This is a genomic window from Staphylococcus equorum (assembly GCF_029531845.1).
Lineage (GTDB): Bacteria > Bacillota > Bacilli > Staphylococcales > Staphylococcaceae > Staphylococcus > Staphylococcus equorum_C.
This window is the reverse complement of record NZ_JAMBPV010000007.1, coordinates 1-57,671: the sequence shown is the minus strand read 5'-3', so window position 1 is coordinate 57,671 and position 57,671 is coordinate 1. Positions and strand designations below refer to the sequence as shown.

The window sequence follows — 57,671 nt, the reverse complement described above, 5'->3', positions numbered from 1 at the left end:
ACTTTCAAACCATTTGGACCTACATTCGTTTCTACTTTGCAATCTTTATCTTTATAAAAGTCTTCAATATACTTAGGCGTTTCTTCTTCGTGGAAAGATAACTCAGGATATTGATGGAGATAGCGGCGTATCTCAATCATTCGGTTTTCTTTCTCTTTCAATATATCTATTAATTGTTTCACCATAACAATTCCTCCTATATTAAATATATTCTGCTTATTTACATTATATACTTTTTGAGTGTAATTTATGTGTTAGACCCTTTGTTAAATAACGAAAATGTTATGCTTTTTTAAATGATGGGACCGTAATCAATATGATGATTAAAGATAATAATGCCATCAATACATTGAGTAATAATCCTATTAAAGCTCCCATTTGGACATTAGAAGCACTTGCCACGATGCCATAAAGTGCGCCAGATAACGCGATACCGAATGCGCCACCGAGCGATGAAGCCATTTTATAAATACCAGATGCCACGCCTACTTTATCTTCAGGAGAATTTGAGATAGCCATATCAGTTGAAGGTGTAGCATAAAAACCTAGCCCTAAACCATAAAGTAAATAGCCCATGATACAAACCACCACATAAATTGTGCTTGGTAAAAATGTGAGTGAGATTAAAATGATACCAATCATATTAAAAAATGTTCCGAGTAGCATCGGTTTTTTCGCACCTACTTTTTGTAGAATCTTTTCTCCTACTCTAATCATTAATAACACTGTTACCAAATAAGTAATAGATAATAATCCCGTTTGGAATGCATTAAAGCCTAAGCCTTGCTGCACAAATGTGTTAGCTACTAATAATGCCCCTGCAACACCATTTAATAAAAAATTGGAAAGTGTAGCACCTGTATATGCTTTATTATTAAAGAGCTTAAAATCGATTAATGGATTGTCCTTTTTATTTTCCATTTTAATAAAACTTATTGTCGAAACGCTAAATATTATAACCAAACCTATAATAATCGGTGAAAAAATACCAAGTGATGCACTTTGTGTGATTACCACATTAATACTTAACATCATAACAACAAATAATAGTAATCCTGAGTAATCAAATCCTACCTTGTTTTTGCTAACTGATTTTGTTTCAGGTGTGCCTTTTATTAATAACATCGAAACTAAGGCGATGATGATAGACAAGATAAATATCCATCTCCATCCTACAAATGTCGATACCATTCCGCCAAATAAAGATGCTAAACCTGAGCCTCCCCATGAACCGATAGACCAATAACTCAAAGCACGTTGTCTATCTTTTCCATCAAAATAAGCTTTCATTATGGCTAATGTTGACGGCATAATTGCTGCCGCAGACAACCCCTGAATCACTCTACCTATAATAAGTAAGATAGGTAAGTTGCTCACGATAATCAATAATGAACCAATAATACTAAGCCACAAACCTATATAAGTTATTTTTACACGTCCAACTTTATCAGCAAGACTACCTGCACCTACCACAAACATTCCTGAGAAAAGTGCAGTAATACTCACCGCAATACTCACTGTTCCTATATTACTGTTAAAAGATTGCTGCAAAGTTGGTACTACATTTAATAGTGATTGTGCAAATAACCAGAAAGTGACGACCCCTAATACAATCCCTAATATTAATTTATTATCGCCTTTATATGTTTGTACATTTCCCTTTTTAGTCATTTTTTATCCTCCTAAATTAAATTTTTAAATGACAAACAGGAAAGATAAGCCTAATTGTAAAATGTTTTTCCACCCTAAACATCCTCAATCAATGATGCTCGCTATCCTCTCTAAAAACGATTTTAGCGCGTAATTTTTTATCTCAATATAGAGTATTTGTTGTTTTACTATCTTATTTATAATGCATTCGATTTATATTACTTCTATGACAAAAATGAGCATAACGTTTTTTGTCATTAGCAATTATCCGCGCGTTTAAATATATGATTACTTATACATAATCAACATAAAAAAACTAACTAAAAGAAATAGTGATTTTTATTAATTCTTTTAGTTAGTTTTTTGTATTTATATTTCTTTATCAAAGTATCTTCTGAATTCAATAATTTGAATTGCATTTGTAAGTAATTTCAAATGATATGTTATTGTATCAGTTGCCTCTACTTCACTAACGTCTAATTTAGGAAAAGATACTCGATTAACATAATCAATCGTTTCTTCATCCATGCCATGTTGCGTATTATATTGTTGCCATACTTTATATAACGCACCGTGGTTTTTATCTAATGTTAGATGTTTGATTTTGTATGTCCCAGGTAATAAATGGAAAATATTTATTTGATAGTCTTTATGATTTAAATTATTAGAAGGATTATTCAAAGTAAAATAAGGGTTATAATGTTCTGCATCCCAAAGCACAATTTGAAAATGTTCGGTGTTACCTAAAACAATACAATTTCCATTTCTATACAAGATGTTTTTAAATAATTTTTTAAAAAACATACTTGTAAAAAAAGCAGGTCTTTTACCATCAAATTGATGATATAAATCAATACCGTTTAATTGTGTTTTTATATCTTTCTGACTATATTGCTGATGTATCTCAAAATTCAACCAGTATCCAATCCTATTAATATGACCATTCATTTCTATGAGTTGTTCAAAGATAATGCCTGCTCTAAAATATTCTCCATTTGTCAAACTTGTATTGCCTGTCAATGTATTCCAATTTAATAACGTAAAGGAAATATTTCGGTCTTTTACATCTAACCATTCCATAATTTTCTCTAATTTGAGCGTGATATGTTTCTTAGCTAAATTATATTGGTTACTCTCAATAGATTGAAAATTGATTATGTCATTTTGATTTGCACAGAATGCAATACTATCAATATGTTGCTTATGGACCTCTAAAATATATTTAGCTACACGTGCCTCCGTCTGATGCTCAATATTAAAGTTCAATACAATTTTGATATTCTTAAAATACTGTTTAAATAATATGATTATTGCTTGGGATATATCTTCATCTATACAATTTATGTAAAGTACTAAATTCAATAAATGATTATCTGGCAGTGTGTTATAAATATGTTCCAATGCATATGCCAATTCTTTGGAATAAGCATTGAAATTCGACATTACTTTGGGCGGGTCTATCTCTATGCCCAGGCCAATGTGATGCATAAGTAAAAAATTCAAGCATTCATCTATTTTCATATATCGGTGCACATTCGGTATAACTTCGTCACTTTCGATAATCTTATCTTTAATAAAACCTCCTCTAATAGGATCTTTAATCAGTACATGATTTAAACCTATGCAATTTTTCACTTCTAGTATTTGGTTTCTAAATCTTTGAATGAGCAACACGTCTAAATTCCCTATATGTATCACATGTTGATAATGTAAAAGCGTTTGTTTTGAGTCCTTTAAAGTAATATCAATGACTTTTTCTGCTTCAGGTGATTGCAAAATATCACCAACAGATTCATTTATATAATCTGATAAATAGTGTAAATAAGTTTGATATGCAACCTCTTCTTTTTCTTTATTTAACTTTTCAATCAAAAACGTATTTTTATACTTTTCTCTATATTGTGTAGGCGTCATTTGGGTGTCTTTCTTAAAATGTTTCAGTAACATATTAGAATTGCTAAAACCATTTTTCAAAGCAATTTGCGTAATCGTTTCATCTGTATAAATCAAATCTTCCTTACAATGCTCAAGTCTTATGTGAATTACATATTGATTAAATCCCATTCCTATTTGCTGTGTAAAAAGCTTTGATAAATAAGCAGTACTAAGTGGCACCTTTTGGGCTACTTCAGTTAACGAGATATGCGCAGAGTAATTACTTTGAATATAGTTACACACAAATTCTAATCGATAGTCATTTAACATTTCTCTATATGATTCGTTCATTTTTGTAGGTAAAAATCGCGCAATTATAAACATTAAATTGATTAATTGCTGTTCTATGTATAAACGATAAAATTCTCCTTTTCTTATATCAACAACGCCTATCATTGCAATAGCATTTACTATTTGTTTATAAATAACTTCTTGTAAATGTCCCTTATCCAAAATTAAAATTTTATCATTATAATCAGATATATATTGTTTTATATATCTTTCAGTTAAATGAATAGAAATATAGAGCGTGTCTTCATTTTCTATAAAACGAAATTGCTCACGGTGATTAACAATAAAAACATCACCTTTTTGGTATTCATATATTTCATTATATTTCCATACTGTCATACTACTTCTCAGAACTAGCACAAGTCGTAAACCATCATTTATGCTGACAGTTAAATTGTTAGGTTCATTAAATTCTACTCGACAAAATGTTTTCATGATTCACCTCGTTATAATTAAATATTTTAATGAAAATCCCCAATTATTCAATTATAATTTAAAATTTGTTAATCTTTAGACAAAAAAGCAGCCTGACATAATTGTCAGACTGCAAATTTTTACTATAAGCAATATTTTTTACTGCTCTTTATTTTTCGCTTTATGTGTTGATTCAAGATCTTTTTTTAACTCATGACCTTCAATGTCAATACTTGGCAAGATTCTATTTAACCACGCTGGCATATACCATGATGCTTTACCAAATAATTTAGTTAGTGCAGGCACTAACATTAATCGTACGATAATTGCATCAAATAATACACCAAACCCAAGTGCTAAGCCCATTGATTTAATCATGACATCCTCTTGGAACACGAATGCGATGAACACACTGAACATAATCAATGCTGCTGCAACAATGACTGGTCCACTTTCTTTAATACCTACTTTTATAGAATGTTCATTGTCACGTGTAACACTATATTCTTCATGTATACGTGACATCAAGAACACTTCATAATCCATAGCTAGGCCAAATAATAAACCTATTACAATTACTGGTAAAAATGCGAGTAATGGTCCAGTAGTATCAACACCAAACAAGCCAGCCATAAATCCTTCTTGCATGATTAATGTTGTAAAACCGAGTGTCGCTGCCAGTGATAGTACGAATCCGAGCACTGCTTTTAACGGAATAATAATCGAACGGAAAACAACCATTAATAAGATAAATGCCAAGGCTACGATTACACCAGCAAATAATGGAATTGCCTCATTTAATTTTTGAGACATATCTATATTAATTACACTCTGACCAGCTACCTCAGTCTTGAAGTCGTAATTGTCTTTTGCTTTATCGTTATAATCTCTCAAGTCATGTACTAAGGTGTTTGTAGATTCTGCGTTCGGTCCTTTTTTAGGAATGACCGCCATCATAGCGTAATCCTTACTACCACTTAATTGTGGTTCTGTAACCAATTCTACATTATCCATGTCGTTAATATCTTTATTCATATCTTTCAAGGCTTTTTGTAAGGCTTGAGGATTATCTTTCTTATCTTTAACGTTCACTAGCATGGCAATTTGTCCATTAAAACCTTCGCCAAATTTATCCGAAACGATTTCATAAGCTTTCTTTTGAGTAGAATCTGAAGCTTTCATACCATCGTCTGGGATTCCTAAGCGCATGTCTTTAACTGGTATTGCTACTAGTATTAAAATAATTAAACCAATTAATATTGCTAATAATGGTTTGCCGAGAACGAATTTTGACCAACCTGTATCAACATCGCCTTTAAACTCTGATTTCATTCGTTTCGGTTTTATTTTTTTATGGAAAATACTAATCAATGCTGGTAATAAAGTGAGTGCACTCACTACCGCAACAAATACACTAATAGCAGATGCGAACCCCATGATTGCTAGGAAATCAATGCCAACAAGTGATAGTCCACAAACTGCAATGATTACAGTTAAACCAGCAAATATGACTGCACTACCAGCTGTACCTACTGCTAAACCAATTGCTTTGATGTGGTTAGGTTCTGTTCGCATAATTTGTCGATATCTAAATAATATAAACAACGCATAATCTATACCTACTGCTATTCCAATCATAACAGCTAAAGTCAATGTTATATTTGGAATATCAAATACATATGTAAGTAAAGAAATAATACCTACACCCGTGCCTAAACCAATTAATGCACTAATGATAGGCATACCTGCCGCTATAATTGAACCAAATGTAATTAACAGCACTACAAATGCTACAATTATACCAATTAACTCAGAAGAACCACCGATTTCTGTGGATTCCATGCCTGTACCCATTAATTCAGCCTGTACATTATGGTCCTCTTCTATTTTATCGATTTTATTTTTGATGTTATCTTTAGAACTTTCTTGTAATGATGTAACTTTGACATCATAATTCACATCCGCAAATGCGGTTGTTTTATCTTCACTAATTTGTTTATTATCATAAGGATCTGTAACATTTTTAACATCTTTGTCATCATCTTTAATATCTTTCAAAGCCTTTTTGACATCTTGTGTTATATCTTGCTTAATAATGCCGTTTTTCGCGTCACTTTTAAGCACAATTCTAATTTGTGCTTTTTCACTATCCTGGTTAAATTCATCCTCGAGTTTCTCATTTGTATCAAGCGATTGCAGACCATTCATAGTGATATCATTATCAAATTTAGGTGAATTTAAAGTAAGCGGTATTATAATTGCTACAAGTAAAATCAACCATGCAACAATACTCCACCATTTATGCTTAGCAATAAATGAACCTAATTTATACAAAAACTTTGCCAAACTATTGCCTCCTTATTTAATCAACGTTATAGTTTAAACATACAATGTAGTTTAAATTTTTGTTACACATTTATAGTAACATACTAATTCTTACGCCTGCCTTAAAAAAGTGGTAATTAATTAAAATTATTAATTTAAACTACAAATAAGGAGAAATGTAGTATGAATGAAAAAGACTTGCGTGTTATAAAGACAAAACTGTCGCTTTCCCAAAGCCTTTATGAACTAATAGAAAAACAAGCATTCTCTACAATAACAGTTAAACAAATTTGTGATTTTGCATTGGTCCATCGCACTACTTTTTATAAACATTTTTATGATAAATATGATTTACTTATCTATTTAATCACTGATTTAACCAAAGATTATTTTTCTATAGATTTAAAAGAACGTATTAACTCTCCAATTTCTACTATGCAAACCACTTTTGATAACGTGAACGGAATGGAACGGATTACAGAAAAGCAAAAAGACGACAAAGAATTTGAACGTACGATTACAAATTATTTTATCCGTGTATTACAAAATGACATTAAAGATAATGTCTCACGTATTTCTGTAGATTCAAGTGTTCCAATCGAACTGATATTTTATATGTATGGCTCAAGCTTACTCGGTTTTATGGAGTGGATGCGTGATCATAATATTAAACGTCCAGCACACGAAATAGACGAAATTTTTCATAAAATGATTAATATCAAAGTAAAAGATGTATAACAGCAAAAAAGCCACTCACTGCAATGCAATGAGCGGCTTTTTAAATGACTTTATAATTTTAGTTTAGAACATTTCTGAAACGACTTTTTGTTCTAAAAAGTTTAATAGATAATCAGGGCTACCTGTCTTAGCATCAGTACCTGACATTTTGAAACCACCGAATGGGTGATAACCAACAACTGCCGCAGTACATCCACGGTTAAGGTATAAGTTACCAACATCGTATTCTTCAACTGCATGAATCCAGTTTTCACGATTATTAGTAATTACAGCGCCTGTTAAACCATAATCTGTATCATTAGCAATTTCTAATAGTTCTTCAAAGTCATTGCCTTTAACAAAGCCAACAACTGGACCAAAGATTTCTTCTTGCATGATTTGGTCATTTGATTTTAAGTCTGAGATAATTGTAGGTTCAATAAAGTATCCAGTAGTACCATCCGTACCACCACCGAACTCTAATTTACCTTCTTTACTACCAATTTCAATATAATTTTTAATTTTGTCGAATTGTTTTTTGTTAATAACTGGTCCCATGTTCGTGTTATTCTCAGTATTGCCTAATGTTAAATTCTTAGTTAATTCAACTGATTTTTTCAATACTTCATCATATACATCTTTGTGTACGATTGCACGAGAACATGCTGAACATTTCTGTCCTGAGAAACCAAATGCTGAAGTTACAATAGATTCTGCTGCTAAATCAGTGTCGCTATCTTTATCGACTACGATCGCGTCTTTACCACCCATCTCAGCAATAACACGTTTTAAGAACTGTTGTCCTTTTTGTACTTTTGCAGCTCTTTCAAAAATTCGAGTACCTGTAGCAAGTGAACCTGTGAAAGTTACAAAATGCGTGTGTACGCTATCTACAAGATAGTCACCGATTTCTTTTGGATCGCCTGGTACAAAGTTAACGACACCTTTTGGTAATCCAGCTTCTTCTAAAATTTCAATTAATTTATATGCAGTTAATGGTGTATCTTCTGCTGGTTTTAAAAGTACTGTGTTCCCTGCAACTACTGGTGCTAATGTCGTACCAGCCATAATTGCGAACGGGAAGTTCCATGGTGGAATTGTAACACCAGTACCAATTGGTTTGTAGAAGTATTTATTATGTTCTCCTTCTCTATCCAATGTTGGTTTGCCATCCGCTAATTCCATCATTGATCTCGCATAATATTCAATGAAATCAATACCTTCTGCTGCATCACCTACAGCTTCATCCCATGGTTTACCTGCTTCGTAAACCATCACTGCTGAGATTTCTTCCTTACGACGTCTAATAATTGCCGATACTCTAAGTAAAAATTCAGCACGATCTTTGTGTGACCATTTCTTCCATGATTTATAAGCTTCGTTTGCAGACTCAAATGCTTTATCTACATCTGCTTGAGTTGCTTTTGAAACTTCTGCAATAACTTCAGTAGTATTGGCAGGGTTGATAGATTGATACGTATCTTTGGTAAATATTTCTTCCCCATTAATTACTAAAGGAACTTTTTTATTTAATTCACCTTTAACTTTCTTTAAAGCCTCTTTAAATGATTCTACATTTTTACTGTCTGTAAAATCGATACCTGGTTCATTCTGATAATTAACTACCATTTTTCTACCCCCATGTAAGTTTGTAAATAGAAAACACAAATGGAATTATTCCATTCTTGATTTTATTGTATCTGTATCACACTACAAATGCAATCGCTTACAAACACTTTTTTTAATTAAATCGTATCTCGCCTATTTCGCATTATTCCCTAAAATTTGATATTATATTCATTGATATTTATTGTTAGTAATATATAAATAGTAAATGCTAATTTAATAAATTTTATTCTAATATTTACACTGAATTCTCATTACGTATGTTATTATTTAAACTTGAATATAATCATATCAATATTTATTTCAAAAATAAAAGAACAATCGAGAGGTTAAGCTATTTATGAAAACATATACGTCTGTTATTTTTTGGATGCGTACTATAGCTTGTTTAAGTATTGTTCTCATTCATGCGATTACAACTACATTTTCCAAAATGGATTTTGTAGGACATGGTACTGCCATTAGAATATTTCAATTATTGCTAATGTTTAGTACGCCATTATTTGTATTCATTTCAGAATTTTTATTAGCGAAAAATTATCATGTTAAAACAAAACCTGGTTTCTTTAAAAACAAATTAATTTATTTAGGTATCCCATATATCGTGGTTAATCTAGCTATCTCATATTTTTATTTTGAACCTGAGACATTAGAAGATTACTTTAGACATGTTACAAATACGATGTTCCACGGTGGCGCTGTCACATACTTCATTGTAATTATTTTCCAATTCTATATATTACATATTCTCTTTGCTAAATACATAATTAAATGGAAACCTATTCCTGTAATTATTGGTGCAACAATATTCGCCACATTGTATTGGGCATTTAGAGAATTTGTGCCCCCATCAGAAAATCCGATTTTAGGATTGTTTTGGGGGAGAGAAGGTTGGATGCTCTTTTTAGGTTGGATTAGTTATTTCTTACTTGGCTTTTATACAGGCATCTATTATGAAACCTTCATGAAAAATATTAAAAAATATACTTGGCTTATTATTTTTGGCACAATTTTGTCAGCAGGTATATTAGTTAGTAACTATTTATTCGGTGTTAGTACTTGGGTGGAATCTAAACGCTTTGATATACCATTTTATGTCACAATGGTGATCTTGCTATTTTTCTTATTCTCCTCCTATGTAAAATATGTACCAAAATTCGTATTATTTATAAGTAACTATTCATTCTGTATATATTTAGTTCATTACTTCTTTGTGCATGATTTAGGTTTATTGAGAGCAGATAGTTCATTAAGAAATATTGCTTTCACTTTCATCCTCACAGTTACAATATCAGTTTGTCTAGCTTATGTATTTAACTTATTCAAACTCGGAAAATTTATGGTAGGCGGTATTGGACACATCAATTATGACAAAGTATATGAGAGTTATAAACACGACAAAATGGATTAATAATTTCGTAAATTAACGAATTATAATGAACAATTATATAAGTCAAATCCAACTATTAAAAAGAGGACTAGCTGATTACAAAATGCAGCTAGTCCTCTTTCTTTGTTTTATCATTGCATAGTGTTATTGATCCATTAATCTATGCTTGTCATGAAAATTTTTTATTTAATATCTTCAAATGCCATTGTTCACTTTTTATTTATCTTTACGGTCTTGTCGACGTTGATACGTATGCTCATCAGAAGACGATACTGCTTCATCTTTGCCATCGCTTAGTTTATCCTGATCTCTAACATCTCTATCCCCTGTATGGCGTTCTGGAGATTCGTCTTTTATTTCACTATTTCGCTCTTGGTAATCATTCTCTGTATTGCTTCTATTGTTTGAATTAGTAACAGCTTCATAGCTCGGTTTATGCGCTTTTCTTACTAATAATAAAATACCCGCAACTAACCACAATAATGCAGTAATCCAATTAAATGTAAATACTGTAACAATTGCAATTAATATTAGTACAACGCCTGATACTTTAGGAATTTTATCAATTAATAATGCAAATATAATCGCGATAATTGTACATACGATAACCGCTCCTAAAGCTACAATAAACAAGCTACTCGCCATATCTAGTAATTGTGATGGTGTCATCTGACTTGATACCTGATTAAATTCTTGATTATTATTCATTGATTGTATGAGTGTCTCTTTTACACTCGCATCATTTAAAAATGGTGTAACGATAGCCATTAAAAATATTAAGATAAACTGTAGGATTATGCCTACCCAGGTTAATATTTTTTCCACAGTTCTTTTCATAATTTTCCTCCTCAGGAATTTACTTCTTCCTTTGTTAATTCTATACCCCTCACAAATAACGTTATGCAATAATATCGTTGTTCAATCTATTCTATTGTATTTAAATACTTACAATAAATGAATTTAGTCCAATGAATAGCCAAATAATAATAAGGGTATGTAATTATAGTCTAAATAAACAAAGGAATGATTATAAAACGCCATGAATAATAAGCATAAAAGAAAAACAAAAAATCGTAATTTGGTCTACATAATTTCAGTAGCTATCATTTTACTCATCACTTTAGTTGCTGGTATTTTCCCAAAGGGGTTTGGAACATATGCACAACAAGTTTATGACTACATATCAAATTCTTTCGGGTGGTTATTCTTAGTTATTATTTTTATTTTAGATATCTTTTTAATCGCGTTAGCTGTATCGCGTTATGGACGCTTTAAACTAGGTAGAGATGATGAAGAGCCTGAGTTTTCTATGCATTCTTGGATTGGGATGCTATTTTCAGCAGGCTTAGGTGTAGGGATTGTCTTTTGGGGCGTGGCTGAACCATTAAGTCATTATTTACATTCTCCCTTCCCAGGCACGGTTGCAGATGAATCCGCAGAATCTGCAAGAGTCGCTATGGGCTATACATTTTTCCATTGGGGTATTTCACAGTGGTCTATATTTGCGATTGCAGGTCTTACTGTAGCTTATTTCCAATTCAGAAAAAATCGTGACGGTTTAATTTCAACAGCGATGGAGCCTGTATTTGGTGAAGCATATAAACGTCCTTACAGAAACATCATCGATATTTTAGCTATTATTGCGACAGTTATGGGCATCGCAACTTCAATAGGCTTAGGTATTATGCAAATTAGTGGTGGTTTAGAACATGTCTTCAATGTACCTAATAATAATATTACCAAAATTACAATCACTATTTTAATGGTAGCTATTTTCTTAACTTCAGCTGTAACTGGTTTAAATAGAGGTGTCAAATGGCTAAGTAATATTAATATAGGATTAGGTGCCTTGCTCCTTATATTTATGTTCGTTTTTGGAGATTTAAAATTCATTTTCGAATCTTATACTTTAGCAATTGGTGATTATTTACGCCATTTTATTGAATATAGTTTGCGTATTAGTCCATATACTGGAGACAATAGCTGGATTCAACAATGGACTGTCTTCTATTGGGCTTGGGTTATTTCATGGTCGCCCTTTATTGGCGGATTCGTTGCTCGTGTTTCACGCGGGCGTACGATAAGAGAATTCATCATTGGCGTACTCATTATTCCACCGCTAATTTCATTTACTTGGATTGCTGGTTTTGGGGGCACAGCAGTTAAAATTGCGCTCAACGAGAATGATAATATTGCTAACGTTGTAGATCAAGATTACACCGTAGCACTGTTTGAATTATTGTCTAAATTCCCTCTTGCTGACATCACGAGTGCATTAGCGATTGCACTAATATTTATATTTATTGTCACAAGTGCTGATTCAACAACACATATAGTCTCGGGCATGGCAACAGGTGGCATAGCAAATCCTAAGACTAAGCACAAAATTATTTGGGGTATTTTAATCGGTGCAATCTCAGTGTCTATGACAATTGCCGGTGGCTTAACAAGTTTACAAACCGCTTCTGTCGTCACAGGGCTTCCGTTCTCTATTATCTTGCTCTTAATGATTGTGTCACTGATGCGTGCACTGCGTAGAGAACCAACAAAACACTTTAAAATGACACATATAGACGATGATAAAGATTATTCGATTCCACTTGAACAGCGTGAAGATGATGACACTAACGATTCAAAAGATGATTTAGAAAAAGATAAACAAAATACTACTAATGCTGAAAAAGAAGCTGAATCAAACAAACAATATAGAAATAATAAAAAAGACGAAAATAATAATAGCAAATAAAATGAGCCTCCTCCAAATCTCTAGTTAATGGAGGGCGCTTTTTAATAAATATGGAATATACACATATTTAAGTGTCTTTGTTTATTTTTGCTAAACTAACTATAAGTCTTAAATTAAGGGGGATGGTTTTATGAATTTAGATAATATACAACCACATAAATTAAGAGAAATGATAAGTAATGGAGAACTTACTGATCCTACAAGTGGTATGGCTAAAGGCTACATACAAGCCAATGTTGTTATTTTACCTTCGAGTTATGCATATGATTTTTTAAGGTTTTGTTTTAGAAACCCCAAAACGTGTCCGCTTTTAGATGTATCCGAAAAAGGTTCTACCTCATTTTCATTCTACGGAAAACATGCAGATATTAGCTCAGAAGTGGCAGAATATCGCGTCTATCGTTATGGCGAGCTTGTCGAATCACCAACGAATGTTTCACATCTATTTAATGATGATATGGTAAGCTTTTTAATTGGTTGTAGTTTCACCTTTGAACATGCCTTATTAGAAGCTGACATTCCGATTCGACATATTGAAGAAGAGCACAATGTCCCTATGTTCATAACTGATATATCTGCAGAACCAAGTGGCGAATTTGCAGGTAATATCACAGTCAGTATGCGTCCAATGACAATGCAACAAGCCATTAAAGCAACTGAAATTACTACACGCTTTAAAAATGTGCATGGGACACCACTACACATTGGTGACCCTTCTAAAATAGGTATTGATAATATTACAAAACCTGATTTTGGAGAACCTGCCACAATAAAAGAAAATGAAGTTCCTGTCTTTTGGGGATGTGGTGTAACACCACAATCTATCGCTCTAGATGCTAAACCGGAATTAATGATTACCCATGCGCCAGGCCATATGTTTATTACAGATTTACTTGATAGTCAAATTGGTGATTAATAACTAGTTATCTATTACTGTTTCAAATATCTCAAAAATAAAAGGACGTTTAGATTTCATTTGAGAAATCTAAACGTCCTTTATTAATCAATACTTTATAGTTCAACGCATTACAACGTATGTTTTAACGTGACTCTATATCCTCTTGAGTTACAATTGGATAATTTTTGAAAAGTATAGAACATACATAGCCTACAATTAGACCAATGACAGCTATAATTGCGCCATAAATGAAAATCTTCAATGGATCATTAAATCCAAACATCACTAAGAATCCAGCTAGTGGCGTTGCAGTTCCAGTCGCATCATTTATCATTCCCGAAGAAGCAATAACTGCACCTGCCAATGCACCACCTATAAAATTCGCAGTATATATTGGAACAGGATTCGCCGATACAATATCTGCTTGAGATAGCGGTTCAATACAAACAGCAATTCTTGATTTACGATCGCCTAATTTCAATTTATTAAACATTGTGCCGTTAATAAATGATGATGAGAAAGAAACCATAGCAGCAATTGCCATTGGCATACCAGTCAGACCAAGTAATGCCGTTAAAGCCATAGAACTTAATGGGGCTGTTCCTACTACTGTAATAACACCACCAAGTATAACACCCATGATAATAGGGTTAATTTCTGTGGAACTTTGAATGATGTCACCTATTTTTAACAATGAATTGTTTACTAATGGCGTAATACCAGTCGCAACTAGCCTTGCTAAAGGTGCAATAATTAAAATACCTACGATCAAATCTATACCATCTGGTACTTTTCTTTCCGCGTATTTCATTAAATAACCAACAACATACCCAGCTACGAAACCAGGTATTAAATCTAGTCCTCCACATGAGGCAGCTATAACTAAAGCATATACAGGTGAAACACCGATAGCTAACGCTACGAGTCCAGCTGCAGCTACACCACCAAGACCTCCGGCAGCATCGCCAAGTTCACCTAAAAATTTAATGCCTAATAGGTCGCCACCTACGTATTTATGAAATGCCTCAACTAAGAATGTTGCAATTGCAGCATTTGCTAAAGCACCCATCGCACGCATACCCATAGGTGCTCGATATGTAAACAGTGTAAATAATGCTAACACTACAACTAAAAACAAAGTTCCAATTAATATATCCATCTTTGAAATGCCTCTTTCCTTTTCTTGAAGTAGTTATGTTTTTGTGTGGACATAATTGTTTCAATTCTAACTATAAGCGGATTTATCTATTCCCTTCTAAAAATCAGATTCATCTACCTTATATATTAAGCTACAATTATATTACTTACCTTTTCACTCACATTTTTATATCTTAACACATTTCACTATTATATTCCGAACAATTTTATTATTTTAAATTTAAGCTCCGCGGAATATTTTTCTACATTGTTTTAATTTGTTTTTTAATATTACACGATTTAATGATAATGACTATTGTAGATTATTTTTATATTTCATGATTATTTACACTATGTATAAGAAAAACGGTGGTAACATCCATTATGAAATGAATGTTACCACCGTTTTTTTCTGTTGAATATTTATTTATTATCTATTTTACTTATAGGTTTAGCCGGCGTCCCGACTGCTACTACATTTGCCGGAATATCCTTCGACACAACACTACCTGCCCCAATGACTGCTCCATCACCGATTTTAACACCTGGTAACACAATAACGTTAGCGCCTAACCACACATTACTTTCTATGTTAATAGGTAGTGCTTGTTCTAACCCTGTATTTCTCTGTTGAGATTGAAGTGGATGAACAGCCGTGTAAAGCCCACATTTCGGACCTATAAAAACATGATCGCCAATGAAAATTTTTCCGCCATCCATAAAATAACAATCATGATTTACAAATACATTATTTCCTAAGAAAACATTGTAGCCATAATCTGCTTGGAATGGGCTTAATATTTCTAAATTATTGGGCTTATCATTGAGTAAGTCAGTTATAATTGCATTGCGTTTTTCTGAATTGCTCGGCTTTGTGTGGTTTAATTCAAAGCAAAGATCTTTCGCATTATTTCTTTCAACATCCAAAGTTTCATCAAAGTTAGCATCATACCATTCACCTGCTAACATCTTTTCTTTTTCGCTCATACACATACCCTCCATTATAAAATTCCGTCAAATATACATGTGCTAACACCTTTTACAATTTATCCTAGTTGGATAAGTAATTGATACATCATTGTTCCAGCATAATTTCCTATTACATAACCTAATGTACCTATAATAAGGATAGGTCCCACTAGACCAGACCATCCTTTTCCGATAGCTAACGCTGCTGCAGTAGTAGGACCTCCCGCAGTTGCATTACTTGCTAATAATATTTCTTCAATTTTAAATTTAAAGAGCTTGCCAAAAACAAGACTTAAACCTAAATTGAAAATCAAAATAATAATGACAAAGACAAACAACAATGGTGCAGTTGTAATAATTGTAGCAAATGAAGCTGGTGTGCCAATGACTACAAAGAATATATAAATAAGGAATGTTCCAATTTCTGACGCCCCCGCTAACTTCTCAAAGAAATCTCCCCAGATAGCAACAACTATCAATGTCAATGTTGTTAATAATAAATATGAATCACCAAAGAAAGATACAATGATTGTTAAAATGAGATTACTTTTAGGTACAAATAGTTGTATCAATTCTGCTATTTTGAAACTAATCGCTACAAGTGCAATGGCACTTGCCATAGAAAATGCGATATCTAATAATTGAATTTTTTTCGGTTGCCAAAATGACTGTTGTGTCTCAGGTGTCGTTTCAGTTTTATAATTAGTAACAAAATGTTTTTTTATCCAAGGTATTGATGGAATGGCTATAAGTAATATAAAATACAGTGCCATGACACTGTTATCAGCAACTACTGTCGAAGAAACCATGTCTCCCGGTGTTTGGAATTTAGAACTCAAAGCTGCAAAATTCACTCCACCACCAATGTAACTTCCAGTCATCATAGCTCCTATTTTAGAAAGATAAGGTATCCATTGATTTAAAGTAAGAAAAGCGACCACTGTACCTATCATCGTCCCCATCGAAGCAATCATAAAAATAAATAATAATCGTCTACTTTCTTTCCATATCTTTAATATGTTTGAACTGAATAATAATAATGGAATAGAAAGTGGCACGATAAAATCCCATACCGTATCATATACTGGCGAACTTGTGGGTATAATTTTAAAGTTTGATAAGAGCATTGCCCCTACTAGTGCTATAATAGCTCCCGAAATTGTACTTGCCCACTTGTATCGCTGTTCTAAAAATAAACTTATCGTTGCCCAAACTATAATAATAGCCCATAACATCCACGTGTCGTCTTTAGCTATAAGTGCACCTAATACCATAAACATTTCCCCTTGAAATAAATTTTTATTCTAAGATATTGAATACATTTTAACAGCATTTTTCATTAATTATTATAATTTTCTGAAAAAATACATTGTTTTGCTCTTTTTAAATTGATATTCTTGCAACTATAGACAAAACAAGGGGGGATTTTTGCATATGAAAGAAAAAATCGGTTTAATCTTAGGTCCATCACTCTTCATCATTTTTTATTTTATACCTGGTATTACAGGTTTAGAGGATGAACCACGCGCTGTTCTTGCAGTCACACTTTTTGTGGCTACATGGTGGATTACAGAGGCAATTCCTATACCTGCTACGTCACTCATTCCACTGATATTACTACCTTTGAGTGACGGGACAAATGAACAAGTAGCTGCAAGTGCTTATGCTGATCCAATCGTATTTATGTATATGGGCGGTTTTATTATCGCACTGGCAATTGAAAAATGGAATTTACATAAACGAATTGCTATGACTATCATTTCTTTGATGGGTTCAAATAGTAATCGAATTATTTTAGGTACGATGATTGCAACTGCATTTATTTCAATGTGGATTTCAAATGCAGCAACTGCACTCATGATGTTGCCAATTGCATTAGCATTAATAAAAGAAATTAAAGATGCACAATTCCTCAAACCGGAATCAGCCCACAAATTTGGAAAAGCGCTATTATTAACTGTCGCTTATTCTGCATCTATCGGTGGCTTAGCAACACTTATCGGTTCAGTGCCAAATGCGGTTTTCGCAGCCATCGCTTCTTCTAGTTTAAACAGAGAAGTGTCCTTTGCACAATGGATGTTATTTGCCTTACCATTAACAATTATTTTGTTAATTATTTTATACTTGTTAATGACAAAATGGTTATTTAAAATTGAGGATTCTGACAAAATATCTTCAGATTTCGCAAAGAAAGCTTTACGTGATTTAGGTCCAATGAGTCTTGAGGAAAAATTAACAGGTATTGTCTTCCTTTTCGTTAGTATCTTGTGGATTGGTGGCGGTCTATTGCCTGCTTCCTTAAATTTATCAGACACAGTTATAGCAATGTTAGGTGCTGTGCTATTATTCCTTATTCCTGCTAAGTCATCTAGAGGGGCTTTACTCGTTTGGAATGATATGAGTAAACTACCATGGGGCATATTGTTGTTATTCGGTGGTGGCTTATCCTTAGCTGCTGCATTTGAAGATTCAGGCCTGACAAAATGGTTTGGTGGTATGTTAGGTTTCGTCGAACCTTTACCATTAATTCTTGTCGTTATTGTATTGACGACAGCTATTTTATTCTTAACAGAAGTGATGTCTAATACGGCTGTTTCCAATATGTTAATGCCAATCAGTATTGGTTTAGCTGCAGCAATTAGCCAAGATCCATTTATTATTATGGGAATTGTAGCAGTATCCTCAACGTGCGCATTTATGTTGCCAATTTCAACGCCACCAAATGCTGCCGTATTTAGTTCTGATGAATTAGAAATGCAAGATATGGTTAAAGCTGGATTTATTTTAAATATGTTTGCAATTGTTATAATCTCGCTATTTGTATATTTCTGGTTACCTATTGTATTTGGTTTATAAAATCAAACACCTTAACACTTTGTAACGTCGTGATACATCTAAGGTATGATATAATTTCGATACTAGGGACGCATGTCACAAAGTACAAAACGGTATAGAATAAGGGTATAAACTTATAGAAGGAGTCATTTATTATGAAGACAATAATTAAAGGGGCCATCGCAGTATTACTTATATTAGGCGTAGTTAAAACATTCCAGGACCATGACGTGCAAGCAGAAGCAGTTAATTATTATAACCAAGCTAAAAATGGTGAATTGCTTCAAAATATAGAAAATGTGAATTTCGACTCATTAAAGCACTTACAATTCGATGATTTTATCCCTTCTGATTTCTTTTAAAGTTTATACACGTTCTTCTAGATAATTACAGATTAAATGTGATCAGATATGTTGTGTGACAAGCTTGTACTAATTTCGTATTGATATTGTAATTGTTGTACCATATTGACATAAATTTCAACAAATAGATTTTTCAAGACAACCTTCAGACAAATAAATTAAGAGCATCTCCTTTAAATATTAGGAGATGCTCTTTTTTGTGAAAAAATATAAATCTTTAAAGGGTAAGTGTAAAAAAAGCATAACGACACATTTCGATAAAAGTCGTATAATATTATAAATTCATACAAAAGGAGGCTATGTAAATAAAAAAGACTATTATAAGTATTTTATTGTATTTAGCAATAGTATTAGGCTCTGGAACAATAGCAAACGCAGCAACTATATACGCACAAGGTGGAATTTGGAATTACGGAGTAGGAAGCAAATATGTTTGGTCATACTACAGTAATAATTATAAAGCACATGGCTCTACAGCAGTGGGTAAATATAAATCCTACAGCGGAAAAACGAGAGCAGGTATCCAAGCTAGAGCATCTGCCCCAAAACCGTTCTTCGTAAATAGAACATATTACAATGTTTACTAATAATAGCATGGAAATGAATACAAATTGTATTCATTTCCTTAATTGATGAGGTACTGTATGAAAATAATAAAATTGACCTTAGATATCATAACGCTTTGCATCATTACTATATTAGTCCTAGTTTTCACATTAAGAGAAGAGCAAGAATTATTACCTGGTAGTGATACCATATTAAACATTTCTGCTTGGAATTATAGTCACAATAAGAAAGAAATTTATGAAACAATTGAATCGATTTCCCAAAAAGAAAATATAACAATCTATAAATCTATCTCAAATACGAACCAAAATACAGATAAATATATATACTCATTTAACGAAGAAAAACCAAAATTCCAGAATCATATTAGGTATAAATATATCAACTACGACACCCTTCTTAGTAAAGATGTCCGAGGGAATTATTTTGTAATGGGAGATTCATTTGAGCCCCGTAAGATTAAACAGCTACTACGGGAAAAAGGCGTAGAATCAGAAATGCTTAGTTTAAATAAATTCGTCTTATTTTTATCTGTCATAAATGATAAAGGGCTTCTATTCCCTATGATTTCAATATTAATACTTTATGTTTTTTATTTTTTACAAATAGCCAATATAAAATTTAAAGAATATGGTATTAAAAAATTACATGGTTATTCAATTTCAAAAATAATGTCTGAAGATATGAGTAAAAAATGTTTATATTATACTTCCCTATTAGGTTTCTTTTTAATTTTTATAATAATTTTGTCACTAGCATCGGACATTTCAGACAATGCCTCTATTTTTATAGTACGTGTTTTCTTTGGCATAATCATTTTATTCAGCGTACTTTTTCTAATTTCACTTTGCTCTTATACACTGTTTATAAAAACAGATATACCACTAATTATCAAAGGCAAAAAACCCTATACACTATTACGAATGATAACTGTATCGTTCAATATAATTATTCTATTTGTATTAGGAATTTTGTTAGTACAAAATTTAAGTTCATATCATGAATTGAAAAAGATTAAAGAAACTGAAAAGTACTGGACAAAGTTAGATGATTATCACGTCATTGAAGTTGCACCACTTAAGTACACTAATTCAGAAGAAAGTGATATATCCCAAAAATTTCATAAGTTACTCTCAAATACTGAAGCAAAACGTGAATCATTACTTATTAGACACAATAATTTATATCATCCCCACCTACGAATTATACTCCTGAAAATGGTAATGTTATTTTTTTGAATAGCAATTTCGTAGATTTCTATAATAGTGCATTTAAAAAACAATTTGAACTTTCCGATTCTAAAAATACAATAGACTTATTATTACCACCTAAAGCATATAACTTTAAACAAGAAATTAAAAAAGATTTCAAAGATTGGATTAACTTTCAACAGGATAATGATAATCAAATTAAAGAAATTAACATGAAACAAACAAATGATAACTTTGAAATATATACTTTTGATACCAGATCTATTTTAAAAAATAACCTTAGTAAAAATCCTCTAGTTGTATTAATAGATACAACAGATCTAGGAGATAACTTTTATTATTCATCAGTCACACAAGGTAGTTACTTGTTTAAGAATTATGAAAATACCAATAAATATTTGAAGGAATATGGATTAGAAGATGTTGTAAGTGGCGTTACAAATTATAAAGACATCGTATTAAAGGATTTTAAAGAACTTAATATTAAAATCCTTATTGTATCTATTTCAATATTTTTATCTTTTATCACATTGGTTTTAACAATAATTTTTGATATCCAACAATACTTTGAAAAGAACATGAAATTTTTAATGATAAGAAAAATACATTGTTTCAATTTAATTAAAAATAATAGTGAATACTTACTATTGAGTAATGGTTTAGTCATTTTAGTTGGTGTTATATCTATAACAGTTATGAAGAATAGTGCAATCCTCCTTTTATTTATCTTTATTATAATTATTCAAATATTAATACAAAGTATATATATAAATAAGTTAGAAAAAAACAACTTAATTAACTTAAAGGAGCTAGAATAATGAGTAAAAAATTAACTATCGTTATTACTGTTATCATATTACTTGCTGTTACTATATTTTTAACAAATGATGCCTTTGATAGATTTAATCCTTTTCTACAAGAAGAAAAATCATATGCCATAGTTAAACAAAACACACAGCAATATAATGATGTCACAGCTTATTCCAAAAATGGGGAAAAATTGAACTATAAATTAACGTTCGGTGGTTATGATCCAAGTAAAAAATTTGTAGAAATCATTCATAAAGGTAAATATGTGAAAGAAATACACTATATTGAGAAACAAGAACTCCCCAAAAATATAAGGTGATGATAATGATAAAAATACATGGATTAACGATTACAAAAGAAGAAAATACTATATTTAAAGATTTAAATTACTTATTTGAAAATGGTAAGTCGTATGCCTTAATGGGGTATAGCGGATCAGGTAAATCTACATTATTAAATAGTATTGCTGGATTTGAAAAAATAGATTCAGGTGATATATACCTTAATGGCAAAAAATTAATTGCTGATAACCATTTCTATAAAACACAATTAGGTTATCTATTTCAAAACTATGGATTAATAGACAATTTATCAGTTGATGAAAATTTAGATATTGGACTAGCATTCCAAAAACATTCGAAAGCAGAAAAACGAAAACGTAAAAATGTATTATTAAAAGAATTAAATGTAAATGTTGATTTAAAAAGTAAAATATCAACATTAAGCGGTGGAGAGCAACAACGCATCGCTTTAATCAGATTATTGTTAAAAAATCCTAATATTATACTAGCCGATGAACCAACAGGTTCATTAGATAGAAATAATGGAGAAAAAATTCTAGATAAGTTATTAGCATGTTTAAATGACAACAAAATTATCATTATCGCAACACATGACATTGATGTTGCTAAAAAGTGCAATGTTGAAGTAAACATGGAAGATTTAAATTGTTAATTATTCAACAACTTCGATTCATTTTTAACGACAGACAAAAACAGCGAGTCTCTTTTCAATAGGAATCTCGCTGTTTTACTTTTCTTAATATTCATCTATAAAATTATGATGTCATATAATCTCCGCCATTGACATGGATGACTTGTCCAGTAATATACGAACTATCTGCGTACGTTGCTAAAAATACATAAGATGGTGCCAGTTCAGCTGGTTGTCCTCTACGTTCCATTGGTGTATCAGAACCTTGGTTTTCAACTTTGTCTTCTGTGAATGTTGCTGGAATTAACGGTGTATAAATTGGTCCGGGTGCCACTGCATTGACACGAATCCCTTTTCCAATCAACGTAGTTGCTAATGAACGTGTGAATGCAACAATCGCGCCTTTTGTTGCTGAGTAATCTATAAGATGCCCCGAACCTCTATAAGCTGTCACGCTCGTGGTATTAACAATCGCATCACCATCACTTAAATGTGGCACTGCGGCTTGAGATAAAAACATCATTCCAAAAATATTCGTTTCGAATGTTTCTTTTACTTGTTCTGGTGTGATATCTTCAAAGTTGTCTTTAGGAAATTGAACGCCACCATTATTAACTAATATATTGAGTCCACCAAAATCATTTACGACTTTTTCAATTAAATCTTGTGATGATGCCACATCTTTCAAATCATGTGCATAGGCTTTTGCTTTTACGCCTAAAGATTCCAAACGATTTACTACTGCTTCTGCATCTTCATGTTCATCATAATATCCAATCGCAACGTCTGCGCCTTCTTTAGCATATAGTGTTGCCACTGAACGCCCAATACCTGAATCTCCTCCGGTAATCAAAGCAACTTTCCCTTTCAATTTTCCACCACTTTTATAATCTTTCATTTCTGAAAGTGGCTGTGGATTCATATCTTTTTCAATTCCTGGCTGTCTATCTTGTGTATAACCTTTAATTTGTTTATGAAATTCAGTTAAGTTCATTTGTATACCTCCATTTTTACGCTTGTTACTTGCTAGATACCACTTCAGAGCACATGCAAACATTTTGAATTTTTAATTAGTTTTGGACAATACAAAATAAATGCATTAACAACACACTATAACAGTGCCGCTATAGTGTGTTGACTTACCTTTAAAATTATTAATTCATTAATTGGATTTAGATAGAATGTTTAATGATTCTACTTGAATGAATAAATGACATCATTGCAAATATGCAATAAACTATTGAATATGCACCCATAACAATATAGACAGGTAACATATTTGTTGTACTGAGCATCAACATAAATGCCTTAGCGGCAAAATATGCATGTAATAATGAGACAGCAAGTGGCAGCCCAAAATTAAACATTACTTTAAGTCCTAATCCCTTAAGCATATCACTATGTGTGTATCCAATTTTGCGTAATATACGGAAATTGGGTATCTCATCTTCTGTTTCATCCATTTGTTTAATATATATAATGCAGCCTGATGCTACTAAAAATGCTAATCCTAAGAATGATGTAACAAATAGTAAAATACCTGCAGAGTCATTCAATTCTTGACGTACTAATTTTTGAGGATAGATATCAGGATGAACTGAATGGGCGATTTTATTAGCTTCTTTCCAATTATTTTGATTTTTTAAATCGTAACCATATTGGGCACGTGTTTCATCGCCCTGTGGTTTCAATTGATTATATTGCTGTTCACTTATGAGTAATACAGGTGAAGCAAAGCTGACATCGTTTTGAAAATCCACTTCTTTTTTAGCATCAATCACTTGAAATGTTTGAGCCGGTTTAGTGTCAAATTGAATTTTTGTATTTAAATTGAATTTCATTATACTTGCGGATGAAGCCATGTTCATCATTTTCGCTTTATGATCCGTAATATCTTTGTCATTAAAATACTTATTACTTGTTACAAACATTTTATCAGTCTTACCAAAATTACTACTATAATCATAAAAATTCTCTTTAGTTACCTTTAATTCAGTAACTTCTTTGTATACTTTGGTATAACCTATATCTTTTTGTTTTAACTCACCTTCAAATTGTTGTGCTTGCTTATTTTCCAAGAAATTAAAATCTTGTGGTGAGGATTGCTTTACCGTATCATCAATTGTTGACTTACTAATTGCGCCAAAACATAGCACGGTTACAGTAACAGCAGATATTGTCGCTATTATTGTGAGCGACAATGCATTTTTCTTCATTCTGTGCATAATAGAAGATGTAAATACAACATCAGTTATAGAAACGTTACCATTTTTTGAATTTTTCAATGTTTTAAAAATTAGCGACACTGAACTTCTAAAGAACAGATATGCACCTATAATAGTTAAAAATAGAATGGCGAAGGGTGCAAACATTAATTGCTCAGCGAATTTGCCAAACAGTTCAGTAGACATGTAATAACCAAAAGCAATCATGGCTATGCCTAAGATACCTGAGATAACTTCAATAACTGTCATTTTAGATTGAGTTACTTCAGATTTTGTACTATCATTCATCATTGATAATATACTACGCTTACGTAAAAAGATAAAACTTTGTGCCATAATCAAGAGGAAAGACACGATAATTAATAAAAAGGTTTGAGTAACAGCTGGAAATTGGAATGTTAATGAAACACTCGTGTCTATACTTAATACCTTGAGCACAATCATTAGAAGTATCTTCGAACCAAAGACGCCAATGACTATGCCAATCAATCCTGTTATCAAAAACATTGCCGCTTGTTCAATTAATAATATACGCAAAATATTTTTTCTAGTTAAACCTATCAATTGATATAAGGCAAACTCGCGTGTACGTCGTTTTATAAATAATTGATTCGCGTACATTAGAAATATGAGTATGATTGCAAATAAGAAATATGAGCCTACTTCAGAGCCCTTTCTAATAATCGACATTGAATTTACATTGTTTATACTCTCTGTATACTTTAATGTAACAAAACTAAAATATAATACAATACTGACAATTAATGAAAATATATACATCGCGTAATGCCGTATGTTTTGTCGGAAGTTCTTAATTATGATTTGATTAAAACTCATTTGCTACACCACCCAAGGCAGTTTGCATATGAATGATATTTTTATAAAATGCTTGATTCGAGTCATCACCTTGGTATATTTCCGAATGGACACTACCATCTTTCAACATGATGACACGATTGGAATAACTTGCTGCGACTGGATCATGTGTCACCATTACAATCGTTGCATCTATACTTTCATTCAAATCTTCAAGCCTATTTAGAAGATCTTGTGCACTCTTTGAATCTAATGCACCAGTAGGTTCATCAGCAAAAATAATAGCAGGTTTATGCACTGAAGCACGTGCTGCAGCAGTACGCTGTTGTTGGCCTCCAGAAATTTCACTCGGATATTTATGACCTAGTTCATGAATGCCTAGCGCTTTTGTTACTTCATTATAATTATTTTCTTTTTCTGCTTTAGACATTTTTTGAATCGATAAAGGAAGCATGATATTTTCTTTTACCGTTAATGTGTGTAATACACTATAGTTTTGAAAAATAAAACCAATCTCTTTTTTACGAAAATCTGCTAACGCTTTGTTGCTCATGTTATTTATTTTATTACCGTTAATTTCAACTGTGCCACTCGTTATATAATCAATCGAACTTAGGACGTTTAAAAGTGTCGTTTTACCAGAACCTGAAGGCCCCATTATGGTAACAAATTCCCCTTTTTCAATTGAAAAATCAATCCCTTTTAATACTTCTTGTTGCTGATGTCTATTACCATACTTTTTTGTTAGTCCTTCTACTTTTAATATCGACATATTTGTTCACTCCTCATCATCTTTTTCTCTATATAACTATCATAGCTAATTAATTTTTTCTTTTCGTTTGTTATAACTAACAAAAAGCTATTTTAAAATGACAACTTTGTCACTTATATGTAATTTATTTAGTTCTAATTTTTAAATCTACACTTTTGTCATATGATATAATAGTCTGATTGAATTTTAAATAAGGAGTACAAGAAGATGTTAAATAAACTTAAACGAGAATGGCTCACTGCTCCGGGAACCAATATCCTAGCTGGTATCCTTGTGGCGCTTGCGCTCATTCCTGAAGCCCTCTCATTCTCTATCATCGCTGGTGTAGATCCTATGGTAGGTCTATATTCTTCATTTATTATAGCAGTTGTTATTTCTTTTGTTGGTGGTAGACCAGCAATGATTTCAGCAGCTACAGGTTCTGTTGCCTTAGTCATTGTGCCATTAGTAAAAGATCATGACGTTCAATATTTACTGGCAGCGACAATTTTAATGGGTATTATTCAAATTATTTTTAGCATTTTAAAAGTAGGACGTTTAATGAAGTTTATCCCAAACTCTGTCATGATTGGTTTCGTTAATGCTTTAGCTATTCTCATTTTTATGACACAAATTAAACATATATTTGGTATATCGATACCTACATATTTATTTGTTATTGCTACACTACTAATTATTTACTTATTGCCACGCGTATTTAATAAAATTCCCGCACCACTTATCGCAATTGTTTTACTTACTACTGTCTATTTAATGACTGGCGCAAAAGTCGAAACTGTTGGTGATTTAGGACAAATCACACGTTCATTGCCACAATTTTTCATTCCAGACGTGCCATTTAACTTAGAAACATTACAAATTATTTTCCCTTATTCTTTATCTATGGCTGTTGTAGGACTTGTAGAAAGTTTATTGACAGCTCGTATCGTAGACCAAGCAACTGATACGTATAGTAGTAAAAATAGAGAATCTCGTGGACAAGGTATTGCCAACTTAATTACAGGTTTCTTTGGCGCAATGGGTGGCTGTGCTATGATTGGACAATCCGTAATTAACGTTCGATCTGGTGCAACGACACGTCTTTCTACTTTTACAGCTGGTGTATTTTTGATTATTTTAATTATCGTGTTTGGCGATTGGGTCGTTCAAATTCCTATGCCTATATTAGCTGGTATCATGATTATGGTATCTGTAGGAACGTTTGATTGGCGTTCATTCCAATTTATGAAAAAGGCGCCCCGTACTGATGCATTGGTCATGGTGCTCACTGTAGCTATTGTGCTATTCACGAGTAACCTTGCATTAGGTGTTCTCGTTGGTGTCATTGTAAGTGCCCTTTGTTTTGCTACAAAAATTTCAAATGTTAATGTAGATTACGAAGAAGTCGATGATTCAATTCACTACAAAATCAAAGGTCAAATTTTCTTTGTCTCTATAGATTCTATGATGAATCAACTTGATTTAGAATTGCGTAATAAGACAATTTACTTAGACTTTAGTCAAGCTCATTTATGGGATGATTCCGCAGTTAATGCGATTGATACCTTAATAGAAAACTATCACAAGAAAAAAAATACAATTTATGTACAACACCTCAATAAAGACAGTCGTAAAATTGTCTCTGAATTAAGCAAAGTAAACAAACAACATCTTTTATAAAATATTCATCTCTGAGATTGAAGTATCGGTAAGTTTAAAAAACTAAGCCCTTACTTCAATCTCTTTTTTCAAACACAAAAATTGACTTTTATACCTAACGGGGGTATATTAAAAATATAGAACGTTAAACAAACACTTTGTCACTAATATTTAATTACATATATGGAAGGAGGTTCTCTTCATGGCTGAGAAGAAAAAAACAACTTTAGGCATCACCGGTATGACTTGTGCCGCATGTGCAAATCGAATAGAAAAAAACTTAAATAAAATAGATGATGTAGAAGCAACTGTGAACGTTACAACAGAAAAAGCCACGGTGACTTATAATCCTGAATCAACAACAATAGATGACCTTGCACAATCGATTGAAAAAACAGGTTATGGCGTCTTAACCGAAAAAGCAGAACTCGATGTTATCGGCATGACTTGTGCCGCATGTTCGAATAGGATTGAAAAAGTATTAAACCGTGACGCTGGCGTTGAACATGCTAATGTCAATTTAACTACTGAAAATGCAACAATTGCATACAACCCAGAAATAACTTCTATTGATGATTTGATTAAAAAAATTCAAAAAATAGGTTATGATGCGAAGCCGAAACAAGCAGCTAGTGAAAAAAGCTCACAAAAAGAGCAAGAGTTAAAGCTCAAACGTATTAAACTTATTATTTCAGCGATTTTAGCAGCACCCTTATTACTAACAATGTTTGTGCACCTTTTCGGTATGCAAATTCCGCATATTTTTATGAATCCGTGGTTTCAATTTGCATTAGCAACACCCGTTCAATTTATAATCGGTTGGCAATTTTACGTAGGTGCCTATAAGAATTTACGCAATGGCTCTGCCAACATGGATGTACTTGTCGCCTTAGGTACAAGTGCCGCATACTTCTATAGTTTATATGAATTGATAAAATGGCTAAGCCTTATAAATTATACACCGCATCTATATTTTGAAACGAGTGCAGTGCTAATTACATTGATTCTCTTCGGAAAATATTTAGAAACGCGCGCAAAAACACAAACTACAAATGCTTTAAGTGAATTGCTCAACCTTCAAGCAAAAGAAGCACGTGTGTTACGTCATCAAGAAGAGTTAATGATTCCATTAAGTGAGGTTGTACAAGGTGATTACCTTATCATTAAACCTGGTGAGAAAATACCTGTAGACGGTAAAGTCATCAAAGGAACCACTTCTATAGATGAATCTATGTTAACTGGTGAATCTATACCCATTGAGAAAGTTCAAAATGATAATGTCATCGGTTCCACAATGAATAAAAATGGGTCTATTACCGTAGAAGCAACTAAAGTTGGCAAAGATACAGCGCTCGCTTCAATTATTAAAGTTGTAGAAGAAGCACAAGGATCTAAAGCACCTATTCAACGTCTTGCTGACATTATTTCTGGCTATTTTGTGCCGATTGTAGTTGGCATTGCTTTACTCACATTTATTGTATGGATTACACTCGTACAAACAGGACAATTCGAACCTGCATTAGTTGCTGCAATCGCAGTACTCGTAATAGCCTGTCCTTGTGCACTTGGGTTAGCTACGCCTACTTCTATTATGGTAGGTACTGGAAAAGCTGCGGAGACCGGTATTCTTTTTAAAGGTGGCGAACATATTGAACGTACACACCAAGTCAATACTGTTGTATTAGATAAGACAGGGACAATTACAAATGGTAAACCCGTAGTCACTGATTTCGATGGTGATGATGAAGTGTTACAACTACTCGCAAGTGCAGAAAAAGGGTCTGAACATCCTTTAGCTGAATCTATTGTGAATTACGCTAAAAAGAGTGATATACCCTTTTTAGAAGTAGAACATTTCGAAGCAATACCTGGCCACGGTATAAAAGCGATAATTGATGGTAAATCATTAGACGTTGGTAATCGCAAATTTATGACAGAACAAGAAATTGCAATAAATAGTGCAGAAACACAATTATCACGCTTTGAGCAAGATGGAAAAACAGCCATGATGATTGCCATAGATAACGAATTAAAGGGAACGATCGCTGTTGCAGATACTGTTAAACCTTCAACAAGTGAAGCAATTCAGCAACTTCATGATTTAAATATTGAAGTCGTAATGCTCACTGGAGATAACGAACGTACCGCACAAGCTATTGCAAAACAGGTAAGCATCGATACCATCATCGCTGAAGTACTACCTGAAGAAAAAGCCTCGAAAATTGTGGAGCTACAAGACCAAGGCAAGACGGTAGCCATGGTTGGTGATGGTGTCAATGATGCGCCAGCACTTGTACAAGCAGACATTGGTATTGCAATTGGTACAGGTACAGAAGTTGCCATAGAAGCTGCTGACGTTACAATACTTGGTGGCGACTTATTATTAATTCCAAAAGCCATGAAAGCCAGTAAAGCTACGATACGTAATATACGTCAAAACTTATTCTGGGCCTTTGGTTACAATGTGGCTGGTATACCAATCGCAGCCTTAGGATTACTTGCACCATGGGTTGCAGGTGCTGCAATGGCGTTAAGCTCTGTAAGTGTCGTTACTAACGCACTGAGACTTAAACGCATGAGATTATAATCCATTTTTGAAATAATCATAAGAGAGATATTCATTATTTTAAGGAGGTGATTTGTATGACTGCAGAAACAATTAAAGTAGAAGGCATGAGTTGTGATCACTGTAAACAAGCAGTAGAGTCAGCACTTACTAACCTTGATGGTGTTACCACAGCAAATGTTAGCCTTGAAGAAAATAACGTTAAAGTAGATTATGATGACAACAAAGTCGAAATGTCTCATATGAAAGAAGCAATCGAAGACCAAGGTTATGATGTAAAATAAATAAATAGATCGCAAATATAGTGGACGCCTCATCTCTGATGCGCCCACTTTTTTATTCCTATTCATTTTAATATTGCGTTAAAACCACTTTATAAATTATTGACACGAAGCCCTGTATCACCCGTGTTTAATACTTCTAATGTTGCATCTAGTGCATCCACAATTAAATTTTCAACTGCTGCATCTGTATAAAATGCAATATGAGGAGACACAATAACATCTTGTCGTTCAATTAATTGAGTTAAAATATCATCTTTAAGTTCAGTACCTCTTTGATCACTAGGGAACAATCCTTTCTCACCCTCATAAGTATCAAGCGCTGCACCTTTTAACGTTCCATTATCCAACGCTTCTATAAGTGCACTTGTCTTTACAATCGTGCCACGTGCACAGTTGATAAACACAGCGCCCTTCTTAAATGCTTTGAATAAATCTTCATCAAATAAATAATCATTTTCATTAGTAGCTGGAATATGAACAGTGACAATATCTGCATCTTTCACAGCTTCAGTCACACTCTCTTTATAAGTTAAATATGTTTGGCATGTTTCATTCTGTTCAATATCATATGCCACAACTTCAGCATCAAACCCTTGAGCAAAAATTTTACCTACAATAGAACCAATGCGTCCCGTACCGATTACGGCGACTTTTAAATCTCTGATAGAACGTGATAATATTCCTGGTTGCCATCTAAAATCATAAGTTGCTGTTTTTTGTTGGATATCATTATAATTGCGAATTAAATTGAGTGCTTGAGACACCGTATATTCTGCAATTGAATGTGGCGAATATGAAGGTACATTTGAAATAATCAAATTATATTTTCGAGCTAAATCTAAATCATAACTATCAAAACCTGCACTTCGTTGTGCAATTTGTTTAATGCCAAAATCATGTAATTTTTTGTATACTGCTTCATCTAATGGAATTTGCTGTGATAAAGATAAACCATCAAATCCTTCTACACGATCGACTGTATCTAAAGTAAGTAAATCTTCATCTAAATCAACCTCTACTTTGTTTTTTGTTGCCCATGCTTCTATGTATGGAATATCTTCTTCACGCACGCCAAAAAGTTTGATTCTTGTCATTTAAATTCACTCCTATTTTATTATTGATAAAGGGGTTTAAGCGATTGAATACGCTCTGCCGCTTCCATTAATACTTGATCATCAAGCGCCAATGAAATACGTACATAGTTCCGTCCGTGTTCACCAAAAGGTATACCCGGTGCAACAAGAATAGATTGTTGTTTCAATAAATAGTCAACAAACGCTTCACCATCGTATTCAGGTGGTGTTTTCAACCATAAAAAAATGCCACCCTTCATTGGTTCAAAAGGTATATCCACTTCTTTTAGTTTTGCTTCAAATTGATTTCTACGTCTTTTAAATGTTTCATTTTGTTCTTCTAAAAAATCATCATAATGATTCAATGCATAAGTAGCTGCATCTTGTAACGCACCGAACATGCCAGCGTGTGTATGGGATTGGTATTTCTTTAAGGCTTGTATTATGTCTTTATTCCCTACTGCAAAACCCACTCGGAACCCTGACATATTATAGCCTTTAGATAATGAAAAAATTTCTACTCCCAATTCTTTCGCGCCTTCAGATTGCAGCATACTCGGGTTCTTACCATCAAAACCAAATGCACTATATGCAAAATCATGAACAATTTTAGTTTTCGTATTTTTAAATTTTGCGACAGCTTCATCAAATACAGACTTTGTAGCTACTGAACCAGTTGGATTATTAGGATATGTTAAATAAACTAGACGTGTATTGGACAGCACATCTTTATCTACTTTATTCCATTCAGGTAAATAATGTGGTGGTTTAAGTACAAGTCGCTCTGGCTGCGCATCAGCCAACATCACTCCCGCCAAATAATCCGTATAACCTGGATCTGGTAACAAGACATTCTCTCCAGGATTAACAATACATGTTGGTAGGCCCACTAAACCATTCTTCGTTCCATATAGAATACAAACTTCATCTTCTTTATCTAATTCTACTTGGTACTGTCTTTCATAAAAATCTACAATTGCTTGTTTCAAACTATCTTTACCATGAAACGCTACATACTTCTGATTCTCAGGAAGACGTATCGCTTCAGCAAAGCAATCAATAATACCCTTTGGCGTTTCTCCATCAGGAATACCAACTGCCATATTGATTAATGGTAATGGGCCATGTTCAACCTTTTGCCCCATCGTTTTTCCAAAATAACTATCGGGAATTTGCGCTAATCTATCTGAAATTGACATTAAAAGTCCTCCTATATAAAAAACTATATACCCAATGAAGTGGCATATAGTTTTCACATGTCACCTATCTATCAAGTCATGTCACTTGTTGGAAGTAGCACAGTACTTACGACATAAGTCTGCTGCTGAAGTCTCATAGGGCCAAATCCCTCAACTTCTCTGGATAAGTTTTTAATTATTTAATTACCTTTAATTTTATCAGAATATTCGCCCTTGTCAATAAACTTTGAGGCATCTAAAAAAGAGAGTGACTCTTGTGAGTCACTCTCTAATCTATATCACTAAATTTTATGATTTAGTGATTTGAATCCTACCACCAGTTATTTTGAGAACGGAATGAAAGTGCTTCATCAATTGAACCATAACGTTGTTCAGCATAGTTAATCATACCTTGTGTTTGTGTAGCTACTGAACCAGTACCCCAAGCTTCTTTAGTTTGGCCTAAACCTCTGTAACCTAATGGGTTAACAGCATTTGGATTACCACTTGATTCAGGTAATACGATAGTATTCCACATAGCTTCTGTACCACCAGCAGCTAAGAATTGAGCTTTAACTGATCCACCAGTTGAAGCAGCTGAAGATTTTGCAGCTTCGTAAGTTTTAGTTGTCGCACTTGTTTGTGTAGTTGAAGCTTTAGGAGCTGCAACTGGTTTAACGTCAACATTACTTGATTGTTGTTGTGTACTTACTTCGCTTGCTGATTTTTCGTTAGTGTTAGTAGTTGCTTGTGTGCTAACATCTTGTGTTGTATTTGTAGTTACGTTAGAAGATGCAGTTTGAGCACCTGCTACATCATATTCCCATGACCAAGTTTGACCGTCTGAAGTGAAAGTATATTCATAACCGCCTAATACGAAATCATAGTTGTACGCACCAGCGTGTAATGGTTTTTCATTTAATTCTGCAGCACCACTTTGTGCTAATTCAGCTAAATGCGCTTTGTCGATATTTTCTTCTGAAGCGTGAGCTTGATTGTGGTCTGCTGTTGCTGCGTATCCTGTTACACCTAATGCTACTGCTAATGATGATGCTAAAATTGTCTTCTTCATAATTAAAAAATCCTCCATTTAAATCTTTTTAAGTAAAATTATATTTTCGTTAATTAAATTATCCTATGTGCTTCAAGCAATTAATTTTTATGTTTTATTTTTTCGCCACAAATAATATACCATAAATTTCGATTAATTATATTACACTATGATAACAAAACATTACAGATAGACCCTTTCTTTGTAACATTGAAATATAATCGTTTTGTTTTGTAACGCTCAAAACAAATAAAATATACTTTTCATATACCTCTGAATGTTATTATATTGCGCTTTATATCAATTTTTATACTAATTTTTTATATAGTCTGAAATATTACAAATCCTCTTCTGTTACCAAACTGTAAAATAAAAATTCAACATAAAAATTATACTTTAGTGTGAAATTCGCAATATATTTTGTCGAAATAAAAAAAAGACCACTGTTATGTGGCCTTTTAGATCATCTAAATATATTTTTAAAAATCCATTTGAATACTACTTATGACAAATCTTTACGTATTTTACATTTAAAACCTACAACATTTTATGCTAAGAATTTATAAATATTACTATCATATAGTTTTAATACCTTCATATAGAAAATATTAATTAAGTAACCCATAATAAATGGAACTACAAAGAATGCGATAAATACAAATAATAAATTCATTAATATCGAGTCTTCCATAAATTTAAAAGCACTAATTGGTCCTACAAGTCCAATAATACCAAATCCAGCAGATTCTTTTGTACCCTCTATACCAATAAGTCCACCTACAAATCCTGTGATAAGTGCGTTTGTAAAAATCGGTAGTAAAATAATAGGATGTCTTACCATATTCGGTATCATCATTTTAACGCCGCCTAGAAAAATCGTAATCGGCACGCCTGCTCTATTCATTTTAATTGTTCCTGCAACAAGAACACCTTCACACGCTACAATACCAAGCGAAGCAGAACCAGCTGCTAGGCCACTTATACCTATAGCTAACGCTGTAGCCACTGTAGATATAGGTGAAATAATTATAAAACTGAATGCAAGTGCAATAAGCATAGACATTAATATAGGTTGTAATTCTGTAAATGAATTTACTAGATTACCTATACCTGTAGTAATCATTTGTATGTATGGCAGTATAAGAACGCCTATAAAAGCGGCTAATCCTCCAACAATTGTTGGTAAAATAATTAGCGTTAAGCTACCAAAACGTTCTCCTACTACTAATATAAAAAACACTGCAATTGCTGCAGTAATCATTGTATTAATTAAATCCCCAACGCCTACAAGCATCCATATACCATCTTTGAATTGTGCAACGCCACTACCAACAAATGCCGAACTGGCAACTACTGCTGTAGCCAATGGCGTTAGATTGAAGCGCATTGCAATCAAAGCTCCGACAAGAAGTGGCACTGTAAATTGTATACTTTCTACAACTTGTAACATTGTTTCGAATATTGGATACTTCGGTGAAAGAACTTTAAATAGTTCACCTAAAATTGCATTTGGAATCAGACCTGCAACAATTGCTATTGCTACACCTGATAATACATTATTAATAAATTGTTTCGGACTGATTTTCATCATAGCAGTTCCTCCTAAGTTGTAATAATTACTAATATATCATATTATTTTAATTTTCAGAATATTAATTAGTAATTAACTTTTTAAAAAAATAGCCCATAAAAGTCGCGAATAAAAGCCGACAGATAACGTTTAAGTAATCTATCGACTATTGATTATATATTTAATTTGAGTCTTATAATTTTTTATTTTCTTCCATAATAACGTTTATTTTTCCATTAATTCAGAAGTTATTACAAGGCCTTGTGTTTCAGTTTCAAAAAATTCTAGTTTTTGAAGCTTATTATTTTCTGGTAATAAGCGATCGAATTGTTCCCAAATCCAAAAAGCGATATTTTCCGCAGTTGTATTCATATCTGGCAACGTTTCGTTCACTAATTTACCATCTAAATAAGGTTCGATTTCTTTTTTATATAACTTATCAACTTCATTAAAATCCATTGCTAGGCCATAATCATCAATTGCAGATAAAATTTCAATGTTGAATTTGTATAAATGATTCTCTAAATCTTTGTGGAATTTTTCAGTAAAATAAATACGATTATCGCATGTAAATTCATAATAGTTTTTTATACATACATCGTTATCTCGATATTTGAATTGTTGAGGTGGTTGCACATTATCGAAATTTGTCATTAAACTCACTCCTATTTTTCTCTTTGTATCTATATACCCTTTCTTTTTCTTCTATAATTAAAATGGCTATGTTTTTCTATATTCATTATAGGTAATTAAGTATTGTAGAGATATTTATTTATAGAAAGGATGAATGCTATGTCTATTCACATTCAAAGAATTTATGATAAAGAACAAAAAGATGGCGTACGTATACTTGTAGACCGAGTTTGGCCAAGAGGTATGTCTAAAGAGGATGCAAATTTAGATTATTGGTTAAAAGAACTTGCGCCTACATCTGAGTTAAGAAAATGGTTCGATCATGATCCTAAATTGTATGCTGCTTTCAAAGAAAAATATGAAAAAGAATTACGTGAAAATGAGGATCAGCAAGAAGCATTTAACGAACTCAAAGAAGTCATATCTCATACTAAAAAAAATATTATTTTATTATTTGCTGCTAAAGATGAAGAACATAACCAAGCTGTTGTACTTCAAGACTTGTTAAAATAAGGTGGTAGTAGAAATGACCACATGGAATATTCATATACAAGATGACTGCGTTCAACAATTAATTAAAAAAGATGCAACATTAGCATTGCTTATTAAAAAAATTGGCAATCTCCAAATCAATATTCGTCCTAACCCATTAAAATCTTTAATTCGATCGATTATAGGGCAACAAATTACAGTTAAAGTGGCCGTATCTATTTTTGAAAAGCTAACTGATACCATCAATGATGAATGGACAGTTGATAAACTTTCTGAAATCGAAGACACTCAAATGAAATCTTTGGGTTTATCTAAATCTAAAATTAATTATATTCATAATTTAGTAACACATATACAACAAGGGAAACTAGACTTGGAAAATTTACACAAGTTAACTAACGATGAAGTTATTCGTACATTAACTGAAGTGAAAGGTATTGGGCAATGGACTGCCGAAGTTTTTCTATTATTTACATTACAGCGTCCAGATGTTGTCCCTATACATGATGTTGGTCTACAAAGGTCAGCACAATGGTTGTACGATACAACTAAAGATCAACGGAAAGCACAGCTTTCTTTATGTTCAGAACATTGGGAGCATTGTGCCTCTGTTGGTGCATTCTATTTATGGGAAGCCATACATCAAAATTATTTAGCTTACGATTCCATACATGACATCAACGACTAATCTTCTGTATACAAGGGAGCCGACCAGAAATCTAATTTTTCTAACAAGATTTCATCGTATGAACCTGGCCCGGCAAAGCTGACTAGAAAATGAATACAAGAGCTGAAGCTCTTGCATAAGAACTAATTGTCTTCATAAATGAAGTAGTAGTTCTTTAAAAGCTTGATATAAGTGCATTTTCAATTCAATCAGCCACTGCCAATATAATAATTGAGACTGAGACATGTATTTATGTTTCAGTCTCTTGTTCTTTTCACAGTTTTTCCTTGATACAATCTTTGATCATTCATCTCACTGTTTAATTCTTATTGGTAATTGAGATAATCTCTTTGCATTAGTTCACTTATATATTCATTTTTATATGTGATTGCTTTTGTATAAGTTCAATCAATAATGATGAATGCTTTATATTATTTTTTATATAAACTTTTTTCGCCATCGGGTAACTTTTCTACAAATGATTTAGGGTCTTCCGCATACGTATTACCTAAGCCACCATTCATTCTTTGGAAATGGAGATGGGCACCTGTTGTTTGTTCACCTGTATTACCGGAAAGTGCAATGACATCACCCGCTTGCACTTTGTCACCTACTTCAACCTTAAAATCATTTAAATGCATATACCACTGATGGTACTGACCATTTGCTTCCGATATTTGTATGACTTTTCCACCTAAATCGTTATTAAATGTACGTGTTACTGTACCATCTGAGGCAGATTTTATAGGCGTATCTTCTGGCAAATGATAATCTATACCATAATGTTTGCCCTCAAAATTACTTCTCTCATATTCACCAAATGTTTCTGTTTCTCTGCTTCCATCAAATAAATTGCTAAATGAGTTATCACCATCTTCATCAGCATCGTTATTTCTTTCTTCAGTAAAATATTTATTCATACTGTCTTGAATGTCGTCTATGTTAATAATGAGTAGTGTTAACGGAACTATAATAATAATAAGCAAGACAATTGTTTTTATCGTATTTTTCACTATTCAAATCACCTTTAATATATTTAAGTTATGATATATTAGTATACTTTTTATAGTTTTGATACGCTAATCATACAGCTTGAAAATGGCTCATACTTTAGTTGGATGTAACAAAAAGTCATCATATATTGTTTATACAATGACTCCTCTCATGACTCTTATTTTAAATTATACTACATCGATTCTGTAGTTATAACTTATTTTAAGAACTATAACTTCCAAGCATATTTTCCATCAGTTTCCATACTTTTTCTACATCGACTGCAGTAGCGAAATAAGCATTTTTTTCTTTATGTGTAATATCATTTAAATCTACTGCCATTGTCCCATATGTAAGCGGACTTTGGTGTTCAATATCTATGTGTGTATGTTGCATCGTAAATAGGTCTGGCTGTAATAAATACAAGATAGTACAAGCATCATGTATTGGTCCACCATCCATATTAAAATGTGTTTTATAAGTTGATTTGAAAAACTCCAAAAGTTCAACGACAAATCTAGCAATTTGATTGTCGATACGCTTAAAGCGATTAATCACTTCATCCGTTGCCAATACTTGGTGTGTGACATCTAACCCGAACACATTAATTGTTACACCACTATCAAAGACACGTTTAGCCGCTTCAGCATCTACCCAAATATTGAATTCCGCGTTTGGCGTCCAATTACCGAATGTGCCGCCTCCCATGATTGTTATAGAATCAATATATTGTGTGATACTTGGATCTTTAATTAATGCAGTTGCTATATTAGTTAATGGCCCCGTAGCAACAATAGTAACTGGTTCTTTACTTTGCTTTAAAGTTTTAATAATGACATCAGCAGCATGATCTGGTGTTGGTTTAAGAGATGGCACTTCAGGTAATTTTGGACCATCCAAACCAGTATTGCCATGAATTTGGGAGGCAAATGAAGCAGGCTTAATTAACGGGCGTGTTGCACCAACTGAGACATTGATATCTCCTCTCCCCATAACTTCGAGCACATTCAACGCGTTCTTAGTGTTTTTTTCAACAGATTGATTCCCTGCCACTGTAGTTACTGCTAAGACATCAAGTAAGCTGTTTTTTGCACCAGCTAAAATTAAAGCAATTGCGTCATCATGTCCTGGATCACAATCCATAATGATCTTTTTATCCATATGCTTCACTCCAATCAAAATATTTCAGACGTGTTGCTCATTTCAAATCTCAAAATTAAAACTATAGCTAATACTGAAATTTCATTTAAAAATTCGCTATAACAAGAATCTTCTACGTAAACGTTACTGTATTTTAATCCTTCAATTCGAAATCTTGCCACATTTCTATCATACTACTTTTTAATATGGTAGTAACAATATTAACTAATCAATATTCAAACTGAAAATCATAGTAATAAACCAATTATGAAATAATGTAATTAATGTTAAAGCGCGCCGTTTTATATTTGTTTTTTAATCACTGCAAATCAAGCACATTGACATTCGTGAACTAAAGCCAGATAATTTGTATAAATTCTATTATTTGTAACTTATTTAAGGAGGTGTGAAGTCAATGACGACAACACATGTTGATCCACGAATTACCAGAACTAAAAAATTATTGATGGATGCCTTTCGTGACATCGCGAAAGAAAAGAAATTACAAACCATTACAGTGAAGGATATAACCGAACGCGCAACTGTTAATCGTGCTACATTCTATGCTCACTTTTATGATAAATATGACATTATGGACTATACCTTGTCAGAAACCATTCTTAAAAACTTAAATGACAACTTGACCCTTGCTTCTGAACTTAATGAAGAAACATTATGCAAAACGTTTATCACAATTACAAGTTATATTGAAGAAACACATAATGAATGTAAATTAAATAGTGCTGCATACGGTGAAGTAGTTGAAAAGAGAGTAAAGGAAGAATTGGAAGACATTTTCTTAACATTAATCGTACAAAAACATCCAAATGAAGACAGAGAAGCATTAGCTACGAGCGCTCGCTTTTTATCTTGGGGACTATATGGCACAGCTAAACATTGGTTTCATACGAGCAATACTTCTGCGCGCACCTATATCGAAAAAGCACTTCCATTGTTTATGAGTCAAGTACTGAAATAATTTATACAAAAAGCCTCTAAAGCAATGTTTACTTGCTCTAGAGGTTTAATATCTTTCAAAAACTATTTTTTGTTTTCATTTATAAAGTCTAATACATCACCAGTTAACGCGACGCCATTATTACTTTCGCCTTCTACACCACCGTAATGTAATCCTACCACTTCATTATTACCATTGAAGATTGGAGAACCGGAGTTGCCACCAAATGTACTCGCACCATATGTAAGTTGCGTGCCGTTATTAGTTAATATCTCTCCCTTACTTTCCCACATTGTAGCTAACGATTTATCACCTGGATAACCTGTTACTGTTATAGGATCACCTTCACTAACACTTGATGCATCTTGGATTGTTGCGGGTTGTACGACATCACCTACGGACTGCCCTTTATCGTTAGTATTGAAATGTACAAGTACTAAATCTTCTTGACCAGGGTAAGCTTGGACTTCTTTTTCAGTAAATTGGCCATTTGGGTATGAACCTTCATTTTTAGCTGCAGGTGCAAATGTCATATCGCCATTTGAAAGATTAGCAACATGCTTATTTGTTAATACAGTATTTTCGTCGATGACTACGCCTGTCGCTATATTTTCTCCCATATTAATGTACCCTACTGATTGGTAATGGCCTGTAGTGGTATTTTCAATTTGTGTTCTATCTTCATCAGGTAATATGACCTTTGGCATAACTTCTGAGGACTGCGTATTAGTTGTATTATCATTTTGTTGCGTTTGAGTTGGCTGATTCGTTGTACCGTTATTTTGAGTATCCATAGCTGCAGAACTACTAAATGGTGCAATTGCGGATAACATTACCAAAGAAAAAGCTATACTACCTATCATTTTTCTTATAAACATAAATAACCCTCCATCAAAATATATTATACTATTTAAATTTAAAGACTTTTTCAAAAATAATCAAATCATAATATTAACTATTGAAAATATATCACCTTAATTTATAAGTTTTTTTAATAGTATATTCTTAGGTTATACCCTATCTTCGAAAATAGTATCATTTTCAAAACAACACATTTCTCTTTATGTCGTTTAAACGATAAATCGCTAAACATGTTGTTTGCATTATATTTCATGGCGTAATACAATACATTTAAACAACAGGTGTTAGTTAGATGATACTTGTTGGTTAAATGAAGTTAGGAGGGATAGACGTGACAACAATTCAAAAACACAATGGTTTCAAACGGACTTTTCAACAGGATCATTTGACGTTAGGCTTAACGTTACCTTTTGATAATTCTGAACACATCGCATTGTCGTTGGAATATCAAGTTGATTTAGCACAATACGCTGAAACGCTTGGATTTACGAGCCTTTTTGTAAGGGACAGTCCACTTTATAGCCCACATTTAGGTAATGTAACGACAAACTACGATCCGTTTGTATTTTTAACTTATCTCAGCGCCAAGACATCAAAAATCGCTCTCGGAACATCTAGTATTGTTGCTACATTACGTCATCCAATTCATATAGCGAAAGCTGCTACTTCTCTTGACTTAATTTCAAATGAGCGATTTTTATTAGGTGTTGCTACAGGAGATCGATCATTCGAATTTCCCGCTTTTAAAGTGAATACAGACAATTTAACTGAGCAATTTCAAACAACGATAACCTCTATAAACGATTTATGGGCAACGCATTCTCCACAAATCTCAAATTCTATATTTGAATTATATGAAGATGCCGGTTTACAAATACTACCAAAGCATAAACATATTCCAATGTTTGCTACTGGTTATTCAAAACAAAATATGACTTGGTTAAAGAAACATATGGATGGCTGGATGTTTTATCCACAAAATTTCCAACAACAAAAGAAATTATTACAAGAGTGGCATCATAACGATGTATTCAAACCTTTTATGCATCCGCTCGTTATCGATTTATCGATTAATCCAGATGAGTTGGTTAAACCTATTAAAGGTGGTTATCGCTTAGGTAGAAATACTTTAATAAAAATATTAAAATCGTATGAACGTATAGGTACGAATCATATTATGCTACATTTAGTTGAAAATGAAAGAACTTATAAAAATATATTAACAGAGGTTGGAAATTATGTTATTCCACACTTCCCACCTCATGAATTGCAGGAGGAAAAAAATTATGACACTATTAGATAGAATTAATATACTTGCAAATAAAGAAAAAGTTGAAACATTGAGCATTGAAGAAAAACAAGAACAACATGTGTTAAGACAAGAATATTTACAAATGATTCGTGGACAAGTCGTTAACACATTCTCAACTTTGAAAGTCGTTGATCCTTTAGGTGAAGACATTACGCCAGATAAAGTCTATAAATTACGTGAAGATATGGGCACTTTAGATTTTAATTAAAACGATGAGTAAATAGTGAATATACAAAAAAACGGCTGTTAGCTTTCACATCAAAGCTAACAGTCGTTTGCTATTTCTGAGTTTCACAAAGTGCAATTACTTATATCAATCGTTTAAAATTTTTTGCATTGAACGATCAACACTACTCGCATACATATTTCCGAATTTTACTAAGTGCACCATTAATAAATAAAGTCTATAAAATTCTAAGCGTTTCTCCGCACCATCGCTCAATGGATAATGCTTATTATATTCATCATAAAATGTTTGTGTAAAACCACCAAACACAGTAGTAATACCTAAATCAAATTCTCTATCACCATATAATGGTGCCGGATCAAATAGCGCAGGCGAACCATTTTCTAAAAACATATAGTTGCCTCCCCATAAGTCTCCATGCAGTAAGGAAGGTTTACTCGTATGCTTATTCAGTGCATCTATAATGACCTTACGTACACGTTTATATGTTTGAGTATCGTCATCTGTCCATAATTTCAACCGTAATAATTCATCTTTTAAATGATCCAGACGGCGTTCCACAAATAATGTCGTCCATGAATCTGTCCAGCTATTATCAAATGAAATATCTCCGCCTTCATAAGGTAAATTAAACCCAAATTTTCCTGATGATTGTTGTTGGCTATGCATTTTTGCAACAAGCTGTCCTAATTCACTTTGACTGCCAGTCGTACCTTCCTCTAAAAAAGATAATAGTAAATAAGCATCGCCATTAACTTCTCCACTTCCAACCACCTTAGGCGCGGTAATTTGAGCTTGTTCAAAAAGGTTTAAACCTGCAATCTCTGCTGCAAAGAAATCTTCATTACGATTGCGTTGTACGAGTAAAAAATAAGTTTCATCTGGTGTGTTCACTTGGAATGCTTCATTCACATCTCCACCACCAACCGGTGATATAGATTCTATATAATTTAATGGAAGTTGTACTTGCCATTCTTGTTTCATTTTTATCCCTCCATAACTATTGACTATAATATCGCTATTTAATTATTACCGTTTTCAACATTTATTAATCAATAATACTTATTTCCATACGTTTTATGTGACACTTCTTAAAATTATCTTGATTTACTCTAGGCATATATTCAGTAAAATGCTAGTCTATTAAAGACATCATTTTCAATATAGTCAACAATATAAATTTACTTTTGGCTTAAATACATATTTTCAGTACTAATAAAATTCGATTAACGGAGTGATAATCTCATGTATAAACTAATTAAACCGATTTTATTTCAATATGATCCTGAAAAAGCACATGGTATGACGATCGACGCACTTAAATTCGTGCAAAAACATTCCAAGTTATTACCAGTCGTTGAACAATTATTCCATTATGAGCATGCGCTATTACATCAAGAAATTCAAGGGGTTCATTTTGACAATCCTATTGGTCTCGCAGCAGGCTTTGATAAATCTTGTGAAGTCCCTAAAGCTTTAGAAAAAGCTGGCTTTGGTGCTATAGAACTCGGTGGTATTACACCTAAACCACAACCTGGTAATCCTAAACCACGTATGTACCGATTAGTTGAGGATAATGCTTTAATTAACCGTATGGGGTTTAACAATTTAGGGATGAATAAGGCGCTTAGCAATTTACGTAAGTACAGCTATCGAGTACCTGTAGGTTTGAATGTGGGCGTGAATAAATTTACTGCTTATGAATCACGTTATGAAGATTATATTAAAGTAATCGATACATTTAGAAATGATGTAACTTTCTTTACTGTGAATATTAGCTCGCCTAACACTAAGAATTTACAAAGCTTCCATGACAAAGATGAATTCTCACAACTTTGTTCCGCAATTCAATCTTATAAAGACAGTCACGATATCAACGTTCCAATTTTTATTAAGCTGACTTCAGATCTTGATTTAGACAGTTTAGGGCGTATGTTAAACCCTATCGTTGAAACTTTTGATGGCATCATTTTAGCTAATACAACTCAAAAACGTGACCAGTTACATTCAAACAACCGTCATGAAACTGGTGGTTTGAGTGGTAAACCACTATTTGAACGTAATTTAGAACTCATTTCTTATGCTTATAAACAAACAAATGGTCAGTTTTTAATTATTGGTACTGGCGGTATATTTAATACAAATGACGTCATTACAATGATGCGTCACGGTGCTTCACTCGTACAACTTTATAGTGCTTTAGTATTTGAAGGGCCAGGACTAACTAAAAAATTAAATAAAAACTTAGCAAAATATCTTAAAACAGAAGGTTATGGGCATATAAGTGATATTATAGGATTAGATGTATAAAATTTAGCAATTAATTTAAAATCATATTACATTATTTTTATTAGGGTATGTAAATAATAAAGGAGGCGCTATTATGTACAAGAAAATACTATTAGCTTATGACTTTGGCAACACATTCGATAACGTTCCGAAAGAACTAAAAAATTTAACTGCTGGCGTAGATGACGCTGAAATCACAATTTTTAATGTTATTTCTGAAGGAGACTTACAAACTTCTGTACGCTATGACGGTAAACATTTTGAAGAATTGGCTAACGAAAAAGGCAAAAAACTTGATCCATTTGTTCAAAAATTAGAAGATCTCGGTTTAAACGTTCGCGTGAGATTTAGTACAGGATACATCAAGCAATCTATTCTACAAGAAGTGGAAGAAAACCAATATGACATCATCGTCATGAGTAATAAACGTGCAAAACCAGACATTAAAAATGTCCTTGGGAATGTCACTCATAAGATTGCTAACAGCGCGAACCTCCCTGTGTTAATTATAAAATAATAGATATAAAATAAAGGAAGCCTCCATTTTATTTTTGGAAGCTTCCTTTATTTTTTAGAATTTCAATCAATGATTTTAGATTTCTATTCTTTCTTTATCCTTCTTGATTTAAGTAACTTTCAATCACTTGTAATACACCAGATTCATCATTAGATGGCGCACGGTTTTGAGCTATTTTTTCAAGTTCTGGACTACATTTTGCCATAGCATAACTATGTGTCGTCAAAGCAAGCATTTCCAAGTCATTATTAGCATCTCCAAAAGCTAATAATTCGTTTTGCTCTATTCCCCATTGATTTAAAAGTGCTTGAATCGCTACACCTTTATTCACTCCTGGTAAAATAAGATCCACACTCTCAGCACCACTTGTCACAGCACGTATTTCATGAGCATATTCACTTTCCAAACCAGCTTTAACTTGCTTTACTATATTGTCATCTTTAATTCTCATCGCAACTTTAACAAATTGATCATCTTTGATATCACTAAAGTTTTCAACTTTTTCAATATCATAGTAATAGTTTGTAATAAAATTCATGAATTCATCGCTACAATCACTTTTAACATATGCTGATTTAACCCCACTTACTATAACATCAGAGATATTATAATCCACCATAATTGTCTGCAAAATATCAAAAGTAAGTTGTTGATCAAAATGTGAGGAAGACACTAACGTATCATTAACATATGTAACAGCGCCATTTTCTGCTACGTACGTGATTTGTGCTTCTTTTCCTGGGAAATATGATCTTAATTGGGCATATTGATTACCACTTGCTACAATAAATTTCATATTACGTTTCGTTACTTCTTCAAATATTTTTTCAAAATATATTTCATCAAAAGTATGATTGGATTTAAATAACGTTCCATCTTTGTCTACTGCAATTGCTTTTATCATCGGTATACATCCTTCCAAATTCGTTATCCACCCTAACAATGTATCTGTGTTTCACTTACTCTACATCACTACAACATTAAATAAATGACCATCTATGTCACTAAACAAACCACCATAAAAACCTTCTAGCATCGTACCGCTCTGCAATACTTTACCGCCTGCTTCTTCAGCTTTATTTAATAAAGCATCAACATCTTGAGACTGGGATACGGAAATAGAAACTAATGCTTCACTTGAGCCTATATTAGAAAGGTGAGCTGCTTTTTTAAATTGGCTATGTTCGATAAGCATGATAATTTTATTATCAATTGTTTGAATTCCTCTCATTTTATCTAAAACAGCACCATTTTGCTGAATTTCAAAGCCAATTGCACTAAAAAATACTTCGCTTGCTTTAAGATCGTTTACTGGTAAATTTAGCTATGCTGATTGTATATCCATATTAACACGCTCCCTATTTTTACTCACCATATCATATCTTGCTCTATATGAGTCATTAATCATCTGCTTTAAACAATGTAATCCTTAACCACTTACATTTTGCTTATATTTATAGTGCAAGTACTATTTCCTAGGTTATAACACTGAAGATAAAATCTACTGAATTAATCGCCATCAATTTGTGTAAGTTTACGAATATGCGTTAAGTCTATCTTTTCAATCAATTGTTCATATGTGTCCAATGCCTTTTTAGTCATTGTTAATCCTTCTTCAGTTAGATAGATGTACATAGCCCGCTGATCATCAATACATTCTTGTCTAAAAATGAGAGGTCGATCTATTTTTTCTATCCTAACGATTAACCGCGACATTGCGCTTTGACTCAAATCTACAATTTTGATTAAATCATTCATTTTATATTTTTTTCCTGTTGCTTTATAAATTTCGTATAGTACATAAAATTCTTTTAAGCTTAAATGATATTGCTGTTTTAATGTCTTCTCTATTAATGTTTCTGTATAGTGAACATATTTTGTCATTTCAACCCAATTATTTATTTTTTGCTGTTGTTCCATATAACATCCCCCTAACCCTTATCTAATATCTATATTTATTTTGCTGCGCATTTTATAGCCTTACGTTACATCATAAATCGCTTGTTTTGTTAATTCCCATTTTTTATCTGCCACGTTTTCAATAAATTTTGTATCATGAGAAGTGAATAAAATGATGCCCGGATAAGAATTCATAAATAATTCCAATGCTTCTAATGTTTTTATATCTAAAAAATTAGTAGGTTCATCTAAGATTAACATATTAGCTTTAGTAGAAAATAACACAACTAAAGATAATTTTGTTCTTTCACCACCACTTAGAGCTTTACATGAACGCTCAAGCGCCTCATTTAATCCTAAGTTATTTAATATAGCTCGAGCAAAGTGTTCTTGCGTATCGGTTTCTTCCATTAAAAATTGTAATAGTGAAACTTCTCGCATTTCTTCATAATTAAGTTGACGATAATAGGCCATACGCACTTTTGGTGAACAATCAATCCCTTCTTCTTGATGATATATCGCTTCAAACAAAGAAGTTTTACCTACCCCATTATCACCAATAATTGCAATATTACAACCGTATGGAATTTGAAATCGTGTATTATTAAGGAGCGGAATATCTTCTTTTATTAGTGTGAAATTTTGAGCAATAATTGGATAATTATTATGCACTTCATAAACTTTACTTTGAGGAAATTGAAAATCATATTGCTGTCTAGGTCTTTCTATTTCTTTCATTTGTTCTAATCGCTTTTCTATATGTTTCGCCTGTTTCTGTGCTGCTTTCTCAACTGTATCTTTTTGTTTAGAAGCACTGTACCTATCTGGTTTAATGCTTTTATTTTTTTGTTTAGATGTTACTTTTCCGTATTTTTGCGCTTGTTTATGTTTTTCTTCACTCGCTCTGGTTAGTCTAGCTTTCTCAATTTGATATTGTTGATATTGACGATTCTGTTCAATAGATTCTTGCTCTAATTGAGCATGATATTGACTATAATTCCCTTTAAACACCCTTATTATCCCATCATTTTGTATTTCCCAAACTGTATCTACAATGTCATCTATAAGCGTTCTATTGTGAGTAACCATTATTAATGTTCCATAGTAATATTTTAAAGTCTCAGTTAAATAGTCAATTCCATTTTTATCTAAATGGTTCGTTGGTTCATCTAATAATAAAATGGGACTATAATTTGATATAATATTAGCTAATTTATACTTTGCTTTTTCTCCCCCACTCATTTTATCTGTCGTATGCATTGGAAGTTTGAGCTGACTTAACACATCACCTTTTAATTGGTTAAAATCACTGTTTATCTCCATACTTAGTTGTTTAAAATATTGCATGTCACCATTGACTTCTACCGTACCTGAATCTGGTTTAATAGTTTGATTTATCATATTTAATATCGTTGTCTTACCTGTACCATTTGCTCCGATTAACGCTATTTTTTCAAATTGATACGCATGTAGCGTTTCGATTTCTAAAGAACGAAAATCTGTTAAATAGTGTTTTATTTGATTAAATTTAATTGTATATTCCATCATTGATATACACTCCTTATTAATAAAAGGAAGTGCACGCAAAAAAATAAGACAGGTTTCTCCTATCTCATTCACATAATATATTAATGACATCTACTATATTTCAGTAATAGTGATTTATTAATACATTATCTTCTTATTAGGAAAAAATGACATACTTCACCCTATGAGAATGTGGCGTGAACTAAACCTTTTTGAATTTATTATGATTATGATTCAAAAAGATTCTAGCGAAGTCTCATAGAAGCTGTCATTTTAATCCTCCTTGTCTTTAAAATATTGCATTTACTGTAACATCTTGATTATATTTTTTCAATTAAACACTTTTAATAACTTCATCATATAGTGACAGCAACTTACTTTTTAAACAAAAAAACATACTGAAAGGCTTTATAAATAAAAAGTCCTTTCAGTATGTTCTTCTCGTTATGAATTGCTATTTAATAATTTCTCTTTTAGATCTTTACGTTCATATTCTAATGAATATGGATCATTCAACCAATAAATACCTTCGTCTACTTTAAATGTGTGATTGTTTTGTACCGCTTCAGTATTTTTCCAAATTTCCTTATTTTCAAATGATAAGTCAGAGCCTTTTGCTACAGGCGTCACAACATAATCGCCAGCCATTTCAGGAAGCTCTTCTTCTGAGATATCTGCTAAATCATTTTTCTTTGTTGCTTTTTCTACTGTCTCCGGCATTTTCAACCCAAATGAATCGTATAAAATCTCACTACCATGACCATATGTCTTACCTAGTGCATAGATTTTTTTATCAAAGTCTTTGAGGATAGACACTGTTGTATCTGCTCCAATGGCATCTTTGATTTCTTTACCATCATCTTTTGTTTTTTGCTCCCAGTCTTCAACCCATTTTTGAGCTTTATCTTCTTTGCCAACAATTTCCCCTAACTCTAAGTGTTGTTCTTTATAGTCGTGTTTTGCATAATCAAAAGCGACAGTTGGCGCTATTTTTTTCATTTTTTTCAAGTTTTTATCTGTATTATAAGTAATGATTAAATCTGGTTTGAGTTTTGCGACACTTTCTACATTTTCAGCATCTACCTTCTCAACATCTTTAAATTTTTCTTTTAATACTTTACTGTCATCAACGATATTCGCAACTCCTACAATATTCGCATCAAGTTGTTTTAAACCACCTGCATATGTTGCACCTAAAACGACAATACGCTTAGGATTTTTAGGTATTTTCACTTTATCTCCTGAGTCTTGTTTGTAAGTTGTTTTTTCGCTATCTTTTTTAGACGACTTGTCTTCTGAGCCATTGCTACACGCTGCAAGTACAAGTACCAACACTAACAAAGGTAATAATAGTTTCTTCATTGTTTTATGTCCCCTTTTTTTATCGTATTTTAAATTATACAGGAAGTTGTATTAAACACAATAATATATAAAGAATTACTATTTGAAATTCTAAATGATTGTAAATGCTATATAAACAAACAGTTACTTTCTTAATATATAGAAAGTAACTGTTTTGTATATTCATGTCGTTGATCACTAAATAAATCATCTATATTAAAATCATCTACAATCCCACCATTTTTCATTACAATGACTCTTTCAACCAAATGATTTAAAAAGGCAATATCATGCGAAATCATCAACATGCCTTTTTGTGTTCTGTGATGATAATCTTTTAGCACTTCTATCATTTTTTGCTCTGCAATAACATCTAAGCTAGCAGTAATTTCGTCACATAAGAGCATATCTGGTTCCAACATCAGTGTGCGGATTGTGTTAAATCGTTGTAATTGTCCACCGCTTAATTCATCAGGCAATCTATCCAACAACTTAGAATCTAATTCCATAAATGTCATCAATGATTTCATTCTTCGATGCACATCACTCGTAACCGTGCCTTTATAATATTTTATTGGCTCTGCTAAAGATTTCTCCATATTAAATTTCGGATTAAAACTATCATACGCATGCTGAAATATAGGTAATAATGTTAATCCATGTGTGATAATTTGTCCTTGAGTCGGTTGAAGTAAACCTAGCATGAGATGTGCTAAAGTCGTCTTCCCTGAACCACTTTCACCTACGATCCCAATAATTTCATCCTCTTTTATAGTCAGGTTAATATTAGTTAAAATAATCTCTTGATCGTATTTAAAGTTTATTCCTTTTACTTCAATCATAAACATTCTCCCTTCTTAGCTGGCTACGGGAATCAAATAATTCCAGGCTATAAGGTTTTATATTGTGATTTTTAAATGCTTTAACATGATTAGACTCTATCATTTCTCCATGACGTATCACATTAATCCAGTCACTAAAATCTAAAACATGGGATAAATTATGTGTGATTATTAATAACGTCACTTGATGCACTTCCGCTAAATGTTTTATTAAGTTCATTACATTATAACCCGTTATCGCATCTAATGATGAGGTTGGTTCATCAGCGATAATAACTTCTGGATTTAACATCAATACGCTCGCAATTTGTACCCTAGCAAGTTGTCCTCCGGATAAACTAAAGCAGTAGCGTTCCATGACTTGGTCAGGTACTAAATCTACCCATTGTAATGCTTTGATGACAAATTGCTTTGCCACCGCTTTCTTAACTTTATAGTGCATTCTATAAATAGCCATAAGTTGCTTGCCTAATTTTGTATGATCATTAAAACTATGTGTATAGTCTTGTGAAATAAAGCCTATATCTTTGCCCAATAAGGTACGCACATCTCCGACATTTTGATTTTTGTAATATAACGCATCGAATTCCATATCTAATGCGCGTGGTACACGTTGAACGAGTGCTTTGGCAGTTAAACTTTTCCCTGAACCACTTTCACCAACTAGGACATTCACTTTACTTTGCTTTAGCCCTAGATTGATATTGTGGATGAGTTCAGTTCCTGAATTATCTTTGATTGATAGATTAGATATCTCGAGTATATTAGTCATCCAAATCACGCTTCCCTTTTAATAATTTGTCTCGTAACGCATCACCAGCCAAATTAAATAATAAAATTGTTAGTGTAATTAAAGTTGCTGGAACAATTAATAGTAATGGATAAGAACTGATATAGTCACGTCCAGCATTAAGCATTGCTCCCCATTCAGGTGAAGGTGGTTGCGCACCTAGTCCTAAAAAGGATAATGATGAAATATAAAGAATTATTTTACCGAAATCCACAGTCATCAGCACAATAATAGATGGTGTAACTTGTGGTAAAAAATGCTTCCAAATAATTGTACGCGTTGGCACATTGAATAACTTAGCCATTTGTATATACGGCTTCATCATTTCACTACTTACTACAGAACGCGTAAGCCTTGTATATGTCATCCATTTAATTATTGTAATCGCGATGACTAAATTCCAAATACTCGGTTTAAAAAAGCTGGCGAATGCAATCATCAATACAAATTCTGGAATACTTAGTCCAATGTCAATTAAACGCATAATCACTGTATCGACGATGCCCTTTTTGTAGCCTGCTAACAGTCCAAGTGGGACACCGATAATTACCGTAACGAGTAATGTAATCAAACTGATAAGTAAAGTGTATCTTGCCCCAACGATAACTCTCGACAATAGATCTCTACCATAGTCATCTGTCCCTAACCAATGGGTCAAACTTGGCATTTCCAAAGCATTACCTAAATGTACTTCTAACGCACTATGAGTTGAAACAAAAAATTGCGCTATTATAATTACGATGAGATAGAGGGCAAAAACATAGAAAATGAGATTGTATTTATCAATATGTTTCATTACATCTCACCATCCTGACGCTCTACTTTAGTCTTTTTACGCTTTTTGTTGTAGCGACGTTTTGGATCTAGCCATAATAACAGTAAGTCACTGATTGTGTTAGCTAGAACTACAAGGAAACCAATCATAAGGACTGCCCCTTGCACGACAGGATAGTCCCTTGCTCTAATACTATCAACAAGGAAATGACCAATACCTGGTATGCTAAATAAGTTTTCAATAACAACCGTGCCTCCGATAAGACTCCCTATAGACATACCCAAGACTGTAACGACTGGTATAATAGCAGGTTTAAACAAATCTTTCCATAAAATATAACGTTCAGACATCCCTCTGAGTCGTGCCGCTTCTACTTCTTTAGATTGGTACAATTCTACTAAATTAGAACGCATTAATCTGACATAATAGGCGCTCATCCCTATACTAAGTGCTATCACAGGTAAGACGTACCCTGATAGCGAATCTAATCCAGATGATGGAAGTAAGTTGAGTTTTTGAGCAAATACATAAATTAACAATGTTCCTAAAAAGAAGGAAGGTATACTCACAGTAAAAGATGTAATGATACGTATCAATGTATCAATCCAAGTATGATAGTATTTCGCTGCGATAATACCTAATGGTACTGCTACAATAAAAACGATAATGATAGTCAGAACAGCAATAAATGCCGTAGGTGGCGTATAATAAATCAATTCATTGATTACAGGTTCCCCCGTTTGATAACTCGTACCAAAGTTCAATTGCACAATTTGACCTAACCATTGAACATATTGGATGACTACGGGTTGATCTAAACCTAATTTTTGTTTAGTCGTTTCAATTTGTTCACTTGAAACGTTAGCCACATCTAAATGTAAAATTTTATCGACTGGGTCTCCTGGCGTAAGCTTCATTAATATAAAAGTGATAGTAGAAAGGACAAACAATACAATGATCATTTGTCCAATTCTAGAAAGTATATTTTTTAATATCATTGTTTTTTATCTACTTTATAATCGATAAGGTAGACGCCTTCAGGTGTTGCTTTTAAGTTTTCTACATCTTTACTCATACCGACGATATTATCATTATATGAAATATAGCTATTTGCTAAATCATTGCTAGTTATATCAATAATTTCGTTCGTTAAACGATCACGTTCATTTGTATCTACTGTTTTATTAAATTGATTTATTAGCCCAGTGACTTTGTCATTATCATAATTACCCGCATTAATCGCACCTTGTGGTTTATACGCTTGGTTAAAGAAATAACCTGTGTCTCCTCTTGGAATCGTACCAAAGCTATAAAGTGATGCGTCCCACTGACTTTGATCTTTTAGGTAACCTTGGATATCATCCACATTACGTAATTTAATATCAATATTTGCCTTTTTAGCATCTGATTGAATGACTTGTGCAATCTTCGGAAGCTCTGGACGCCCATTATACGTTGAAACTGTTAATTGTAATGGGTGTTCTTTTGTATAGCCTTCTTTTTCCATTATTTTTTTCGCTTTATCTATATCTTGTTTTTGTACTTGTTGATTCTCTATGAAATCCAATTTTGTATTGAAAGGACCCGTTGCTGGTTCTGCATGGCCTTTAGACACATTTTTAGCAATGCTTTCACGATCTATTACTTTATCGAGTGCTTCTCGTACAGGTTGCGTCATTTTATCGCTTGTATGATTATATAAGAGTAATCCTGTTCTAAATCCTGAAACATTTGATACTTTTGTTTCATTACTCTCTTTTAGCGTTTTTACTTTTTCAACAGGTACATCTGTAATGACATCTGCTTTACCTGATTCTAAATCACTCGTACGTGCGTTACCATCCTCTTGATAAGTAACATTAATATGATCTAGTTTCGGTTTACCTTGCCAGTAGTCCTTATTCTGATCTAACTTAATTTTTTGAGATTGCTTATAGTCTTTAATTTGATACGGCCCAGTACCAACAGGGGTTTTATTTACATCGCCCTCTGCTTCAGTATCATAGATTGCTGAAAATGGACTAGCAAGCTCTGAAACTAATTCAGGATATGCTTCTTTTGTCGTAATCGTAACATTTTGTCCGTCTACTTTAATGTCCTTGATAGGAAGCGATCCTTTTACCAAGTCACTTTTCTCAATACTTTCTTCCAAACTAGATTTCACTGCTTTACCAGTCACCTTTTTACCATTTTGGAATTTAATATCATCTTTTAATTTTAAATCTAGTTGGGTTGGTGATTTTTGATTATATGATTCAACTAATAATTTTTGAACTTTTCCTTCTGCGGATGCTTTAAACAAAGATTCTGCTGCACCAATTTTCACTGGTACGTCTGTTTCATAAGGGGCGATTGAAGTTGTTTTTAGAGGTAACTCAATGTCCAAAGTGTTTCCTTTAGATTGAGTTCCAGATCCACTACAACCTGCTAAAGTAATTGCTGCAGTTGCAAACAATACAACTAATTTTTTCATTTATATTCCTTCTTTCTAAAAAATCACTCTTAAAATCAATTAGAAATTTATATTTTAAAAATTATAACAATAGAGTTAACTACACTTTCAACCATATTGCTTTAAATTTTAATGTTATATCACTCTATTTGTTGTTCTTTCATTTGATTACCAGCGAATAACATAATCCACGTAGCAATAATAAATGGCAATGTAAATACCGGCAAGCCAAATGGCGTTAATAACGTAGTCATGCCTGCATGTAATACGACAGTTAGCAGAATACCTAACACAATACTTATATAACGTGGAATCCTAGTACTAAACGCTATACCTAAAGCTAACACTGTAAGTATGACATTATAACCAAACAAACCATCATTAATTTGGTCGTGATTGCCACCAAGTACTGTTACTGCTGCAAAACCTATAATATTTGCAATAATTGCAAATGTACCAGCTTTTCTAGAAGCAATAAAAATACCAATAAGAATTAATATACCTGCAATCATATTTTTAAGTAAAAAGATTTCACTGAACCCCGTTAAAAATGCACTTATAAAGTCGACACTATGACCAGAAAACTTAATTTCTCGAACTGTATTTGGCAAAATATTAACATCTGCGTTCACAAATTTAAATTGGAATGACATGAGCAATACAACCCAACTTACGAATACATATGGCATTGTTAACATTGGCACACCAAATGGTTTGAAAAACTCTCTAAATGCCGAACCAATAGGCATTGTTATAATAATCGCCAATAATACAATAACCACACTATACCATTCTGGCACTAAAAATAATGTTAATGCAATCGCAGTAAGTACGGGATTGAAACCGGCCAATCCCGTATTAATTTCCTCTTCTGAATAATTCGTGCGTTTTGCGATCAATAACGAAATGACACTTGCACTTAAAGCCATTAGCCCCACTTTCCAATTACCTACAAAAATACCCGCTAAAACAAACAATCCCGTCCACGAATTGTTCAGTAATAATACTTGCGCAATATTCTTCAATATTATCCGAATAGCGTCCACATGGTCACCTGATTTCTATATACTTTGACTTAAATAATAATATATTAATATCCACTAAATTTAAAGAGATAAATATCGTCCGTAATAAAATTAATATTTTTATTTTTTCACGCTTACAAGGGGTTATTCTTGTAGTTGAATACTAATCGGCATATCATTATATAGCGGACATAATTAACGTACACTATATAAATAATTGAAAGGTAGTGAAGCTCGTGCATTTTACACAACGTGAACAAGATAAGTTGATGTTAGTCGTAGCTGCAGATTTAGCACGTAGACGACAACAACGCGGTTTAAAATTAAATTATCCAGAAGCAGTAGCTATAATTAGTTTTGAACTACTTGAAGGTGCTAGAGATGGGAAAACCGTAGCAGAACTGATGAGTTACGGGAAACAAATATTAAGTGAAGATGATGTAATGGAAGGCGTTGCCGACATGCTAACAGAAATGGAAATTGAAGCGACATTCCCTGACGGAACTAAATTGATTACCGTCCATCACCCAATCGTATAAAGGAGGATTTATATTATGAAACCTGGCGAAATTATAGTTAAACGTACAGAAATAGAAGTAAATAAAGGTCATAAATCCACACTACTTAATGTGAAAAACACTGGGGATCGACCAATACAAGTTGGTTCACATTATCACTTTTTCGAAGCGAATCCAGCGCTAGACTTTGACCATGAAAAAGCCTATGGTAAACGACTGGATATTCCTGCTGGCGCAGCCGTTCGTTTTGAACCGGGTGATGAGAAAGAAGTTCAACTCATTGAATATTCTGGCAAACGAAAAATTTATGGTTTTCATGGCGCTGTGAATGGCCCAATTGATGAATCTCGTGTCTATAGAGATGAAGATTTATCTACAGATGAAGTTAACAAAGAAAACGAAAATGCTAATAAAGAAAGTGGGTATAAAGCATGAGTTTTAAAATGACGCAATCACAATATACA

General features: G+C 32.8%; 54 protein-coding genes, 1 pseudogene and 1 riboswitch (1 of these 56 running past the window's edge). Of the genes and pseudogenes, 23 read left to right on the top strand and 32 right to left on the bottom strand.

From position 1 onward, the window contains the following. The 4 genes from M4L39_RS09725 to M4L39_RS09710 all read right to left on the bottom strand — a co-directional run. A protein-coding gene (locus tag M4L39_RS09725; RefSeq protein ID WP_277581832.1) for a M20 family metallopeptidase crosses the window boundary here: on the bottom strand, positions 1-185 show its start. It extends 991 nt beyond the left edge of the window; 185 of the gene's 1,176 nt are visible here — the first part of the coding sequence; it begins with the start codon at positions 183-185; the stop codon falls past the left edge of the window. Positions 186-282: 97 nt separating this feature from the next. Beyond that, entirely contained in the window at positions 283-1,671 is a 1,389-nt protein-coding gene (locus M4L39_RS09720; protein ID WP_277581831.1) for an MFS transporter, read from the bottom strand. Between the two features lie 348 nt (positions 1,672-2,019). After that, positions 2,020-4,311 carry a transcriptional regulator AryK gene (aryK, locus tag M4L39_RS09715; RefSeq protein WP_277581830.1) on the bottom strand — a complete coding sequence of 764 codons (2,292 nt, stop codon included), beginning with the start codon at positions 4,309-4,311 and terminating at the stop codon, positions 2,020-2,022. 138 nt (positions 4,312-4,449) lie between these two features. Then, positions 4,450-6,636 (bottom strand): MMPL family transporter, encoded by a 2,187-nt coding sequence (locus M4L39_RS09710; RefSeq protein ID WP_346816997.1) that lies wholly within the window; start codon positions 6,634-6,636, stop codon positions 4,450-4,452. A 162-nt stretch (positions 6,637-6,798) separates the two neighbouring features. On the opposite strand from M4L39_RS09710, the gene M4L39_RS09705 reads away from it, so the two are divergent. Further along, positions 6,799-7,353 (top strand): TetR/AcrR family transcriptional regulator, encoded by a 555-nt coding sequence (locus M4L39_RS09705; RefSeq protein ID WP_277581829.1) that lies wholly within the window; start codon positions 6,799-6,801, stop codon positions 7,351-7,353. Positions 7,354-7,416: 63 nt separating this feature from the next. On the opposite strand, the gene pruA is transcribed toward M4L39_RS09705, so the two are convergent. Next, positions 7,417-8,961 carry an L-glutamate gamma-semialdehyde dehydrogenase gene (gene pruA, locus M4L39_RS09700; RefSeq protein ID WP_277581828.1) on the bottom strand — a complete coding sequence of 515 codons (1,545 nt, stop codon included), beginning with the start codon at positions 8,959-8,961 and terminating at the stop codon, positions 7,417-7,419. Positions 8,962-9,298: 337 nt separating this feature from the next. Between pruA and M4L39_RS09695 the strand changes: the two genes are divergently transcribed. Further along, on the top strand, positions 9,299-10,369 hold the full coding sequence (locus M4L39_RS09695) for an acyltransferase family protein (RefSeq protein ID WP_277581827.1): 1,071 nt from the start codon (positions 9,299-9,301) through the stop codon (positions 10,367-10,369). Between the two features lie 195 nt (positions 10,370-10,564). Here the strand turns inward: M4L39_RS09695 and M4L39_RS09690 are convergent, their stop codons facing one another. Next, positions 10,565-11,185: a DUF4064 domain-containing protein gene (locus tag M4L39_RS09690; protein WP_277581826.1), complete on the bottom strand. Its 621-nt coding sequence runs from the start codon at positions 11,183-11,185 to the stop codon at positions 10,565-10,567. Positions 11,186-11,387: 202 nt separating this feature from the next. Here M4L39_RS09690 and M4L39_RS09685 point away from each other — a divergent pair, with 202 nt between their 5' ends. After that, complete coding sequence (locus tag M4L39_RS09685) at positions 11,388-13,094, top strand: BCCT family transporter (RefSeq protein ID WP_277581825.1); 1,707 nt, start codon at positions 11,388-11,390, stop codon at positions 13,092-13,094. A 130-nt stretch (positions 13,095-13,224) separates the two neighbouring features. Then, positions 13,225-14,010: a putative hydro-lyase gene (locus M4L39_RS09680; protein ID WP_277581824.1), complete on the top strand. Its 786-nt coding sequence runs from the start codon at positions 13,225-13,227 to the stop codon at positions 14,008-14,010. 124 nt (positions 14,011-14,134) lie between these two features. Here M4L39_RS09680 and M4L39_RS09675 read toward each other — a convergent pair whose 3' ends face one another. From M4L39_RS09675 to M4L39_RS09665, 3 genes are all read right to left on the bottom strand, one after another. Then, positions 14,135-15,151, bottom strand: coding sequence for a PTS sugar transporter subunit IIC (locus tag M4L39_RS09675; protein WP_277581823.1), 1,017 nt, complete (start codon positions 15,149-15,151; stop codon positions 14,135-14,137). A gap of 401 nt (positions 15,152-15,552) precedes the next feature. Next, positions 15,553-16,116, bottom strand: a complete 564-nt coding sequence (locus M4L39_RS09670; protein WP_277581822.1) for a sugar O-acetyltransferase — start codon at positions 16,114-16,116, stop codon at positions 15,553-15,555. A 59-nt stretch (positions 16,117-16,175) separates the two neighbouring features. Further along, complete coding sequence (locus M4L39_RS09665; RefSeq protein WP_277581821.1) at positions 16,176-17,372, bottom strand: DUF819 domain-containing protein; 1,197 nt, start codon at positions 17,370-17,372, stop codon at positions 16,176-16,178. Positions 17,373-17,532: 160 nt separating this feature from the next. On the opposite strand from M4L39_RS09665, the gene M4L39_RS09660 reads away from it, so the two are divergent. The 7 genes from M4L39_RS09660 to M4L39_RS09630 all read left to right on the top strand — a co-directional run bounded on the left by M4L39_RS09660 (position 17,533) and on the right by M4L39_RS09630 (position 22,837). Continuing rightward, positions 17,533-18,954, top strand: coding sequence for an SLC13 family permease (locus M4L39_RS09660; RefSeq protein WP_277581820.1), 1,422 nt, complete (start codon positions 17,533-17,535; stop codon positions 18,952-18,954). Between the two features lie 134 nt (positions 18,955-19,088). Continuing rightward, a complete protein-coding gene (locus M4L39_RS09655) occupies positions 19,089-19,295 on the top strand; it encodes a hypothetical protein (RefSeq protein WP_277581819.1) in 207 nt (68 codons plus the stop codon). 305 nt (positions 19,296-19,600) lie between these two features. After that, positions 19,601-19,882, top strand: coding sequence for a lactococcin 972 family bacteriocin (locus M4L39_RS09650; protein WP_277581895.1), 282 nt, complete (start codon positions 19,601-19,603; stop codon positions 19,880-19,882). Between the two features lie 57 nt (positions 19,883-19,939). Next, the gene (locus M4L39_RS09645; protein ID WP_277581818.1) at positions 19,940-21,100 is read left to right on the top strand and encodes a hypothetical protein; all 1,161 of its coding nucleotides are present in this window, start codon (positions 19,940-19,942) and stop codon (positions 21,098-21,100) included. After that, complete coding sequence (locus M4L39_RS09640; RefSeq protein ID WP_277581817.1) at positions 21,097-21,891, top strand: DUF1430 domain-containing protein; 795 nt, start codon at positions 21,097-21,099, stop codon at positions 21,889-21,891. The genes M4L39_RS09645 and M4L39_RS09640 overlap by 4 nt, the downstream gene beginning before the upstream one ends. Beyond that, a complete protein-coding gene (locus M4L39_RS09635) occupies positions 21,891-22,202 on the top strand; it encodes a YxeA family protein (RefSeq protein WP_277581816.1) in 312 nt (103 codons plus the stop codon). Before M4L39_RS09640 ends, M4L39_RS09635 begins: the two co-directional genes overlap by 1 nt. A gap of 5 nt (positions 22,203-22,207) precedes the next feature. Continuing rightward, positions 22,208-22,837, top strand: a complete 630-nt coding sequence (locus M4L39_RS09630; protein WP_277581815.1) for an ATP-binding cassette domain-containing protein — start codon at positions 22,208-22,210, stop codon at positions 22,835-22,837. 103 nt (positions 22,838-22,940) lie between these two features. Here M4L39_RS09630 and M4L39_RS09625 read toward each other — a convergent pair whose 3' ends face one another. The 3 genes from M4L39_RS09625 to M4L39_RS09615 form a co-directional block, all read right to left on the bottom strand. After that, entirely contained in the window at positions 22,941-23,810 is an 870-nt protein-coding gene (locus tag M4L39_RS09625) for an SDR family oxidoreductase (protein ID WP_021339749.1), read from the bottom strand. Between the two features lie 178 nt (positions 23,811-23,988). Next, positions 23,989-25,878 (bottom strand): ABC transporter permease, encoded by a 1,890-nt coding sequence (locus tag M4L39_RS09620; RefSeq protein WP_277581814.1) that lies wholly within the window; start codon positions 25,876-25,878, stop codon positions 23,989-23,991. Next, positions 25,868-26,629 (bottom strand): ABC transporter ATP-binding protein, encoded by a 762-nt coding sequence (locus M4L39_RS09615; RefSeq protein WP_277581813.1) that lies wholly within the window; start codon positions 26,627-26,629, stop codon positions 25,868-25,870. Before M4L39_RS09615 ends, M4L39_RS09620 begins: the two co-directional genes overlap by 11 nt. Positions 26,630-26,836: 207 nt before the next feature. Between M4L39_RS09615 and M4L39_RS09610 the strand changes: the two genes are divergently transcribed. The 3 genes from M4L39_RS09610 to copZ all read left to right on the top strand — a co-directional run bounded on the left by M4L39_RS09610 (position 26,837) and on the right by copZ (position 31,117). After that, positions 26,837-28,288 (top strand): SulP family inorganic anion transporter, encoded by a 1,452-nt coding sequence (locus tag M4L39_RS09610; RefSeq protein WP_277581812.1) that lies wholly within the window; start codon positions 26,837-26,839, stop codon positions 28,286-28,288. A 181-nt stretch (positions 28,289-28,469) separates the two neighbouring features. Then, positions 28,470-30,854 carry a heavy metal translocating P-type ATPase gene (locus tag M4L39_RS09605; protein ID WP_277581811.1) on the top strand — a complete coding sequence of 795 codons (2,385 nt, stop codon included), beginning with the start codon at positions 28,470-28,472 and terminating at the stop codon, positions 30,852-30,854. Between the two features lie 56 nt (positions 30,855-30,910). After that, a complete protein-coding gene (gene copZ / locus M4L39_RS09600; protein ID WP_277581810.1) occupies positions 30,911-31,117 on the top strand; it encodes a copper chaperone CopZ in 207 nt (68 codons plus the stop codon). An 89-nt stretch (positions 31,118-31,206) separates the two neighbouring features. Here the strand turns inward: copZ and M4L39_RS09595 are convergent, their stop codons facing one another. The 5 genes from M4L39_RS09595 to M4L39_RS09575 all read right to left on the bottom strand — a co-directional run bounded on the left by M4L39_RS09595 (position 31,207) and on the right by M4L39_RS09575 (position 36,643). Continuing rightward, positions 31,207-32,211 (bottom strand): D-lactate dehydrogenase, encoded by a 1,005-nt coding sequence (locus M4L39_RS09595; protein ID WP_277581809.1) that lies wholly within the window; start codon positions 32,209-32,211, stop codon positions 31,207-31,209. Between the two features lie 20 nt (positions 32,212-32,231). Then, positions 32,232-33,389, bottom strand: a complete 1,158-nt coding sequence (locus M4L39_RS09590; protein WP_277581808.1) for an aminotransferase class I/II-fold pyridoxal phosphate-dependent enzyme — start codon at positions 33,387-33,389, stop codon at positions 32,232-32,234. Positions 33,390-33,450: 61 nt separating this feature from the next. Further along, positions 33,451-33,559: riboswitch (SAM riboswitch) on the bottom strand. Positions 33,560-33,699: 140 nt separating this feature from the next. Beyond that, positions 33,700-34,440, bottom strand: a complete 741-nt coding sequence (locus tag M4L39_RS09585) for a transglycosylase (RefSeq protein ID WP_277581807.1) — start codon at positions 34,438-34,440, stop codon at positions 33,700-33,702. Positions 34,441-34,966: 526 nt separating this feature from the next. Continuing rightward, positions 34,967-36,010 (bottom strand): PTS transporter subunit IIC, encoded by a 1,044-nt coding sequence (locus M4L39_RS09580; RefSeq protein ID WP_277581806.1) that lies wholly within the window; start codon positions 36,008-36,010, stop codon positions 34,967-34,969. Between the two features lie 204 nt (positions 36,011-36,214). After that, positions 36,215-36,643, bottom strand: coding sequence for a 6-pyruvoyl trahydropterin synthase family protein (locus M4L39_RS09575; protein ID WP_277581805.1), 429 nt, complete (start codon positions 36,641-36,643; stop codon positions 36,215-36,217). Positions 36,644-36,781: 138 nt separating this feature from the next. On the opposite strand from M4L39_RS09575, the gene M4L39_RS09570 reads away from it, so the two are divergent. Both M4L39_RS09570 and M4L39_RS09565 read left to right on the top strand, forming a co-directional pair. Next, on the top strand, positions 36,782-37,135 hold the full coding sequence (locus tag M4L39_RS09570) for a DUF488 domain-containing protein (RefSeq protein WP_277581804.1): 354 nt from the start codon (positions 36,782-36,784) through the stop codon (positions 37,133-37,135). A gap of 13 nt (positions 37,136-37,148) precedes the next feature. Beyond that, positions 37,149-37,802, top strand: coding sequence for a DNA-3-methyladenine glycosylase family protein (locus M4L39_RS09565; RefSeq protein WP_277581803.1), 654 nt, complete (start codon positions 37,149-37,151; stop codon positions 37,800-37,802). A 410-nt stretch (positions 37,803-38,212) separates the two neighbouring features. On the opposite strand, the gene M4L39_RS09560 is transcribed toward M4L39_RS09565, so the two are convergent. Both M4L39_RS09560 and M4L39_RS09555 read right to left on the bottom strand, forming a co-directional pair. Then, entirely contained in the window at positions 38,213-38,794 is a 582-nt protein-coding gene (locus M4L39_RS09560) for a M23 family metallopeptidase (protein ID WP_277581802.1), read from the bottom strand. A gap of 202 nt (positions 38,795-38,996) precedes the next feature. Next, entirely contained in the window at positions 38,997-39,935 is a 939-nt protein-coding gene (locus M4L39_RS09555) for a nucleoside hydrolase (RefSeq protein ID WP_277581801.1), read from the bottom strand. Positions 39,936-40,329: 394 nt separating this feature from the next. On the opposite strand from M4L39_RS09555, the gene M4L39_RS09550 reads away from it, so the two are divergent. Next, a complete protein-coding gene (locus M4L39_RS09550; protein WP_277581800.1) occupies positions 40,330-40,893 on the top strand; it encodes a TetR/AcrR family transcriptional regulator in 564 nt (187 codons plus the stop codon). 62 nt (positions 40,894-40,955) lie between these two features. Here M4L39_RS09550 and M4L39_RS09545 read toward each other — a convergent pair whose 3' ends face one another. Beyond that, complete coding sequence (locus M4L39_RS09545; RefSeq protein WP_277581799.1) at positions 40,956-41,750, bottom strand: trypsin-like serine peptidase; 795 nt, start codon at positions 41,748-41,750, stop codon at positions 40,956-40,958. A 314-nt stretch (positions 41,751-42,064) separates the two neighbouring features. Between M4L39_RS09545 and M4L39_RS09540 the strand changes: the two genes are divergently transcribed. Both M4L39_RS09540 and M4L39_RS09535 read left to right on the top strand, forming a co-directional pair. Beyond that, a complete protein-coding gene (locus M4L39_RS09540; RefSeq protein ID WP_277581798.1) occupies positions 42,065-43,036 on the top strand; it encodes an LLM class oxidoreductase in 972 nt (323 codons plus the stop codon). Further along, positions 43,020-43,253 carry a DUF896 domain-containing protein gene (locus tag M4L39_RS09535; RefSeq protein WP_277581797.1) on the top strand — a complete coding sequence of 78 codons (234 nt, stop codon included), beginning with the start codon at positions 43,020-43,022 and terminating at the stop codon, positions 43,251-43,253. The genes M4L39_RS09540 and M4L39_RS09535 overlap by 17 nt, the downstream gene beginning before the upstream one ends. Positions 43,254-43,358: 105 nt before the next feature. On the opposite strand, the gene M4L39_RS09530 is transcribed toward M4L39_RS09535, so the two are convergent. After that, positions 43,359-44,216 (bottom strand): fructosamine kinase family protein, encoded by an 858-nt coding sequence (locus M4L39_RS09530; protein WP_277581796.1) that lies wholly within the window; start codon positions 44,214-44,216, stop codon positions 43,359-43,361. A 261-nt stretch (positions 44,217-44,477) separates the two neighbouring features. Here M4L39_RS09530 and M4L39_RS09525 point away from each other — a divergent pair, with 261 nt between their 5' ends. Together M4L39_RS09525 and M4L39_RS09520 are read left to right on the top strand one after the other, a co-directional pair. Next, positions 44,478-45,542: a quinone-dependent dihydroorotate dehydrogenase gene (locus M4L39_RS09525; RefSeq protein WP_277581795.1), complete on the top strand. Its 1,065-nt coding sequence runs from the start codon at positions 44,478-44,480 to the stop codon at positions 45,540-45,542. Positions 45,543-45,615: 73 nt separating this feature from the next. Next, positions 45,616-46,038 carry a universal stress protein gene (locus M4L39_RS09520; protein ID WP_277581794.1) on the top strand — a complete coding sequence of 141 codons (423 nt, stop codon included), beginning with the start codon at positions 45,616-45,618 and terminating at the stop codon, positions 46,036-46,038. A gap of 94 nt (positions 46,039-46,132) precedes the next feature. Here M4L39_RS09520 and M4L39_RS09515 read toward each other — a convergent pair whose 3' ends face one another. The 11 genes and pseudogenes from M4L39_RS09515 to yut form a co-directional block, all read right to left on the bottom strand. After that, the gene (locus M4L39_RS09515; RefSeq protein WP_277581793.1) at positions 46,133-46,942 is read right to left on the bottom strand and encodes a Cof-type HAD-IIB family hydrolase; all 810 of its coding nucleotides are present in this window, start codon (positions 46,940-46,942) and stop codon (positions 46,133-46,135) included. Positions 46,943-47,002: 60 nt separating this feature from the next. Next, positions 47,003-47,347 (bottom strand): annotated as a pseudogene (locus M4L39_RS09510) (VOC family protein); the annotation flags it as partial. Between the two features lie 200 nt (positions 47,348-47,547). Then, positions 47,548-47,958: a MarR family winged helix-turn-helix transcriptional regulator gene (locus tag M4L39_RS09505; protein ID WP_277581791.1), complete on the bottom strand. Its 411-nt coding sequence runs from the start codon at positions 47,956-47,958 to the stop codon at positions 47,548-47,550. A 60-nt stretch (positions 47,959-48,018) separates the two neighbouring features. After that, complete coding sequence (gene abc-f, locus M4L39_RS09500) at positions 48,019-49,485, bottom strand: ribosomal protection-like ABC-F family protein (RefSeq protein ID WP_277581790.1); 1,467 nt, start codon at positions 49,483-49,485, stop codon at positions 48,019-48,021. Between the two features lie 423 nt (positions 49,486-49,908). Next, entirely contained in the window at positions 49,909-50,826 is a 918-nt protein-coding gene (locus M4L39_RS09495; RefSeq protein ID WP_277581789.1) for an ABC transporter substrate-binding protein, read from the bottom strand. Positions 50,827-50,957: 131 nt separating this feature from the next. Continuing rightward, on the bottom strand, positions 50,958-51,647 hold the full coding sequence (locus M4L39_RS09490) for an ABC transporter ATP-binding protein (RefSeq protein WP_277581788.1): 690 nt from the start codon (positions 51,645-51,647) through the stop codon (positions 50,958-50,960). Then, a complete protein-coding gene (locus M4L39_RS09485; RefSeq protein ID WP_277581787.1) occupies positions 51,640-52,419 on the bottom strand; it encodes an ATP-binding cassette domain-containing protein in 780 nt (259 codons plus the stop codon). The genes M4L39_RS09490 and M4L39_RS09485 overlap by 8 nt, the downstream gene beginning before the upstream one ends. Next, positions 52,412-53,233, bottom strand: a complete 822-nt coding sequence (nikC, locus tag M4L39_RS09480; protein WP_277581786.1) for a nickel transporter permease — start codon at positions 53,231-53,233, stop codon at positions 52,412-52,414. The genes M4L39_RS09485 and nikC overlap by 8 nt, the downstream gene beginning before the upstream one ends. Beyond that, on the bottom strand, positions 53,233-54,210 hold the full coding sequence (gene nikB, locus M4L39_RS09475; RefSeq protein WP_277581785.1) for a nickel ABC transporter permease: 978 nt from the start codon (positions 54,208-54,210) through the stop codon (positions 53,233-53,235). The genes nikC and nikB overlap by 1 nt, the downstream gene beginning before the upstream one ends. Further along, positions 54,207-55,685, bottom strand: coding sequence for a nickel ABC transporter substrate-binding protein (gene nikA, locus M4L39_RS09470; protein ID WP_277581784.1), 1,479 nt, complete (start codon positions 55,683-55,685; stop codon positions 54,207-54,209). Before nikA ends, nikB begins: the two co-directional genes overlap by 4 nt. 119 nt (positions 55,686-55,804) lie before the next feature. Then, complete coding sequence (yut, locus tag M4L39_RS09465; protein WP_277581783.1) at positions 55,805-56,710, bottom strand: urea transporter; 906 nt, start codon at positions 56,708-56,710, stop codon at positions 55,805-55,807. Between the two features lie 215 nt (positions 56,711-56,925). On the opposite strand from yut, the gene M4L39_RS09460 reads away from it, so the two are divergent. Continuing rightward, entirely contained in the window at positions 56,926-57,228 is a 303-nt protein-coding gene (locus M4L39_RS09460; RefSeq protein WP_057513484.1) for an urease subunit gamma, read from the top strand. Positions 57,229-57,243: 15 nt separating this feature from the next. Beyond that, complete coding sequence (locus M4L39_RS09455) at positions 57,244-57,642, top strand: urease subunit beta (protein ID WP_277581782.1); 399 nt, start codon at positions 57,244-57,246, stop codon at positions 57,640-57,642. Positions 57,643-57,671: the final 29 nt, after the last annotated feature.

What these genes read in the sequence shown, in the direction of transcription:
- M4L39_RS09720 (WP_277581831.1), bottom strand. Translation starts at nt 1,671, where the DNA reads ATGACTAAAAAGGGAAATGTACAAACATATAAAGGCGATAATAAATTA.
- aryK (WP_277581830.1), bottom strand. Translation starts at nt 4,311, where the DNA reads ATGAAAACATTTTGTCGAGTAGAATTTAATGAACCTAACAATTTAACT.
- M4L39_RS09705 (WP_277581829.1), top strand. Translation starts at nt 6,799, where the DNA reads ATGAATGAAAAAGACTTGCGTGTTATAAAGACAAAACTGTCGCTTTCC.
- pruA (WP_277581828.1), bottom strand. Translation starts at nt 8,961, where the DNA reads ATGGTAGTTAATTATCAGAATGAACCAGGTATCGATTTTACAGACAGT.
- M4L39_RS09695 (WP_277581827.1), top strand. Translation starts at nt 9,299, where the DNA reads ATGAAAACATATACGTCTGTTATTTTTTGGATGCGTACTATAGCTTGT.
- M4L39_RS09690 (WP_277581826.1), bottom strand. Translation starts at nt 11,185, where the DNA reads ATGAAAAGAACTGTGGAAAAAATATTAACCTGGGTAGGCATAATCCTA.
- M4L39_RS09685 (WP_277581825.1), top strand. Translation starts at nt 11,388, where the DNA reads ATGAATAATAAGCATAAAAGAAAAACAAAAAATCGTAATTTGGTCTAC.
- M4L39_RS09680 (WP_277581824.1), top strand. Translation starts at nt 13,225, where the DNA reads ATGAATTTAGATAATATACAACCACATAAATTAAGAGAAATGATAAGT.
- M4L39_RS09675 (WP_277581823.1), bottom strand. Translation starts at nt 15,151, where the DNA reads ATGGATATATTAATTGGAACTTTGTTTTTAGTTGTAGTGTTAGCATTA.
- M4L39_RS09670 (WP_277581822.1), bottom strand. Translation starts at nt 16,116, where the DNA reads ATGAGCGAAAAAGAAAAGATGTTAGCAGGTGAATGGTATGATGCTAAC.
- M4L39_RS09665 (WP_277581821.1), bottom strand. Translation starts at nt 17,372, where the DNA reads ATGGTATTAGGTGCACTTATAGCTAAAGACGACACGTGGATGTTATGG.
- M4L39_RS09660 (WP_277581820.1), top strand. Translation starts at nt 17,533, where the DNA reads ATGAAAGAAAAAATCGGTTTAATCTTAGGTCCATCACTCTTCATCATT.
- M4L39_RS09655 (WP_277581819.1), top strand. Translation starts at nt 19,089, where the DNA reads ATGAAGACAATAATTAAAGGGGCCATCGCAGTATTACTTATATTAGGC.
- M4L39_RS09645 (WP_277581818.1), top strand. Translation starts at nt 19,940, where the DNA reads ATGAAAATAATAAAATTGACCTTAGATATCATAACGCTTTGCATCATT.
- M4L39_RS09635 (WP_277581816.1), top strand. Translation starts at nt 21,891, where the DNA reads ATGAGTAAAAAATTAACTATCGTTATTACTGTTATCATATTACTTGCT.
- M4L39_RS09630 (WP_277581815.1), top strand. Translation starts at nt 22,208, where the DNA reads ATGATAAAAATACATGGATTAACGATTACAAAAGAAGAAAATACTATA.
- M4L39_RS09625 (WP_021339749.1), bottom strand. Translation starts at nt 23,810, where the DNA reads ATGAACTTAACTGAATTTCATAAACAAATTAAAGGTTATACACAAGAT.
- M4L39_RS09620 (WP_277581814.1), bottom strand. Translation starts at nt 25,878, where the DNA reads ATGAGTTTTAATCAAATCATAATTAAGAACTTCCGACAAAACATACGG.
- M4L39_RS09615 (WP_277581813.1), bottom strand. Translation starts at nt 26,629, where the DNA reads ATGTCGATATTAAAAGTAGAAGGACTAACAAAAAAGTATGGTAATAGA.
- M4L39_RS09610 (WP_277581812.1), top strand. Translation starts at nt 26,837, where the DNA reads ATGTTAAATAAACTTAAACGAGAATGGCTCACTGCTCCGGGAACCAAT.
- M4L39_RS09605 (WP_277581811.1), top strand. Translation starts at nt 28,470, where the DNA reads ATGGCTGAGAAGAAAAAAACAACTTTAGGCATCACCGGTATGACTTGT.
- copZ (WP_277581810.1), top strand. Translation starts at nt 30,911, where the DNA reads ATGACTGCAGAAACAATTAAAGTAGAAGGCATGAGTTGTGATCACTGT.
- M4L39_RS09595 (WP_277581809.1), bottom strand. Translation starts at nt 32,211, where the DNA reads ATGACAAGAATCAAACTTTTTGGCGTGCGTGAAGAAGATATTCCATAC.
- M4L39_RS09590 (WP_277581808.1), bottom strand. Translation starts at nt 33,389, where the DNA reads ATGTCAATTTCAGATAGATTAGCGCAAATTCCCGATAGTTATTTTGGA.
- M4L39_RS09585 (WP_277581807.1), bottom strand. Translation starts at nt 34,440, where the DNA reads ATGAAGAAGACAATTTTAGCATCATCATTAGCAGTAGCATTAGGTGTA.
- M4L39_RS09580 (WP_277581806.1), bottom strand. Translation starts at nt 36,010, where the DNA reads ATGATGAAAATCAGTCCGAAACAATTTATTAATAATGTATTATCAGGT.
- M4L39_RS09575 (WP_277581805.1), bottom strand. Translation starts at nt 36,643, where the DNA reads ATGACAAATTTCGATAATGTGCAACCACCTCAACAATTCAAATATCGA.
- M4L39_RS09570 (WP_277581804.1), top strand. Translation starts at nt 36,782, where the DNA reads ATGTCTATTCACATTCAAAGAATTTATGATAAAGAACAAAAAGATGGC.
- M4L39_RS09565 (WP_277581803.1), top strand. Translation starts at nt 37,149, where the DNA reads ATGACCACATGGAATATTCATATACAAGATGACTGCGTTCAACAATTA.
- M4L39_RS09555 (WP_277581801.1), bottom strand. Translation starts at nt 39,935, where the DNA reads ATGGATAAAAAGATCATTATGGATTGTGATCCAGGACATGATGACGCA.
- M4L39_RS09550 (WP_277581800.1), top strand. Translation starts at nt 40,330, where the DNA reads ATGACGACAACACATGTTGATCCACGAATTACCAGAACTAAAAAATTA.
- M4L39_RS09545 (WP_277581799.1), bottom strand. Translation starts at nt 41,750, where the DNA reads ATGTTTATAAGAAAAATGATAGGTAGTATAGCTTTTTCTTTGGTAATG.
- M4L39_RS09535 (WP_277581797.1), top strand. Translation starts at nt 43,020, where the DNA reads ATGACACTATTAGATAGAATTAATATACTTGCAAATAAAGAAAAAGTT.
- M4L39_RS09530 (WP_277581796.1), bottom strand. Translation starts at nt 44,216, where the DNA reads ATGAAACAAGAATGGCAAGTACAACTTCCATTAAATTATATAGAATCT.
- M4L39_RS09525 (WP_277581795.1), top strand. Translation starts at nt 44,478, where the DNA reads ATGTATAAACTAATTAAACCGATTTTATTTCAATATGATCCTGAAAAA.
- M4L39_RS09520 (WP_277581794.1), top strand. Translation starts at nt 45,616, where the DNA reads ATGTACAAGAAAATACTATTAGCTTATGACTTTGGCAACACATTCGAT.
- M4L39_RS09515 (WP_277581793.1), bottom strand. Translation starts at nt 46,942, where the DNA reads ATGATAAAAGCAATTGCAGTAGACAAAGATGGAACGTTATTTAAATCC.
- M4L39_RS09505 (WP_277581791.1), bottom strand. Translation starts at nt 47,958, where the DNA reads ATGGAACAACAGCAAAAAATAAATAATTGGGTTGAAATGACAAAATAT.
- abc-f (WP_277581790.1), bottom strand. Translation starts at nt 49,485, where the DNA reads ATGATGGAATATACAATTAAATTTAATCAAATAAAACACTATTTAACA.
- M4L39_RS09495 (WP_277581789.1), bottom strand. Translation starts at nt 50,826, where the DNA reads ATGAAGAAACTATTATTACCTTTGTTAGTGTTGGTACTTGTACTTGCA.
- M4L39_RS09490 (WP_277581788.1), bottom strand. Translation starts at nt 51,647, where the DNA reads ATGATTGAAGTAAAAGGAATAAACTTTAAATACGATCAAGAGATTATT.
- M4L39_RS09485 (WP_277581787.1), bottom strand. Translation starts at nt 52,419, where the DNA reads ATGACTAATATACTCGAGATATCTAATCTATCAATCAAAGATAATTCA.
- nikC (WP_277581786.1), bottom strand. Translation starts at nt 53,233, where the DNA reads ATGAAACATATTGATAAATACAATCTCATTTTCTATGTTTTTGCCCTC.
- nikB (WP_277581785.1), bottom strand. Translation starts at nt 54,210, where the DNA reads ATGATATTAAAAAATATACTTTCTAGAATTGGACAAATGATCATTGTA.
- nikA (WP_277581784.1), bottom strand. Translation starts at nt 55,685, where the DNA reads ATGAAAAAATTAGTTGTATTGTTTGCAACTGCAGCAATTACTTTAGCA.
- M4L39_RS09455 (WP_277581782.1), top strand. Translation starts at nt 57,244, where the DNA reads ATGAAACCTGGCGAAATTATAGTTAAACGTACAGAAATAGAAGTAAAT.